Raw genomic sequence first — 56,369 nt, 5'->3', positions numbered from 1 at the left:
TCAGCTGGGCGTCACCAAGTGCGCGATGACGTTCCGTCACCTGCAACTGATGGCGCTCGGCCAGCGTGTCGAGATTGTGTTTGACGAATTCGGGATAGAGCTTGCGGGAGAGCTTGACGGTGCACAACACGGTCGGTCGGAAGTCGATACCGACTCGCTTGAATTCATTCTTTAAAAAGCCATGATCGAAGCGCGCATTGTGGGCCAGAAAAATCCGCCCTTCCAGACGCTTGTGGATCTCGACCGCGAGCTCGTCAAAGCCCGGTGCATTGGCCACCATCGCATTCGAAATCCCGGTCAGGCCTTCGATGAATTCAGGGATAGACCGATGCGGATTGACCAGACTGCTCCAGTGCCGCACGCCCTCCTCATCGACTTCAACGATGCCGACTTCGGTAATGCGATCAGTGACCGCCGTCGCACCAGTGGTTTCGAGGTCGACGAAGGCAAGGCGGGGGTGGGCCGGGTTGTAGGCCGGATTGTGGGCCATTAGGAAAGTCTTTCACTGAAGCAGCTATAGGCGGGACATCGAGGCGGCGGAGACCAGGCGGAAAAATCCTCGCCAGAGTAGCGGTTCACGCAGCGAGGCTCAAGAATTATTTATCGAAAAACGACTTGACGGGGAGTACCCGGAATCACATATACTGTGCATCCATACAGTGTTTTAACGACACCCGGAAAATTCACCCGACTCATCATAACGGAGATTCCCATGCTCGCATCCACCACCCGCTTTGCCACCCCTGCCGTCGCCAACGCCTTGCTGGCAACGATGCCGGACACTGTCTGGCGTGGCAACCAGATGGGATCGCAACGGGCGGTGGTAACTCCGTCCGGATTCCGGGCACTGGATCGCGAGTTGCCCAATGGCGGCTGGCCGGCGTCGGTCCTGATCGAGTTACTGCTGGCACAACCGGGTATTGGTGAATTGCGGTTGCTGGCACCACTGATTGCGTCACTCACCCAGGCTAAAAAAACCGTGATTCTGATGGCGCCGCCGCATATTCCGTTTGCTGCTGCGCTGGCGGAACTGGGTATCGACCTCACCCACATCCTGCTGGTGGAAGCCGAAAAGCCGGCTGATCGTATCTGGGCCATCGAACAGGCGCTCAAAAGTGCCAGTTTCGGTGCCTTGTTGTGCTGGTTGCCTCAATGCCGCGCAGACCATTTGCGCCGACTGCAACTGGCCGCCGGGGCAGGCGAAGGCTTGACCTTCGTATTTCGACCGGCTGCAGCGCAACACGAGTCCTCACCGGCACCGCTGCGCATGGTGTGCCGGGCGGCCGCATCAGGCCAGTTGTCTGTGGAGGTCATCAAACGACGCGGCCCGGTTCATAGCCAGCCAGTGTTTCTGCCGCTGACAGTGCCGTCGGTACTGGATCAGCCGTTTGCCAACCAGTCCCTAGCCGACATCCTTCCATTCACCTTACCGGTTACCCCACTCCATGCTGTGGATCGCCCTGCACTTCCCGCAACTGCCACTCGATACCGTACTGCGCTGCCGGCCTGAGGCCGCGACCACGCCAGTCGTGGTGGTCGAACGTAAACGAGTTATTGGAGGGAGCCAATCCGCCACGGATTGCGGCATTACGCCGGGCATGTCGGAAGCCAATGCCTGGAGCATGAACGCTGCCTTGCTGACTTTCCCGCGGTCGCCGGCACAGGAGCTCGAAGCGTTGCACGAAGCAGCACTGTGGGCATTGCATTTCACGCCGCAAGTAGTGTTGCAGGATGCGGGTTTGCTGCTCGATATCACGGCCAGCTTGCGGCTATTTGGTGGATTCGACAACTTGTCGGCACAACTTGCCGGCGGCATCGATGATCTCGGTCTGACCACGCAAATGGCATGTGCATCGACCGCCAGTGCAGCATGGCTGGTGGCGCGCAGTCGCGGCGAGTGGAAAGACAAAACCCTCAGCGACCTGCTCGCGCCGGTGCCGTTGGCAGTACTGGTTTCGGCGCGACCACATCTTGATACGCTGCTTGGCATCGGTTGCCAAACGCTTGGCCAGTTGCGTCGTATGCCGCGTGCCGGAATTGCACGTCGCTTCGGCAATGGCCTGCTACGTGAAATCGATCGGGCTTACGGCGATGAAGCGGAGGTCCATGCCTGGTTCACTGCACCAGCCAGTTTTGACGTCCGACTGGAACTGCCGGCGCAAGTGAGCAATACCGATGCGTTGTTGTTTGCCGCACGTCGGCTGCTGCTACAACTGACTGGCTGGCTCAATGCACACCAATCAGCCATCAACAGCATTACCTTATGGCTGCATCATGAAACAACCCGCCAACGCGACCGTCGCAGCACGCCGGTTCACATCCAGCTCGCCAGCGCAAGTCGTGATCCGGCACATCTGACACTGCTGCTGAAAGAGCGCCTTGGACAAGTTGCGCTCAATGCGCCTGTGATCGAACTGTCGCTGGCAGCCGACCAGATCGTGCCGCTGGCCACACCCAATACCGAATTATTTCCGAGTGCCGCAACCCAAGCCGAAAGCATCGGCTTGCTAATTGAACGCCTGCAAAGCCGGCTCGGTATCGATGCTGTGCGCCAACTCTCACTGGTGGCCGATCACCGACCAGAAAAAAGTTATGCGTTGCTCCCGATACAATCGTTATTACCAACACCACGCAGTACTGGTACCAAAGTCACCGCACAAAAAAGAATGGTCCGTCCGACCTGGTTGCTGGCGCGACCACTGGCGCTGATTACGCGCCAGCACAAACCTTTTTATCAAAGCCCGCTGACCTTGCTGGCGGGCCCGGAGCGGATCGAATCAGGCTGGTGGGACGATGCGCTGGCCTTGCGTGATTACTTCATCGCCGAAAACGACAACCATGCGCTGTTATGGATTTTTCGCCAACGCGTCGGCAATGTCGAGAGCGGCTGGTTTCTGCATGGGTATTTCGGCTGACCGGGTAAAAACCCGCCGCAGCATCGAAACGTCCTGTGCATCCCCTTAACAAGATCACCACAGTGGCATCGATACGTTTTCACCATGGATGGCTGAACAAAAACTGGTGCAGCATGTTGCGACGTGTGTATCTATCAGATCGTATTAGCCAGTCGGCAATGCGCCGACGCAAATGTTTCGACGCTGACCGTAATTGTGCAGCTGCCTGCGCCACAGGCAAGTTCTGGTATCGCGTTAGCACTCGCGGTTCGAGCAGTAACATGCCACTGCTTCCTGAGTGCACCCAAGTGAGCGCGACTTGCCTGGTCTTGTCGCAGACTGGGTAATTCAGCTGCTTTGCCTGACTTCTGACTTATAAATACCCACCACATAAAAATGCAACCGTTCAGCAATACGCTGAACGGCTGCAAAAAAGCATTCCTAGTTGCTCATGCCGCATCAAAACGTATGGCGGACACCGACACTGAATTCCTTATCGCCAGAACCGGCTTCGATCGCACTACCAACCGTGTATCCGGCACCGTTATCATTCTTGATGCGTGCATAGGACGCATACAAATCTGTCCGCTTGGAGAACGCATAGCGGTATCCCAATGCCCATTGGTTGGCGTCCTGGTTAGCTGAGGTCTTGTCGTCCTTACGGATATACGATCCCAACAAAGTGTGTACGCCAAATGGCACAGTCACGCCGAGTAACAGGTCGCGACTATCGGTCGACGCCGTTGGTGCGATCAGGCTACCATACGGATTGGATGTATTGCGCAACGGCGAACTGTTCGTACCCTTGTCGACCCCATATCCCAAGTGCAGCTTGACGACGTTCAGGTCATAAGTAAGAGCGAGCAACGTGTCTTTAGCACTGGACGTATTCTTGAGCAAGGCCGTATCGTTGTTGCGATTGTGATAGCCGAGACGCACGGCAATCGGGCCGTTGGCATAACCGATTGCAGCACCATACTGCCTCGAAGCAGAATTGTTCCCTGCCACTTCACCGAAACCATAAGCCAGTTCACCAATAAATCCCCCCAAGTCTGGTGTCACGTACTTGATGGCGTTATTCATGCGACTAGCAGCATCACCGGTATTGGGCATCAGATTGGCAGCATCGCCAGCCAGTCCGGTACTGAACGGATCAGCCAGAACCAACGTCGCGTATTGCGGTGTGTACTGACGGCCAAACGTCACGCCGCCGAAACCGCCGGACAATCCAGCGAATGCCTGACGACCGAAAGCGGTATTGGACTGGTTGAATCCGCCTGAATCTATCGCGATTCCCGTTTCCAGTACAAAGTTAGCGGCAAGACCACCGCCCAAATCCTCCGTGCCGCGAAAACCGAGTCGTGATCCTGAAGCCATGCCACTGGTTAATTTTGTGACGGACCCTGCCGAGCCACCCCGTTCGGCAACCACACCAGCGTCGACGATACCGTAAATAGTGACATTGGTTTGCGCAACCGCAGAACCGGCTGCAGTCCCCAGCAGTAACAATAAGAATGTTGATTGTTTCATTGAAATTCCTTTATAGAAAGAAGCGAAACAGAGTCAACCCGTTGCTACTGACCACCTATTCAACATCAAGTTGGCTCAGCAGCCCGGGTCCTGAAAAATGAATAAAAAGTCCGACGTCTACTACCCGCAACCAAAAAATTACCATTATTCAAAAAACAAGTTGCCACCTCGGACCTGAACGCATTGTTGTCTGTTCAATTTAATAACGTCAATTATTTATATAATTTATGCAGTCGTTACATCGATAACTTGTCGTCAAAAAGACACAATTGAATCACCATCAAATACGTGAACGATTTATAAGGAATAAAAATGGGGAATTGGAAACAAATTAGCTTGTTTGAAATAACCGACAGCAAAGCTGCAAGTCATAAAAAATGCGCGTAAAAACGCGCATTTATTTGTCCAAACTAACCATGCAAAAAACTTCAAATTTGCATGTTCATAATGTCCTGGTAGGCTGAAACCAACTTGTTACGCACCTGAATGGTTGCCTGGAAACCAATATTTGCTTTTTGCGATGAAATCATTACATCTGACAAACTGACCTTGTCATCTCCAAGCGCAAATTTCTGACCTAGATCAGCTGCCGCTTTCTGGGAGGCATTCACCCCTTCCAACGATGCCTTCAACGCATCGGCAAATCCCGGTTTTGCAACCGCAGCCGGATCGGCTGCGACTGTCGCCAACCCTCCCTGCGGACGTGTCGCTGCGGCCTTGAGCTGGCTGATCATCGCTTCGATCCGGCCGGAATCGATCATTGAAGTTTTCATGGCTGTTCCATTTCTGTCATCGCAAAACCGCCAGCACCAGGCAAGCCCGATACGTAAGCGATTTTTTCACGAATACAAGGTAGCATCCGAAACGTAATATATCCGGACGAGAACCCGGAGAAATCCTCTTCTGTTCCTCTGATTGAATCAAGGCAACTGAGCCAGAATAGACTAGCTGAAGCTATTATTGCACTTAGGAAAAAATGAAGTACATGCAGACCAACCGCACCACCCGGGGAATTTCATCATGGCTGTAGGCGCAGACGGCAGCGTCATACCGAATCCACTCATCAGCTTTGGTGAATCGCAGGGCGGGCGCAATTTGTTGCTCATGTTGGGAGCCGCCATCGTGCTGGCGGTCATGGCTGGTGTCTGGATGTGGAGCCAGCAACCCGAATATCGGGTGTTGTTCTCCAATTTTTCGGATCGGGATGGCGGTGCAATCGTCACCCAGTTACAGCAAATGAATGTGCCCTACAAGTTTGCAGAAGGTGGAGGTGCCATCATGGTGCCCGCCGAACAAGTACACGATACACGCCTGCGCATCGCGGCCATGGGCTTACCCAAAGGTGGCAATGTCGGGTTCGAGTTGATGGAAAACCAGAAACTTGGTGTATCCCAGTTCCTCGAACAGGTCAATTTCCAGAGAGCACTCGAAGGCGAACTGGCACGCTCGATTCAGTCGATTGGTGTCGTTGAATCAGCCCGGGTCCACCTGGCCATGCCAAAAGCATCCGTGTTCGTGCGCGACCAGCAAAAGCCAACGGCTTCGGTCGTACTGAACCTGCAGACCGGTCGCCCGCTCAGCGAACAGCAAGTCAGCGCCATCGTTCATCTGGTCGCCAGCAGCGTTCCTGAACTACCACCAGGCAACATTAGTGTCATCGACCAGAATGGCAACCTTTTATCGGATACCAGCAAAGCCGCCAAGGCCAACGGTCTTGACCCTACCCAACTCAAGTACGTGCAGGAAATCCAGCAAAATATCGTGCGCCGGATCGAGTCAATCATTACGCCTATCGTCGGACCAAACAATGTCCGCGCCGAGGCGACTGCCGACATCGACTTTTCTACCAGCGAGCAAGCCGCCGAAACGTACAAGCCGAACAGCCCGCCGAACCAGTCCACCATGCGCAGCCAGCAAACCAGCGAGTCGCAAGGTAGCAATCCGGGCGCAGGCGGCGTGCCGGGTGCCCTGTCGAACCAGCCGTCGGCTAACGCCACAGCCCCGATCAATCCGGCTGCACCAGCGGTGCCAGTAACACCAGGCGCGACGACGGTAGCAACACCGGGTGCCGGCGCGACGGCAACAACCACTACGCCGTCACAAAAGGAATTGACGGTCAATTATGAAGTGGACAAAACGGTTCGTTACGTCCAGCAACCCATGGGCGGCGTGAAGCGGATTTCAGTGGCAGTGGTCGTGAATTTCAAGCAAGTCGTCGACAAGACTGGTAACGTCGTCGCTACGGCCCTGACCGAAGCCGAACGGCTACAAATTACCGATCTGGCCAAGGAAGCGATGGGGTTCAACAAGGATCGTGGTGATACGCTCAACGTGGTCAACACGGCGTTTGCAGGCGTTCCTAAAGAAATCTTCCCCGAGGTGCCGATCTGGAAGAAGCCAGAAATGATCCAGCTGGCCAAGGAATTTGGTAAATATGCCGTAGGCGGCATCGTGTTGCTGTACCTGTTCTTTGGTGTATTGCGACCGATGCTGAAAAAATTCAATACGCCAGCCAAGAAAATCAACACGGTGGTCGACGATGAAAGCGACGAATCGGAGACGCCGGAAATGAACGCCGCACTGAATGCGGAGCAAGCCGACGAGGTTGCGCCGGAACCGGCTGGCCAGAGTTACCAGCAAAATCTCGACCTGGCAAAGCAGCTGGCCAAGGATGATCCGAAAGTAGTCGCCAACATAGTCAAGAACTGGGTGAGCGGAAATGAGTGACGATGGAGTCCACAAAGGTGCTGTGCTGATGCTCGCTCTGGGTGAAGACGAAGCTGCCGAAGTCATGAAATTTCTCAGTCCGCGCGAAGTACAAAAGCTTGGTGCGGCGATGTCGACCATGAAGGCCATCAGTCACGAAGAACTGGACGCGGTGCTAAAAAGCTTTCGTGCGGAGACTGAATCGAGTTCTGCATTGGGGCTTGACTCCGACGAATACATTCGCACCGTACTGACCAAGGCGCTGGGGGACGACAAGGCCTCATCGCTGCTCAACCGTATTCTTGGCGCACGCGATGCCAGCGGCATCGAGGGCCTCAAGTGGATGGACTCGCAATCAGTCGCCGAACTGATCCGTAACGAGCATCCTCAAATTATCGCCACGATCCTGGTTCACCTGGAGCGCTATCACGCTTGCGAAGTACTGGATCACTTTACCGAACGCCTGCGCAATGATGTGGTGCTGCGCATCGCCACGCTCGATGGCGTTCAGCCAGCCGCCTTGCGTGAACTGAACGAAGTCTTGACCAAGCTGTTGACGGGCAATGAAAGCCTGAAGAAAAAGCCGATGGGCGGCATCCGTGCGGCAGCAGAGATCCTCAACTTCCTGTCCGGTGAAAACGAACAATCGGTCATCGCCAACCTGAAAAATTACGACAGCGACATGGCGCAAAAAATCATGGACGAGATGTTCGTCTTCGACAACATCATGGAAATTGATGACCGTGGCATCCAGATCATCCTGCGCGAAGTCCAGTCCGATTCGCTCATCGTTGCACTCAAAGGTGCCAATGTTGACTTGCGTGAAAAGATATTCAAGAACATGTCCTCTCGCGCCGCTGAAATGATGCGTGAAGATCTCGAATCCAAAGGACCGGTGCGGCTATCCGAAGTCGAAGCCCAGCAAAAAGAAATCCTGCAAGTGGTAAGACGGTTATCCGATGAAGGCCAGATTCAGCTAGGTGCAAAAGGTGACGACGCCTATGTCTGACAGCATTATTCCGAAGGGACGGCAAACGGCTTACCAACGCTGGGAGATCGATTCGTTTGGCGACAATCGGCCCAGCGCACAGCCTGTACACGTCCCGGCGGCACCACCGGTAGCACGCGTCACCATCGAAGAACAGGCCGCTATTCGCGAAGCGGCACACATCAAGGGTCATGCAACGGGCCTTGCTGATGGCCGTATCGAAGGCTTGCGCCTTGGACGGGAAGAAGCCCATGCCGAAATTGATCACCTGCGCCAGATCGCCGTCGCACTCGGTAGCGAGGCCGCCCGCGCTGACGAGCTCATTTCGGCTGATGTCATGCGACTGGCACTCGACCTCGCGCAGGCGATGCTGAAAACCGCGCTGGAAATCAAACCCGAACTGGTCTTGCCGATCGTCGCCGAAGCCATCCGGTATTTGCCGAACGTGCAGCAACCGGCGCTGCTCTTTCTGCATCCGGCCGATGCCTTGCTGGTGCGCGAAGAAATGCAGGACGAACTTGAGAAGGCCGGCTGGCGCATCACGGATGACAGCCAGATGCATCGTGGCGGCTGCCGTATCGATACGGCCAGTAATCAGATCGACGCCAGTATCGACATACGCTGGCAACGCCTGACAGAAGCCCTCGGGGAAACGCCCGGTTGGCTCAAGGAATAACCGTGCAGCATGACCGCAGCCAGCGTTGGCAAGCTTACTTGCGCGATTGCAGCGAATTGCTGCAGATTGCCCAGCCGATGCAGGTGTCAGGCCGTGTTACCCGCGTGGCCGGACTGGTCATGGAAGCGGTTGGATTACGCCTGGCCGTTGGTAGCGCCTGCACGGTGCCGCTGCCCAATGGTGCCCGTATCGAAGCCGAAGTGGTTGGTTTCGACAATGACCGCCTGTTCCTGATGCCGCAAAGTGATGTCGAGGGCGTGGTACCCGGCACCCGGGTATTCCCGGTCGAAGCCGTGCAATCCCTCCCGCGTGCCGGTTCGGTCAATCATCCGCGCCGACGTCCCAGCGACCGTGGCCGTCACTTGCCCGTCGGTGACGAATTGCTGGGCCGGGTACTCGATGGCGCCGGACGGCCGCTCGACACCCTCGGTCCGCTCAATGCGAGCTCGGCCGCACCGCTCAATGTCCGTGCCGCCAATCCGCTCACCCGCGCACCGATCGTCGATGTACTCGATGTCGGCGTGCGCGCCATTAACAGCATGCTGACCGTCGGACGTGGCCAGCGCATGGGTCTCTTCGCCGGCTCCGGCGTCGGTAAAAGCGTGTTGCTGGGCATGATGGCGCGTTACACCACCGCCGATGTGATCGTCGTCGGCCTGATCGGTGAACGCGGCCGCGAGGTCAAGGAATTTATCGAACAGATTCTCGGACCGGAAGGTCTGGCGCGTTCCGTCGTCGTTGCAGCACCGGCCGACACGCCACCGCTGATGCGCCTGCAAGGTGCCGCCTATACGACGGCCATCGCCGAACATTTTCGTGACCAGGGCAAGCATGTGCTGATGATCATGGATTCGTTGACCCGGTATGCGATGGCCCAGCGCGAAATCGCCCTGGCCATTGGCGAACCCCCGGCTACCAAAGGTTATCCGCCGTCGGTCTTCGCCAAGTTGCCGGCGTTAGTCGAGCGTGCGGGTAATGGCCGCGAAGGGGGCGGTTCGATCACCGCTTTTTATACTGTACTGACGGAAGGGGATGACCAGCAGGATCCGATCGCCGACGCAGCGCGTGCCATCCTTGATGGTCATATCGTGCTCAACCGGCAACTGGCCGAAGCCGGTCACTATCCCGCCATCGACATCGAACAATCGATCAGCCGTGCGATGCATAGCATCACCACACCGGAACATCAAAAACTGACGCGCCGTCTCAAGCAACTGTATTCGCGTTACCAGCGTAACCGCGACCTGATCAGTGTCGGCGCGTATAGCGCCGGCTCTGATCCGGTACTCGACGAAGCAATCCAGCTCAACACCCGCATCGAAGATTTTTTGCAGCAGGACATCCGCGAACGCGCCACCATAAGCGAAAGCATGACCCAACTTTCCAACCTGTTCGGCGGATGAAACCCGCACTGAGAAACGGATAATTTGTCATGGCTACTCCCTCCGCAATCGACACCCTGATCGAACTCGCCGTCAAGGATACGGATGAGGCAGCCAAACGTCTTGGCCTCGCTATTCGAGCCTGCGAGGAAGTCGAACAAAAAATGACCTTGCTGACGCAGTACCGGGACGATTACGCCAACCGATTCCAGCACAGCCTGTCAGTCGGTCTGAGCCCGTCCGGTTATCGCAATTTCCAGCTTTTTATCGACAAGCTTGATGGCGCAATCGCCAGTCAGCAATTGGTCTTGCTCGATGCCAGACATCGCATCGAAGAAGCACGGACGGCATGGCAATCGAGCGAACGCAAGCGGATGTCCTACGGCACGCTGGCAAGCCGCGCACTCAAGGTGGCACAACAAAAAGAAGCCAAGCGCGACCAAAAAGCCATGGATGAGCATGCGGCGCGCGCCATCCTCTACAAACGATAAAACCTCTCCGGGCAGCCATCATGCAAAACAACTCGATCGTGAATACTCTGGCACCTGTCGTCAGTGCATCTGCTGGCAAGCCACGAGCACCGGAAAACAATGCGCCTGACCAGCAATTCAACCAGATGCTGTCACGTCAGATGAATGAGCGTCTCGTCCCGAAAGCCACGACCAAACCTGCCGACCCGCCGAAACCGGTATCCGCCAAAGCCCCTGACGCATCCGGCAACGCCGCCACCAACGAGCCTGCTTCCAAGACCAGCACAACAACCGAATCGGCCACCGACCCCGCTGCCAGCAAGCCGGCCGAGACCAGTACCAAAGAAAAGCCGGACAGCAGCGCGACCGCCCTGCCCGCCAACAGTACCGATGCCGTACTCAATGCATCGGCGGCCATCATGGCCCTGGTTGCCAATGCGGGTGTGCCGGCTGCGGCCACGCCATCAACGCCTGTGAAAGCCGATCTCGCGCCGGATGTGCTGACAAAAAATTCCCGCATCGACCTGCGTGCCCTGCCCGACGACGGCCCGACCGAGGCGGCGATCAAAGAGCTGGTTGCCAAGGATGCCGGCAAATTCACTAATGCGTTGCAAACCGCGTCGACGGCCAATCTCGACAAGGACACCGTACTGGCAAAACTTATCGAGCAACCCGTCGCAGGCAACGGACTGCAACCCGCACTGCAGGCTGCACAGCAGACTGCCTTGACCATGGCAGCACCCGCTGGCGTTCATCCCGGCAACAGCTTGACCCCGCAAATTGATAACAGCGCCTGGAATCAGGCCCTAGGCCAGCGCATGGTCTGGATGGTGGCCGGTGCCGAGCAATCCGCTACGCTGACACTCAATCCTCCCGACCTCGGTCCGTTGCAGGTGGTGCTCAATGTTTCCAACGGCCAGGCCGACGCCAGCTTCTTCGCCAACCAGCCGGAGGTGCGTCAGGCACTCGAAGCAGCGCTACCGAAATTACGTGAGATGCTCGGCGACGCCGGTATCTCGCTGGGGCAAGCCAATGTCAGTTCCGGCAGCCCCAATCCGGAAAATCATTCAGGTCAACGTGACAACGGCGCACGCCGCACCAGCGAGTCCGGGACTTCCGGCACCACCACCGTGACTGCACGTCGCATCACTTCCGCGGGCAATGGCATGGTCGACACCTTCGCGTGATGGTGGTCATCGCACATAATTGCATCCCTTGTGAGGTCGTCACGTAACCATTTCTCGCGTACCATGGCGAGGCAAAAACCGGCACCCGGACATGCCACGATCTGCACTGTGTTCAGTGCTCTTTTCGACGCATCCGATGAGGTCTTTTTTTTCAATAATGGTTACTGAAAGTTCAGTGCAGTTCACAAGGAAACAAGATGGCGACAGCACCTAAATCCGCCGCCCCGGCAGCAGCAGACGATGCTGCCGGCGGCAAAAAGAAATCAAAGCTCAAGCTGATCATCATCGCCCTCGTGGTGCTGGCAATCGGTGGCGGCGCGGCAGGTTATTTTCTGCTGATGAAAAAAGCCAAGCCTGCAGGCGAGCATGTTGAAGAAGAATCCCATGAGTCTGCCAAGGCACCTGTGTTTCTGGTACTTGATCCATTTACAGTCAATTTGCAACAGGAAAACGGCGATCAATACTTGCAGATTGCCATGACCGTCCAGGTGGCCGATGAGAAGCAATCCGAAGAAATCAAGGTCTACTTGCCTCAGGTGCGTAGCCGCGTGCTGATGGTCCTGTCGAGCAAGAAAGCCTCGGAAATCAATACGCCGGAAGGCAAGAAGCAACTGGCTGACGACATCATTGCGCAGATCAAGCTGCCTTTTGCGGAAAAGGGCAAACCGCAAAAAGTTAATGACGTCTTTTTCACCTCCTTCGTGATTCAGTAACCGGCCATGGCTGACAATTTTCTTTCGCAAGAAGAAGTCGATGCGCTTCTCAAGGGCGTCAACGGTGATCAGGATGACGTGCATGCGCCGGAGGATCATTCCGGTGTGCGCCCGTACAACCTGGCCACGCAGGAACGCATCGTGCGCGGCCGCATGCCGACGCTGGAAATTATCAATGAACGGTTTGCGCGCTTGCTGCGGATCGGCCTGTTCAACTTCTTGCGGCGCAGTGCCGAAGTGTCCATCGGTCCGGTACGCGTGTCGAAGTACAGTGAATTCATCCGCAATCTGGTGGTGCCGACCAACCTGAACCTGGTCCACATGAAACCGTTGCGCGGTACGGTGCTGATGGTGTTCGATCCGAATCTGGTATTTCTGATCGTCGACAATCTGTTCGGTGGCGATGGCCGGTTCCATACCCGGGTCGAAGGACGCGATTTCACCCAGACCGAACAGCGCATCATCCAGCGCATTCTGGCCATCGTTTTTGAAAACTATTCGAAGTCCTGGGAGCCCGTCTATCCGGTCGAATTCGAGTACATTCGTTCGGAAATGAACACCCAGTTCGCCAACATCGCCACGCCGAACGAAGTCGTGATCTGCACCACATTCACGGTTGAACTCGGCCCGGTGAGTGGCGAAATGCACTTCTGCATTCCGTACTCCACCATTGAGCCGATCCGGGACATACTCACCAGTAGCTTGCAGGGCGAGACGCTGGAAGTCGACAAACGCTGGATCCGCCTGATGACGCAACAGATTCAGACGGCCGAGGTCGAAATCGTTGCCGATTTCGGTGTCGCCCGCAGCAACTTCGGGGATATCCTGAACATGCGTGTTGGCGACATCATTCCGCTCTCCGTCCCGGAGATCGTACTGGCAAAAGTCGATGGCGTGCCGGTAATGGAATGCACGTACGGCAAACTCAATGGGCAATACGCACTACGGGTCGATAAATTACTGGCTCAAAGTTCAACTGACGCACTGCATGGAGATGACAATGGCTGACAACGACGACCAACAAGCAGCAGAAGACGACTGGGGCGCGGCGATTGCCGAGCAGGAGCAAGCCGAAAAAGCCGCACTCAATGCGCAGCAGGCCAGCCCGACCGTGTTTCAGGAATTTGCCAGCAGCAGCAAGACCACCACCCACAACGATATTGATTTCATCCTCGATATCCCGGTTCAGCTGACGGTCGAACTGGGCCGAACCAAGATCGCCATCAAGAACCTGCTGCAACTGGCGCAAGGTTCGGTCGTCGAACTCGATGGTCTTGCTGGCGAACCGATGGATGTCTTGGTCAATGGCTGCCTCATCGCCCAGGGCGAGGTCGTGGTGGTCAATGACAAGTTCGGTATCCGTCTGACCGACATCATTTCACCCGCCGAACGCATCAAGAAGCTCAACCGATGAAGGGGGCCGCGATACTCTTTCCGGCGCTGCTCGCAGCGCCGGAAATTTTTGCGCAAGCGGCAACAGCAACGGCGCCCGTTGCTACGACAGCAGCGGCCTCCACGTCTCCGGGTAACATGCTGCAGGTAATGGTCGGCCTGATGGTGGTACTCGGTCTGTTGATCGCGGTCGCCTGGTCCATGAAAAAAATGGGTGCCGGCAAACATGCGGCAGCCGGTGCCCTGAAAATCGTCGGCGGTGTCAGTGTCGGCAACCGTGAACGCATTCTGGTCGTCGAAGTCGCTGACCAGTGGATCGTGGTCGGTGTGACACCCACCTCGATCAGTGCCCTCTCGACGATGCCGAAACAGGAAGGCATCGAACTCTCCCCGGTAGCACCACTTGCCAAGAATTTTTCAGACTGGCTCAAGCAGACCATCGACAAACGCAAGACTGACCAGCTCCGCAGCGCGTCGAATACTTCCGGAACGGATAATGCACATTAAGCTGTCGACATGCCTGCGCTGGAGTGCCGCGGCGCTGGTCGTATTGCCGCTGTTTGCGTATGCCCAGCAAGCCGGCCTGCCTGCCTTGACCAGCACCCCGACCGCCGGTGGCGGGCAAAACTATACCTTGAGCCTGCAGACGCTGCTCTTGCTGACCGCGCTATCCTTCCTGCCAGCGGCCCTGCTGATGATGACCAGTTTCACGCGCATCATCATCGTGCTGTCGCTGCTGCGCCAGGCACTCGGTACGCAATCGGCACCACCGAATCAGGTGATGGTCGGGCTGGCTCTTTTCCTGACCCTGTTCGTCATGGGTCCGGTACTCGACAAAATTTATGCCGATGCGTATTTGCCGTTACAGGAAAACAAGATCAATATGACGCAGGCCATGGATCGCGGCATCGCGCCGCTGAAGGCCTTCATGATGAAGCAGACGCGTCAGACGGATCTGGCGCTCTACGTCAAGCTCTCCAACAGCCCGGCGCTGCAAGGTCCCGAAGACGTGCCTCTGCGCATCCTCGTGCCGGCCTTCGTCACCAGCGAACTCAAGACTGCCTTCCAGATCAGTTTTGCCATTTTCATCCCGTTCCTGATTATCGACATGGTGGTCGCCAGCGTGCTGATGTCGATGGGGATGATGATGGTGTCTCCATCCATCGTGTCGCTACCGTTCAAGATCATGCTGTTCGTCCTTGTCGATGGCTGGCAGTTACTCATCGGTTCGCTGGCGCAAAGTTTTTACTAGGAGACGACAATGACACCGGAAAGCGTCATGACCATGGGTCGGCATGCAATGGAAGTAACGCTGATGGTCGCCGCACCGCTGCTGCTGGTGGCACTGCTCATCGGCCTGATCGTCAGCATTTTCCAGGCCGCGACACAGATCAATGAGCAGACGCTGTCTTTCATTCCAAAACTGGTCGGTATTTTTGTCGCGCTGATCGTCGCCGGTCCCTGGATGCTGTCGATCATGCTCGACTACATGCGCGAAATGTTCACCGGGATTCCATCGATGATCGGCTGATCACGACCCACCACCGGCATGCTCAACTTCAGCTCCAACGAACTCAACGCCCTGATCACCGGCTTCCTGTGGCCGCTGACCCGCATTCTCGGGTTGATTGCGGTTGCGCCCTTATTCAGTAATGGCAGCGTGCCGCGACGTACCAAAGTCGGACTGGGCATATTGCTGGCAATGATTGTTGCACCCCTGGTGCAGGTGCCTGCCGGACTGGAACCGATGTCGATGCAGGGTTTGCTGATCCTGGTACAACAAATGTTGATAGGGATCGCGATGGGGTTTTCAATGCGGATCATTTTTTCCGCCGTCGAGATGGCCGGCGAGCTATCGAGCATGACGATGGGGCTGGGCTTCGCCACTTTTTTCGATCCGCAATCGCGCGGTCGTTCAAATGCCGTCAGTCAGTTTCTCGGCTTGCTGGTATTGATGCTCTATCTGGCGGCAAATGTCCATCTGGCCTTGCTGTCGACACTGGTTGACAGCTTCACCACCATGCCGATCACGGTAGGGCCACTGACCGGCAATATCGCCGAACAGGTCGTGCGCTGGGGCGCGCGCCTGTTCAGCGCGGGGCTGCAATTATCGCTGCCGATTGTCGCCGCGCTGCTCATCACCAATGTCGCACTCGGTATCCTGACGCGCGCCGCGCCGTCCCTCAATCTGTTCGGCATCGGTTTCCCGATCACGCTGGCAATCGGCTTCACGATGGTCGGCCTGATCCTGCCTTACATGACAACGCCGATACTCAATCTGTTTGAAGAAACCATCACCACAATCCGCCAGCTAACCGGTGGTTAATGTTCGAGGAAACATGCAAGGAAATCTGCCATGAAAGCCATCTCCCGCCTCTGCATTCTGCTGCTGGGTGCCATCACACTGTCAGCGGGTGCGTCGACACCGCTGGTAGCAGCGCACATGCGTGTCATCGAAGAAAAGCGCGATGTCATCGTGAATCTCGACGCCGGCAGTGCGGCCGAACTCGGCCGAGGTCGTGACCTCAATGGACTGCAAGGACGCACAAGGGATTTTCAGGGGCAGAGCGTGCCGCTGTATGCGATATCAGATGGCTCAATCTCGGCTGGCCGCTTCTTGCGGCTAGTGCAGTTCGACGGGCAACTAGCCGGTACGCTGCAATGCCAACTGGTACAGCTTGGTGACAGCCCGGACCTGCCGGGCATAAAACTGGTGGTGTTGGCGCAGCAATGCGCGATCGTGCGGCTCAATCACTGAGGCGCACGATGGTTAATTGATGTAATTGAACAATGATAAGTTGGCGATTTTGACGAACGATTGCTGGGCGGCTTGCAACGTCAACTGGTTCTGCGTCAATTCGCTGACCGCCTTGGCATAGTCGAGGTCTTGCAGGCTCGACAAGGTCGACGCATATTGCAGACTGCGGTTATCCCCTTCGGTGTCGAGCGTATCGAGTTCCTGCAAGCGTGCACCGCCCGCAGCCCGAACATTGAGTACCGTATCCAGTGCCGCCGTCACATTATTGTTCGCCGAACTGAGACTGGCTGTCAGATTAGTCTTTGCGTTCGGAGCAGTTGTTGGTGTATTCAATGAGGTGATCAGGTCACCGATGGTTTTGAAGATGCTCTGTGCATTCGGGTTGATGTTGTACTTGTCGCCGCTGGCGGGCGAACCGCTGGCGGTGAATTGCAAGCCCTTAAAGGCGATCGTCTGGCCGATTGTGTAATTAGCCGACACTAGCGGCGCAAGAGTTTTGGTCGGATCCGTGCTCAAGTCGAAGACCTTGTAACTGGTTACGCCGGCAGTCGTAGTGAAGTCGATGCTGTAATTGTGATGCGTCAGCTGCGTCGCATCTGTTACCGTAGCCGCACTGATCACGCCAGTACCGCTGTTACCGGCATCAGGCAACACCGACACGCTGTCATCACCACTCTTGATGTTCTGAAAAATCGCGCTGCCGGCATCGTTGGTCGGCAACTGGCGCGAGGTACTCACTTGCAGTTGGCGCTGCCCTTGGTCGCCGTTATAGGTGGCGGTTGTTCCCGCTACATCGGTAAATGGTGCGGTCGTGTTCTGGAATCCGCCAAAGATGTAGTTGCCCGTACTGTCGCGGCTATTGGCAATACCCATCAGTTCCTGATAACGCCCGGCCAGTTCGCTGGCCATGTATTGACGCTGACTGTCATCAAGTGCGCCGTTGCCGGCAGCAATGGTCAGCGTTTTTACGTTTTGCAGCAAGGTCGTGTAATTTCCAAGGATACTTTCCTGCAGAGATAACGCACTCTTCGCGGTATCGCGGTTGGCGGCAAATTGCGTATTGACGTCGATGGCTTGCGATACTCTCAGCGCTGCCGCGGCCGCCACAGGATCATCGGCCGGAGTCAGGATGCGCTTGCCGGACGCAATCTGCGTCTGTTTTTGGGCCACACTCGATTGCAGATCGCTGATCTTTGTGCTGGCGTTGTCATAAAAAGAGGCGGTACTGATACGCATGATCGGGACTCCTATCGGCCAAGGCTGAGCAAGACATCGAACAGCGTGCTGGCGGTTTGCATGATTTTTCCGGCGGCCTGGTAGGCCTGCTGGTAGCGCAATAAATTGCTGGCTTCTTCATCGAGGTTGACGCCGGATTGCGATTGCTGGATCGCCAGAACGCTATCAACCAGCTTGCCTTCCGACGCCGCATTAGCCATCACTTCGCGGGTCTTGTTACCGACGTTGTTGACCATCAGGCCAAACGCGCCTGCTAGCGTCGTGCTCGGCTGACCACTGGCACCGACACCAACGAGCAGGTTCTTGGTTTGTAGCGCACCAAGTGCCACCGCGTTGCGGCTGTCACCCGTCGCCACACCTCCTGTATTGGGGTTGATCGTGAACGTGTCACCTTCTAGCGGTGCGCCGGTAATATTGAAGCTGATGCCACTGAACACAGAAATGTCTGCTCCAGAGGCATATTTTATCGGGAGTCCTGTCACACCTACCGAGGCGGGTACCGTATCGAACGTACCATTACTGAACTTGAGCTTTAACGGCAAGCTCGGCGGCGTCGTCAGAAACGCGGCACTGACAACACCAGCGCTGATCTTGGCATCGCCGCCGTTGGTCGGTGTCGAGGCAAGTATCACTGGCGCGGCAGCGGCGATTTCAGTGATATTAGTTAAGCTAACCGCGATGCTGCCAGCCGCGGCGATGGTCGGGCGCACCAGGAAGCTGCTGTTTGCTGCCATCGCTTCTCCACCAGGCCCGGCCGTTACCGAAAAGGTCAATCCATCAATCTTTCCGACCGTTGGCGGAAGCACGCCAGTGTAAGCCGGCACGCTTTCGCCCGTTCGGGTGATCGAGTATTTCGTACCGTCATAAGCGACAGTGTAGTCGATGGCCTTCAGTGCAGCGGCATCGCCTGCTGAGGCGATCGTCGCATTGACCGAGGCATTTGGAAAAACATTGGTGCTGCTCGGTGAAACCAGCGGTCCGGTAATCGTGAAAAAATCCTTGCCGGCGTTGCCGTTCTGATCCACACCGAGTTGCGATTGCTCATTAAAACTGGTCGCCAGACCGATCGCAACACGACCTAGTTCATTACGGGCGGGATCAAGCGAGCTGGTTCGGAAGTCGAGTAATCCGCCAAGGGTACCGCCACTGATTGACGAGTCCGGCAAGTTCAACAACGTGCCACCCGACTTGTAGGCAACAACGAGCTTGCTGGCATCGGTCTGCGACGTGGCAATGCTAAGTGAAAAAGTGGTGGCCCCAACCACAACTGGCTGACCGTTTCCGATGCTGATGTTGTATCCGCTACCAGGCTGATTATCCACAGTCACTTTGACTAACTTGCTCAGTTCGGAAACGATCTGATCACGTTGATCGAGCAAATCGTTTGGTGGCGCACCACCAGCAGCCGAGGTTGCCTTTTCGATGGCATCGTTGAGCTTGGCAATTTGCTGTCCGTAAGCATTGACTGACCCGACAGTGGTAACGATCTGTGCATTAACTCCATCGCCGATCTGGGCCAACTGACCGTCGAGGCTTTTGAACCTTGCTGCCAGTGACTCGCCCGCAGACAGCAGGGTCTGACGTTGCGCCGAACCGTTCGGTGCGGCAGCCAGACCTTGCACGTTATTGAAAAAATTACTGAGTGTTGGCGATATGCCTGTCGAAGAGTCGGCCAGCAAGTTATTAATCTGCGAGACCTGCGTTGAATACGCATCCAGACTGGCCTTGCTGGTCTGAGCGGAATTGACACGGGTGGCGGTGTAAGCGTCATACACCCGCTGGATCGATGCCACGGTTGTGCCCTGTCCGACAAAACCATCACCAGAACTCTGCCCGCCGGCCGATGTCTGCACCACGACTTGACGGCTGTAGCCGGGTGTCGCGGCGTTAGCGATATTGTGTCCAGTCGTGGTCACCCCAAGCTGGGCTGCCAGTAATCCGCTTTGACCAACGCTGAGTATATTGCCCATGATAGTTATCTTTTTTCCGGTGACATGATCGTTGACGGCCGCGCCGCCGGAAACTTGAGCGCCGTGCCACGCCGAACCGTTTTATGCCAACAATGAGTTCTTGATGATGCTGGCCACTTTGGCAGCGTACTGTGGATCGGTGGCGTAGCCGGCACGTTGCAGGCTCTGTGCAAAGCCGGCTGCATCGGTCACGTTGTCCATCACATTCTTGTAGCGTGGATTATTGGTGATGAGACGGCCGTAGTCCTTGAAGGCATCCGCGTAAGAGTCATACGCGCGAAATTTCTCGATCCGGCTGTGCGCAACGCCATTGACGTACTCGGTGGTTCTGGCTTCGACAACCTTGCCTTCCCAACCGGCTCCGGCTTTAATGCCGAACAAATTGTGGCTGGTCTTGCCATTGGTGGCGATGATTTCTTTCTTGCCCCAACCGGTTTCCAGTGCTGCCTGACCAAGCATGAACTTGGCAGGAATTCCGGTAGCGCGACTGGCAATTTCAGCTTCGGCACCGAGCTTGTCCTGGAACGCCTTCACATGCGCCGGCTGTGCCGGGAAGCTCTTGCGCACCGGAACAGTCAAAGCGGGCAAGCCTGCCTCGAACGAATTGTTGAGCGGCGTGGCTGGCTTGCGCATCGACGGGTCAAGCGTCGACTCATCGAGTGCACCGCTGGCCGGCGTCGAGGTCACTACCGACAATTGCCGAAACAGCACATCGGCCAGGCCAACGCCGCGCTTGGCCAGATTTTCACTGACCTTCTGATCCATCATCGCGGTATAGGTCTTGGTTTCGCTGTTATCCAGCATCCCGTCCTGCGGTGTCGCATCGCGCATGCTCTTCATGATCATGTTCATGAACAGCGCCTCGAACTGCTTGGCCGAGGCCTTGATTGCTTCGGGCGTATTGCTCTTCGCTGCTTGCTGCAACTTGCCGATTTCTTTTGCATCAAAGGCGAGCTGGTCTGCCGACAAACCGGTTTGATTGATAGCCATCGTCGCTCCGATCAGATGATTTCAAGTTCGGCACGCAACGCGCCCGATGCTTTCATGGCTTGCAAGATAGCCAGCAAGTCTTGTGGTGTGGCGCCAATCGCATTGAGTGCCTTGACGACCTCGGCCAACGACGCACTGGCGTTGAGCAGCAGTACTTTGCCTGGATCTTTCACGATGCTGATCTGCGAATTTTGTGCTGCTGCGGTCTGACCGGCTGCCAGCGCATTAGGCTGGCTAATTGACGTATCCGTATTAATGACTACCGACAGGTTGCCGTGCGCGACCGCACAGGCATCCAGCGTTACTGCCTGGTTCATCACGATGGACCCGGTACGTGAGTTAAGAATAATCTTGGCACTGCCTTGCGCTGGCGTGAGCGTCAGACTTTCGAGGGACCCCAGAAAAGCAACCCGTTCGTCGGTACCCATAGGCGCAGTGACCTTGATGACACGACCATCCTGCGCGGCGGCGGTGTTCGGGCCAAAACGTTTATTGACTGCGTCGACCACCAGACTGGCGGTCGAAAAATCAGATTCTTTCAATTCCAGAAAAATTGCATTTCCATCCTGGAGACTATTGGCTACCGAACGCTCCACCGTCGCGCCGGCAGATACCCGGCCCACGCTCAGATGATTGATCTGCGCTTTTGCCCCGGGTGCCGCAGCGCCGACACCGCCGACAATCAGGCTACCCTGCCCCATCGCATAGATCTGGCCATCGGCACCTTTGAGTGGCGTCAGGAGCAATGTGCCACCGCGCAAGCTCTTCGCATTTCCCATCGATGACACCGTGATGTCGAGAGTCTGGCCAGGCCGGGCGAATGCGGGCAGCGAGGTTGTGACCATCACGGCGGCGACATTTTTCAATTGCAGCGTGGTCGCCGCAGGCAGATTGACACCCATTCCCTGCAACATGCTGATCACGCTTTGCACCGTGAACGGCGTCTGCGTTGTCTGATCACCACTGCCGTCGAGGCCAACGACCAAACCGTAACCGAGCAGCTGATTCTGCCGCACGCCCTGAATGCTGGCGAGGTCTTTGAGACGTTCGGCATGCACTGCCGGTGCGCTGCACAGGCTGGCGGCACATATCAGTGCAAGAGAAAGTCTGGCCAGCATCGAGGTATTCATGGTGATCCTTTTAGAGCGGTATGACGCTCAGGAAAAAGCGCGTCAGTAACCCCATCATCTCGGCCGGATCGATGTGGGTATTGGTACGGTACTCAACACGGGCGTCGGCTACCTGGGTCGAGGCGATGTTATTGCCGCCGACAATGAAGTCAGGATTAACGACACCAGAGAAACGTATGAATTCGGTGCCACGATCGAGGCCAACTTGCTTCTCGCCGCTAACCACCAGATAGCCGTTCGCCAGCACGTCAACCACGGTCACGCCAATGGTTCCGTTGAAATTATTGTTGGAGGTGGCTGCACCCTTGTCGTCGTATTTATTACCGCCACTGGCAGTCAAGGCAAGATCTGCCGTGGTCGTGGCCGGAACACCGAATACTTTCGGCATCGCGAGATTGGCACTCCCGGTCTTGCTCGACGAAGCCGCTCCGGCTTTACCGGCAGTGGTTCGCTCATTGATCGTAATGGTCAGTGTGTCACCGACCATGCGCGCACGGCGATCTTCAAACAGAGGGCGATAAGCCGCCGTCTGGAAAATCGCCCCATTACGGCTGGCAAGTGGTGATGGCTGCGGTGCGACCGGTATGGCTGGTCGTGACACGATCGAGGTGGGTGTCACCGCGCAACCGCTAAACAGACTGACCGTACCCACCAGTAATAGGGCAGAAAACAAACGCATGATCAAAGACATGTTGGGCTCCAGTCAGACGGCGTTATCAGAGCTGCGACAACTTGGCCAGCATCTGGTCGGAAGTCGAAATCGCCTTGCTGTTGATTTCATAGGCACGCTGGGTCTGGATCATGTTGACCAGCTCTTCGACCACGCTCACGTTCGAGGTTTCGACATATCCCTGCGACAGGATGCCCGCGCCGTTGGTACCCGGCGTATTGGTGTTGGCCGTGCCGGACGCGCCGGTTTCAACGTACAAGTTTTCCCCTTTGCTTTCGAGCCCGGCCGGATTAATGAAGGTGGCCAGTTGTAGCGCGCCGATCTGGGTCGCTGCGGCAGTTCCTTGCAGGGTGATCGAGATGGTGCCGTCGCGCCCGACTGTCAGTGACTGCGCCGCTGCCGGAATCGTGATTGCCGGCTGGATGACGAAGCCGCTCGACGTCACCATCTGGCCCTGACTGTCGATCTGAAACGACCCGTCGCGCGTGTAGGCAGTGGTGCCATCAGGCAGTAGCACCTGAAAAAATCCCTGACCCTGGATGGCGACATCCTTGTCATTGCTGGTTTGCTGCAGGTTACCCTGCGCAAAAATCCGTTCGGTGGCGACTGGTCGCACGCCTGTTCCGAGCTGCAGGCCCGATGGCAACTGGGTCTGCTGCGACGACTGCGCACCGGGCTGACGCAGAGTCTGGTACAGCAAGTCTTCGAACACCGCGCGGGAACGCTTGAAGCCACTGGTGCTGACGTTGGCCAGGTTGTTTGAAATGACGTCCATCTGCGTCTGTTGCGCCTCCAGGCCCGTCTTGGAAATCCACAGTGAACGTATCATTTTCTTGCTCCAGGAAAGCGGTCATTACGGGAACCGATGCCAGTGCTGGCAGTCGGTCAGTACGGCCATTGTGCGTGAGGCAGGCCAGAACTGATGCGGGGAGATGGGACCATTTTCAGGGCCTGATCGCGCTTTGCCGCGCGGCCCCGTTCCGATTAAAACGCCAGGATCTGGGCGGCTTTGGACGAATTGGTTTCTGCATTTTTGAGCAGGCTCATGTGCATTTCGAACTGGCGCGACAGACTGATCATATTGACCATCGCATCGACCACGCTGACATTGCTGCTTTCCAGCGCACCACTGACCAGTGCCACATTGGGATCGGCTTCGACCCCGTCGGTACTCTTGACCCGAAACAGCGTGTCGTCGCCGCGAGTCATTGTCTCTTCGGGCGGATTGACCAGTTTGATGCGACCAATGATGACAGCCTGTCCCGGCTTGGAGCCGGACTCCACCGATGACACCGTGCCGTCTTTGGCGATCGTTACATTCACGTCAGGCGGGATCGTGATCGGACCACCGTCACCAACAATATTGAATCCGCCTTGCGTTTGCAGCAGACCGTTTTCATTGACCTTCAAGCTGCCATGACGGGTGTAAGCTTCCGAACCGTCCGGCATCTCCAGGGCCAGCCAACCCTTACCCTGGATGGCAACGTCGAGCGTGCGGCCGGTCTCCTGGAATGCCCCTTGCGAAAAATCGGTACCCGCAGTCGAGTCAACCACAAAGGCTCGCGTAGCCAGTCCCGGCCCTTGTACAGGTACTGCCCGGAACGTATCGAGCTGCGCCCGAAAGCCTGTCGTCGTCGCATTGGCGAGGTTGTTGGCGGTCGTACTTTGCTGCTCCATCACATGTTTGGCACCGGTCATCGCGGTGTAGATCATCCGGTCCATTCAAGACTCCCTGTCGCTGTCAGCGATTAATAATTAACGCAGATTGACCAGCGTCTGCAGCACCTGATCCTGGGTCTTGATGGTTTGCGCGTTGGCCTGATAAAAACGCTGGGCAGTAATCATGTTCACCAGTTCAGCAGTCAGATCGACGTTCGAATCCTCGACCGCCGACGATTGCAGAACACCAAGATTGCCGGAGCTCGGCGTGCCGACCAGCGGCCCACCGGAGGCTGCCGTTTCGGTCCAGACATTGTTGCCGAGATTTTGCAAGCCGTTCGGGTTGGTAAAGTTGGACAACACGACCTGTCCCAGCGTGGCTGACTTGCCGTTCGTGTAACGACCGGAGATGATGCCATCCGCGCCAGTGGAGAAGCCGGACAGCTTGCCCGACGTGTAGCCATCCTGGCTCTGCGTATTCAGACCGAAGGTCGAGCCGAATTGCGTTGTTCCGGTGAAATCAAAATTGAACGTCAGCAAACTGGCACCCGGCGTGGTCGCCGCCGTCACCGTGGAAACAAACGGCTGTACTGGCAGCGCGGTCAGCCCGCCGTCGGTATTAAATGACAGAGTACCGATTAGCGGGCTCGTCAGCGGGTTCCCGTCGACAGTGCCATAGACATCCCAAGTGCTGGCAACCGGGGGAGCTGCCTTCACGAAATAAGATTGCAGCACATGCGAATTGCCGAGGGAATCGAAGATCGAGACCGATGTCGAGCGATTGTAGGTGAGCGGATCATTCTGGTCGAAAGGCGTTTTTGACGGTGTTACCTCACGCGAATCCAGGTTTACCAGCAGCTTGACGTCTTTCGTCTTGTTCGGTGCGAGGTCAGCCGTGTTGATGACCAGGTCCGTGGGCGTTCCGGTCGCCAGGGTACCCGTCGAGGTAACGGCAAAGCCGGATAGATGCGCACCCTTCGAATTGACAATCCCGCCATTTTTGTCGAGCTGGAACTGGCCGTTGCGGCTGTAAGTGATCGCCCCACCACTGCTGAGCCGAAAAAATCCACCGCCGTTGATGGCGAGGTCGAGCGGATTATTCGACGCGGTCACGTTACCTTGGGTAAATTGCTGCGCCACCGTCGCTACGCTGGTGCCGATCCCGACTTGAGAAGCACCACCGCCTGTTAGTGAACTGGCGTACACGTCCGCAAACTGCGCTTGCGCGCTCTTGAAACCGACGGTGCTGGAATTGGCGACGTTATTGCCGGTCACTTCGAGACTTTTGGAGGCGGCATTCAGGCCGCTCAAACCTTGCTGAAAACCCATGATGTACTCCCTGGAAGAGGATTGAACGACTGATTAAAGAATTTGGCGCACGTCCGTCATGCCAATTGCACCAAGATTAGTGACATTGAGCTTGACGCCGGTAGCGCTGGTCGACACGCTCGACACTTGCCCGAACCCGAGTGCAGTGGCGCTTACCGAGGTTGATCCTGCACTTGCTGCGACACTGAAGGTGTAAGCGCCATCGGCCGCCTTGCTGCCATCGTCTTTGATGCCATCCCAGGTCAGGGCCAGCGTGCCGGCATCCTTGGCACCGAGGTCCATCGTATGCACTGCCACACCATTGACATCCTTGACCGTCACCATGACTTTTTCTGCCGGGGCCGCCAGGTCCACACCGAAGATGGACGTATTCGACGCCAGTGCAAGCTGATTACCCGGAGCCAGCACGCCATGACCGATCATGCCGGCAGCCTGCACGGCCTGACCGGATTGCTGGCTGGTGATCATTGACTCAAGTGTCGTGTTCATCTTGTCGATACCGCTGACCGTTGACAATTGGGCCAGTTGGCTCGTGACCTGTGCATTGTCGAGCGGATTGAGCGGGTCCTGGTTTTTCATCTGCGTGACCAGCAGTTTCATGAACCGGTCCTGCGTCGCACTGGCGCTGGCGGCAGCGGTAGTGGCCGGATTCATGGTGGCCAGCAAGGAGGTTGAAGCAACGTTATTGGTAATGGCAGTCATCGGAGTTGTCCTGGAAGGTTTTACTGACCAATGGTCAGGGTTTTCAGCAGCAGCGTCTTGGCTGAATTCATTGTTTCGACATTGGTTTGATAGGATCGTGATGCCGAGATCATGTTGACCATTTCCTCGACGACATTCACGTTGGGCATCGACACATATCCTTTTTCATCCGCCTGCGGATGTTTCGGGTCGTACACCAAACGCGGTGGTGCCGTATCTTCGAGTACTTTATCGACCTTCACGCCACTGGCTGCCGCGTCTCCACCAATCGGCACAGCCCTGAAAACAACCTGCTTGGCCTTGTAGACTTCGCCGTTTGTACTGGTGGTGCTGTCGGCATTGGCAATGTTCGACGCGACCACATTGAGTCGCTGGGACTGCGCACTCATGGCCGATCCCGCCACGTTAAAAATATTAAACAGTGACATGGCAGTTATCCTTGTATCGCGCTGAGCATGCTCTTGATCTGGCCACTGATCATCGTAATACCAGCCTCATAACGAATCGCATTATCGGCAAACTGGTTGCGCTCGACGTCCATGTCGACCGTATTGCCATCAACGGCACCTTGCTGAATATTTCTATAAAGCAAAGGTACACCGTTGACGCCGCTACTGCCACCGTTGACTGCTTTGGCGGACAAGTGGGTCGTCGAGGTCCGCGCCAGTGCTGCGGGCAGCACTGCGGCTGCTTCGTTTCCGGTGCCGGTTACTGTACCGCTGCGAGCCAGTGCCGATTTCATTGCACTATTGAAGTCAATATCGCGCGCCTTGTAGTTAGGCGTATCCGCATTGGCGATGTTCGATGCAATCAATTGCTGGCGCTGCCCGCGCAGGCTCAGGGCGGTTTCGTTGAAACGCAGGTAGTCGTCCAGTTTTCCGATCATGGCACTCTCCGTTTATGCAGGCCGATTCGACAGTGGTCTTACGCAACTCTGATAATACGGAGGTCACCACCATCCTGATCAGGCGATCAGATCAGGGAAATATGCTCTGTTTGGCGCTTGGCTCGCATTGCTGGCCGTTACCATCAAATCTGCTTTTCTTATACTGACTGCCATGAAAATACCGATTGTCGTTCTCGCCTGTCTGTTGTCGCTGCCTGCGATGGCCCAACTTAACGCGCCACGTCAGGACCCTGACGCCATTCGCGGCACGATAGCGCAATTCTTGCGTATCCAGTCTGCTGGCTCGCCGGGAGAGGTGACGATCACCGTCGGTCAACTCGATGCCAGGATGAACCTGCCCGCCTGCCCGGCCCCCGAGGCATTTCTGCCGGCAGGCAGTCGGGTCTGGGGCAAAACCAGCGTCGGCGTGCGGTGTCTCGCACCGTCACCGTGGACTGTGTATGTGACAGCTCAGGTAAAGGTGATTGCCGACTATGTCGCCAGTGCCGTACCGCTGGTAAAAGGACAAGTGGTCGGCCAGAACGACGTGATGCGCATGAAAGGCGACCTGACCACATTGCCATCGGGCGTTCTTACCGATACGGCGCAAGCGATCGGCCGTACCGTAGCGATGTCGGTCGGCATGGGGAATCCGATGCGGGTCGATTCGCTGCGCATTGAGCAAGTTGTACAACAGGGACAGGCTATCCGGCTGATATCGAGCGGGCCGGGTTTTTCGGTCGCCACGGAAGGACGCGCGCTCAACAATGCAGCGGAAGGTCAGATCGCGCAGGCTCGCACGGCAGCCGGACAAGTCGTCAGCGGAGTGGCAAGGGCGGGCGGGTACGTGGATGTGACGTATTAGCCCGTTTTATGTGTCCGCCAGCAAAATAAATCCTCAAGTATTTTTTGCTTATGCCGTAATGAGACCATGAACCGGGGTGTTTTGCCCTGACCCACCAAGGAAACATCGTGGAAATTAATGACTCTTTTAAGAAAACTGGCCCTGTCGGCGCGTCATCGACGACTGCCAAGGCCAGTGCGAGCAAAGGTGCCGAAAAAGCCGAACCAGCCAAAACTAATTCGCAATCAGACAACGTAAAAATTTCAGCACAAGCGCAGGCAATCGGCGGCAGCAGTACGTTCGATGTCAAGAAAGTTAATGAAATCAAGGCAGCGATCGCCAGCGGTACATTTCAGGTCAATCCTGAAAAAGTCGCCAACGGCCTGATCGATACCGTCAAGGATCTGCTGTCTTCACGTAAAGGTTAATCATGGTTACGCTCGCTTCCGGTCCCGCTTCCAGCCTCGCAGAGGAAAAGCAAGTCACACGCAACTTGCTGGAACTGCTGCAACAGGAGCAGGGAAAACTGATCGAAGCCAGCATCACCGGACTACCTGAACTGATTCAAGCAAAGGCACTGGCCGTCACACAACTGACGACGCTCACCAAGACGCGCCATGCGTTACTCGATGCTGCAGGCTTTGCCGCCAGCGAGCGCGGGATGCGCGATTGGATCGCAGTGCACCAGCCGGCGGATACCGAATGGCTGGCACTGGTGGCGTTGGGTGCCGAAGCCCGGGAAATGAATCGTATCAACGGCATGCTGATTGGCCGCCACATGATGCGCAATCAGACAGAGCTCAATATCTTGCAGGGTAAGACCCAGCGCAGTAATTTGTATGGTGCCGATGGTCAATCAACCGGCAGCGGTCGGGGCCGAGGCCTTGCAATAGGATAAAAAAAAGATGCGCGAGGCGCATCTTTTTTTTGATCAGTGCAAGTTGGTCAGGTAGTGACCAAGATTGATGATGTCTTCTTCAGTCAGTGACTTCGATACGGCCGACATGTTGCCAGCATCATTGGTACGGGTATGCGCCTTGAAGTCGGTCAGTTGCTTGACCACGTAATCGTAGTGCTGGCCACTCAATTTTGGAATTTCATTCTGCCCTTTCATGCCGCCCAGATGGCACATCGAGCACAGATTTTCTTCCGCCTTGATAAAGCCCAGTTTGACCCGCTCCGGATCCGCCTTGAAATCAATAAGCACGGGTTTTTGCTCGGCAAAATAAGCCGCCAGGTTTTGCATGTCTTCCTTCGACAGATTCGCAGCCATCGGTGACATCATCGGATTGGCGCGCGCCCCTTCCTTGTAATCTCTCAATTGCAAATACAGATAGCGTGCTGACTGACCTGCCAGCACCGGAAACATCGGCACCGTCGAATTCCCGTTGGCACCGTGGCATGCCACGCAAGTCTGTGCTTTTTCCTGACCAGCGGCGATATCGACTGCCTGCGCAGGCAATATCACTGCGGTTAAAAGTACCAACAATAACTGCTTTAATGTCATGGTAATTCCCGTTCAAAAGAAAAAGAGGCCGCATTATGCGGCCTCTTTCAGTTACCTCATTTGCTAAACAATCCGATTACAGACCGAACACGAACACGCTATTGCCACGCTTGAAATCCATTTGCGAATTCCCGCCAACGGCGACCGCGATATATTGCTTGCCATTGATTGCATAAGAAACCGGCGGTGCGTTGACGCCAGCACCACACTGGAAGCGCCACAACACTTTGCCCGACTTGGCATCGTAAGCGTTAAACCAGCCGTTGCCCTCACCAGCAAACACCAGATTGCCTGCGGTCGCCAGTGCGCCACCGATCATTGGCTGCGGTGTCTTGGTTTGCCATGCGATCTTGCCGGTGTCGATGTTGACAGCAGTCACATTGCCCCATTGCTCTTCACCCACCGCATTTTTGAACGCACCACCCAGCCACAATTTGCCGTTCGGGTACTTTGATTCTTCGACGTGGTACGTCATTGGCTGGTGCAGATTCAGTGCATACGACATGCGATTACTCGCGCTGTAAGCCATCGGCGACCATTCGACACCACCATTGGCACCAGGCAACATACGTGCACCGGTAGCCGTTGGCAAGACCCACATGTTTTCTTGTGGAACCATGGCTTCCGAGAAACGGATCAGCTCGCCAGTGCTACGGTCATGAACATACACATGGCCGGTTTTTCCACCGTGGATAACACCAGGAATCATCTTGCCGTTCTTGTCCTTGACGTCCACCAGGATCGGCGGGCTGACGGCATCAAGATCCCATACATCATGGGCAATGTATTGATAATGCCATTTGTATTTACCTGTATCGAGGTCAATCGCAACCATCGAATCCGTGTACAGGTTGTCGCCCGGACGCTCAGCACCGTACAAATCAGGTGACGGATTGCCGACCACGAAGAAAGCTGTCTTGGTAGCACGATCGATCGATGGGGCCATCCAGACGCCACCGCCCAGGGTATTGTAAAAGTCGGATTTTTTGGCGAACGCGGCTTTTTCTGCCGGGATATCACGATGCATGTCGCGACCGGTAGCATCGGTCGTTGCCCAGACGCCTTCATGGCCTTTTTCTGGAATCGTATTAAATGTCCAGACCAGCTTGCCGGTCTCGGCGTCGAACGCCTTGACGAAGCCACGGATACCGTATTCGCCACCGTTGGTGCCGATCAGCACCTTGCCGTCAACGGCGACAGGAGCCATTGTTTCGCTGTAACCTTTCTCAGGATCAGCGATTTCGGTTTCCCACAACATTTTTCCGGTCTTGGCATCGAGCGCCACCATCTTGGCATCCAGCGTACCCATGAAGACTTTGCCATCGGCAACCGCCACACCCTTGTTGTTCGGGCCACAGCAGAACGTCGTTACCGGACCCATCTTGTGCTTGAAATGCCAGTACTCGACGCCGGTGACGGCATCGATTGCATAGACATGGTTGTACGAAGTGGTCAGAAACATGACGCCATTGACAACAACCGGCGCGGTTTCCATCGACTCGACAACGGCTGTCTGGAATACAAATTTCGGCTTCAGCGTGGCAACGTTCTTGCTATTGATTTGTGCCGACGGATAAAACCGGGTCTGACCGTAGTCGCCGTTGGTTTGCAACCAGTTGCTGGTGTCTTTGGCTGCACCGTCAAGCATGGCCTGGGTAACCGGACCAAGTGTTTTTGACATCGCAGGTGCCTTGATGCCCGCACCGCCCTGAATTTCTTGCGCATTACCGGCACTGCTCGCTGTCAGTGCGACTGCTGCCATTGCCAGATGGCCCATCAATTGATAGCCTTTGATTCCCATTGTCGCTCTCCATGTATGGCCGCCTGTGGCAGCCAATTGATGTTATTTATTTTTATTCAACCCATCCCAGGAATCAGCGGACGGGCTTGCTTTTACTAAGTTCCCCACTTCGCAGTAAAGTTATCGAATAATATCCTGTTGCAATAAATTTGCAATAACGCCATTAAAAAATTTGTAGTGTCCGAACTGCAGCGTCTTGCATGTATCTTGATACGCAAGAAGAACTTTCTCCCTGAATCCGTTCATGCGAGACAGCTCCATATCGGCACAACAGAACCAGAATCCATTGCATAAAATCACCCGAGATCAATCATGGCCAGTCGACGCAGCGTTTTTTTACCTTTCATTTTTGTAGCACTATGCGGCGGCGCTCAGGCTGCCGATAACCGGGCCGAACTCAATCTGCAAACACTGACTGCCGCACGTACCGGCAACCTCAAGCTTTTCCAGCAACTGATCGACCAGGGTGCCTCGCCCGATACGCGCAATCGGGTCGGCGAATCGGTCCTGATGATGGCCATCAAGAACGACCGCATCGACATCGTCAAACGTGCCATTGAACTCGGTGCCAATATCAATCTCGCCAACACAGCGAAAGTGACGCCCCTGATGGCTGCCGCCTTTCACGGCAGAACGGAAGCTGCGCGTCTGTTGCTCGACAAAGGTGCCGACATCAACGCGCTTGACCAACTCGACAAGACTGCCATGGTCTACGCGGCAGGCAATGGCCAGACTGCCATCGTTGAAATGCTGCTGACCAAAGGCATCCTGGCGGATGCGACCTATCCGAATCAGCTAACCGCATTGATGTGGGCGGGTGCCTATGGCCATCTGGCCACAGTACAAATGTTGATGGCCCATGGTGCCGATGCGCGGATGCTCGACAACCGTGGCAAATCCGCATTGATCATGGCGCAAGAAAATGACCATCCTGACGTCGTAAAATTCTTGCAAGAAAATCACTAACAGCAGCGACACGTCCGGCAGCCGAGCGGTGCCGGGAGCGGAAAATTACCGGAAAATATCAAGGGTTTGCCAAATAAAACTAAACTACCGCACGGTTGTGTGAGCTAGCGCACATTCGGACATTGACGAACTGGGCAGACTGTAGTTGTTTTAACAACTGAAGGATAACTTTCCCATGACTTCCACAGCTTCCAACGGCACCGATTTTCAGGATCCCTCCTACAATCCGGACAATTTGCTCAACACGCTGATCCAGAAACTCGCCATCAAGAACGACGCCGCGCTCTCGCGCGCTCTTGAGGTCGCCCCTCCAGTCATCAGCAAGATCCGACATCGTCGCCTGCCGGTCGGCGCATCGCTGCTGATACGGATGCACGAAGTCGCCGATTTATCGATCGCGGAACTTCGCGCACTGATGGGAGATCGTCGTAGCAAGTACCGCGTCAGCGGCGTGCGGATTCCGTCGGTACGAAGCTAGGACAAAAACGATAGCAGTGCGCGCTGGCCAGCCGGTCAGTGCACCGCTGTCAGTGCATCGCTGTTACTGCGCCACTGCCACTGCAAAAACCAACGCAGCCTTTCACGATGCCCGCGTCAGATCGCAAACACCAGGCAAGTCGTTGTCGCGAACGCATACAACCGGCCCTGCACATCGGTAATGCGCCCTTCGGCAATCGCCGTCTGGCCACCCACATGGATCGTCTTGCCCTCGGCGCGTACCGGTCCGATCGTGTCGGTGATGGCGCGGATGTAATTAATTTTGAGCTCGAGCGTTGTGTAGCCCTTGCCCGCCGGTAGCATCGAATGCACCGCACATCCCACACAAGAATCCAGCAACGTTGCCGCATAGCCGCCGTGCACACTCCCCAGCGGATTGTAATGTTGCCTGCCTGGCGACCCCTGGAAAACCATCCGACCAGGCTCCCAGCAGATCGGTACAAAACCCATCAACGCCCCGATCGGAACCGATGGCAATACGCCGTCGCCGATCGCCTGCAAAAATTCCAGACCGCTTAGTTCGCGCAATTGCGCCATGCTCGATACCCCGGGATCGGCGAGGCGAACCCGCGCAGCTTGTTCGTCAGCAAGCCAGGATTGCAGAAGATGATCGTTGCTCATGAAGTGCTTTCCTTGAACGTTGAGTGGATAGATGGTTGCCGTGCCATATTGCACTAGCTGTTTATGTGCATATGCACTATATTCCATTACCTTTAAAAATCCTCATAAAACCTCACCGACACCATCCCCCTGATGACTGCACTTTTAGCTCCAGGCTGCACCTGTTTTGCGCTACGGCGCCTGACCCGCACGGTAACGCGACTCTACGACCTGCACATGGCCGGTGTCGGCCTGAAGACCACGCAATTTTCGTTACTCAAACGGGTCGCTGCCGGCGCGATGCCGATGGCACAACTGGCGATGCAACTCTCGACGGACCGCACGACGCTGACACGTAATCTGAAACCGTTGCTCGACGCCGGCTGGGTGACACTGACACCGGGCCGCGATGCGCGTCAACGGATCGTGACACTGACGGACGAAGGCAAAGCCAAAGTCATCGGTGCCAAACAGGCCTGGCGCGCTGCGCAGCGCGAACTCGAACTCACCCTTGGCCCGGAACTGGTGAAGACACTGCATGACGACACTGCCAGCGCCATGCAATTACTGACTCCCCTACTAGAAGAAAAGTCCCATGTCCACAACGACTGAACTCTCCCCGCGCGCGTCGTGGATCCTGATCCTGTCGGCCAGCGCCATCTTGATGATCACCATGGGTGCACGCCTTACCACCGGCCTTTTTATGTCACCCATCAACACCTCGACGGGACTGGGCATCGTATCCATCAGCTTTGCGCTCGCCATTGGCCAGTTCGCCTGGGGTGCTGCACAACCGATTTTTGGCGTCGTCGCTGACAAGTATGGCTCGTCCAAGGTGATCATCGTCGGTGCCTTGATGCTCGCCACGGGACTGGCCATCACGCCATTCATGTCGAGTCAGTGGGGCCTGATGCTGAGCATGGGATTACTCAGTGCAGCAGGCGCTGGCGCGGGCAGTTTCTCGATCCTGATCGGGGCCACCGCGCAATCGATACCGCCACAACGACGCGCTTTTGCGGCCGGCTTCATCAATGCCGGTGGCTCGCTGGGCCAATTCGTGTTTGCACCGCTGATGCAGGCGATCATTAGCTCGGCCGGCTGGGTGATGGCGATGTTCACGATGGCGGCCACCACACTGCTGACCATTCCACTGGCCAGACCATTCCGGAAAAAAAAGGCCGTCGCTGTGGCTGCACCGGCAAGCGCAGTGATCAATGAAATCGGACTAGGCCGGCAAGTGCGACTGGCGCTGCGTGATCGCAGTTACCTGTGCCTGCATGCCGGTTTTTTTACGTGCGGGTTCCATATCGCGTTTCTGGTCACGCATTTGCCGGGCGAAGTCGCACTGTGCAATCTGTCGGCCGGCGTGTCGGCGACGGCGCTGGCACTGATAGGTTTGTTCAACATTGTCGGCAGCCTGTCGGCCGGTGCGCTGGGTTCGCGCTTTCGCATGAAATATCTGCTTGTAGCCATGTACGCCAGCCGCGCAGTCATCATCGCGCTGTATTTGCTGGCACCCAAGAATGCCTGGACCTTCTATATTTTTGCCGCAGCACTCGGCTTGACATGGCTGGCAACCGTGCCGCCAACAGCTGGTCTGGTGGGCAAATTATTTGGTATCAGGTACCTCGCGACCCTGTTCGGACTGACGCTGCTATCGCATCAGATCGGCGGGTTTTTTGGTGCCTGGCTGGGTGGCCTGGCCATGGAAAACTTTGGTAATTACAACTGGATGTGGTACGCCGATATGGTGCTGGCACTCGCTGCGGCGCTGGTCAACTTGCCGATCCGGGAGGCACCGGTATCCGCCCCTGTTCCGGCATAAGTTGGAATTATTTGCTGTTGGCAACTGATGTTTTGCCTATCGGTTGCCATCAGCGGTCAGCAATTCCCTTTCTTTGCCTGTCCGGGCGGACAGTGGTCGCCGCCGTGTCGGTCATCGCGATCATCGTAGCGATCTTTCTTGTGCTTCTTGTGTTTTTTCCCATCCTGCTTCCAGCCACCGCGATCGAGTCGCCAGCCATCGTTTTCCTGGCGCCATTGCGGTTGGTCGTAACGATAGTCGACCCGGTTACGTTCCCAGTGACCACCCGACCAGACGTGCTGGTTGCCATTCCAGTTCCAGTAACCGGGAGCCCACAGATAGCCGTTGCGGGGTGACGGAACGGCTTCATAACGCACTGGTGGCGGCGCATCGCCAAGGATGATATTGACGCTAACCTGAGCCATCGCCGAGGTCGGCAGGAAGGCGGCGGAACCGAAAGCGAGCATCGCGGCAGCAACGCACAATATTTTTTTCATTCCATACTCCCGATAAATTTAGCTGCTTTGACTATACGCAGAAATACACAGAAATCCGTGTTTAACTAATCTGCTTACACCTCAGTTATCGCTGATGCGCCTGCGCCAAACGCTTTTCAACGCGCCGCTGCAAGGCTTCAAACAGCATGCTCAGACACCAGTACAGCAAGGCCGCTGTCACATACAACGGCAGCGGCCGGAACGTTGTCGCAATCACTTCCTTGGTCGCCAGCATCAGCTCCGTGACAGTGATCACCGACACCAGCGACGTATCCTTGATCAGACTGATCAGCGTGTTGCCCATCGACGGCACGGCAATGCGCAACGCTTGCGGGCCAACAATGAAGCGCAGCGTCTGCGTCCAGGTAAAACCGAGGCTGTAACTGGCCGACCACTGCCCGGCGCTGACACGCTGTACCGCCCCGCGCAAGCTCTCCGATAGAAACGCCCCGGCGTTCAGGCTCAATGCCAGGATACCGGCACTGACTGGCGAAAATTCGATGCCGATACTGGGCAAGCCGTAATAAATCAGAAAAACCTGCACCAGCAGCGGCGTGCCGCGAATCATGCTGACATACAACGCAGCGGGCCATTGCAAGACGCGCCATGGCAGCAAGCGCGCCATCGCCAGCAGCGTCCCCAGCAGCAAGCCACCCACCATCGACGCCACCGCAAACAGGACCGTGTAGAGCACACCCTTGAGCATGATCGGTGCAGCGAGGGTCAATAGTTCGATCAGATTCATTGTGTTTCCAGTCTCAAAAAAAATCCCCACAGCACTGTGCGGGGACCATCACAACCTCATCCACTTTCGATTACTTCGCAGCAGGTGCCTTGCTCACATCAATACCAAACCACTGCATCGAGACCTTGGCAAAACTGCCGTCAGCAATGATGGCCGCCAGCGCCGCATTGAGTGCCGTCTTGAATTGCGGATTGCCCTTGACGAAAGGAATCCCCATCTGCGCGACTTCGCCAATCGGTGCGCCAGCCTTGATCGGCAACGGCGATGCCTTCAGCAAATACGACACCATCAGACTGTCGTTGAGCGCCGCATCGACACGACCGGCAGCGAGGTCCTGCAAATACTCGGGCGCGCCCGGATAGCTCTTGACGTCGATACCGACTACCGCCTTGGCGCGCTCTTCGTAATTGGTGCCCTGCCCGACGCCGAGCTTCTTGCCCTTGAGGTCAGCGAGGCTGGTGAACTGCCGTTGCTCGTTCTTGCGCACAATCAGTTGCGCGCTTGAGCGAGTGTAAGGTTCGGAAAAATCAAAGCTCGCCTCGCGCTGCGGCGTGATGCCCACCTGATTGAGGATGATGTCGACTTTGCCGGCGGAGAGCCCGGCGAGAATGCCACTCCATTCGATGCTCGTGAACTCGGGCTTGAGACCCATTTTATTGGCCAGCAATCGGGCCACGTCGATTTCAAAACCGCTCAGCACACGGGTTTTGGTATCCCTGAAATTAAATGGCGGATAGGTGCCCTCCACCCCCACTTTCAGGGTGCCACGCGCTTGCACGGTGGCCAGCAGGTCGGCCGCATTGGCCTGGAGTGACAGACCGGAGAACAGCAATGCTGTCATCAGGCCAGCCAGTTTTTTTGCAGATGTTGCACGCATGAATGTCCTTGTGTTCGGTGGCGAACAGATTCGCAAGGGCAAGAGTGTAAAGATAGTCGACAGCATTACCAAGTACTTAAACGGCATGTGCTTATGATGATAGGTAGGCATTAAACACATCCTGAACCAGGATTATTCGAAAAAATATACCGGTCCTAACGAAATAATACCAACTAGTACCATTCCTTACGCAAATAAACTGTTATGTTCCCGCAAGAAACATATCGCCATAGTCGATCGGCTTGGCTGCCATTTTTTTGAGCAGACAAGCAAGTAAATCCCGCGCCATGCAACACCCTTTTGAACCGTAAAGAACGACACCCATGCCAAGCCGGACCGACAGCCTCTCTCCGACACACCTGACATCGATTGCCTTGTCCGCACTGCTGCTCGCAGCCTCCTCCGCCCGCGCCGACGATGCCGCATCCACCGCGACGCCAGCCTTTCTGGTCAGCGGCTTCGGTACCATCGGCATGGCCCGTTCCAGCGAGCACCAGGCCGATTACACCGACAGTCCATCGATTAAACCCAACGGTACCGGTGTCACCCGCAACTGGAGTCCCGACCTCGATACCCGGCTCGGTCTGCAAATTGCCGCGACCATTACACCGAGCTTGTCGGCGGTCTTGCAGGTGATCTCGCAGCAGCAGTACGACAACAGTTACCGGCCTACTATCGAATGGGCCAACATCAAGTACGCCATCACGCCCGACTTCGCGGTGCGCATCGGCCGTATTGCGTTACCGACCTTCCTCGCTGGCGACTATCGTCATGTCGGCTATGCCATGCCTTGGGTGAGGCCACCGATCGAACTGTACAGCCGCATGGTTCCGATGACGGCCAACGATGGCATCGATGCGAGTTACCGAACCACCCTCGGCGAGGCCACCAACACGCTGCAACTGAGCTACGGCGACGACGTACTGCGTAGCCCAGGCCTGACGTCACCGAGTCGGGTGCAAAACATCGCCGGTCTGTTCAATACCTTCAGCAGCGGACCAGCCACCTTGCGCGTGTCATACCAGCGCGGCAGGCTCACGGTCCCCGACAGCAATGCCTTCTTCGACCTGTACCGGCAATTCGGCCCGGCCGGCACCGCCATTGCAGAGACCTATAATCTGGACCACCAGCCAATTTCATTCCTGTCGCTGGGTGCCAGTTACGACCCGGGCGACTGGTTCCTGATGAGCGAATGGGGTAACGGAAAATTCTCGTCAGTCATCGGTAACCAGACCGCCTGGTATGCCAGCGGCGGTTACCGCCTGGGATCATGGACCCCGTATCTGACGTATTCGACCTCGAAAAAACACAGTCCGGCAAGCGACCCGGGACTCGACGCAACGCGTTTACCCGCGTATGCGGCAGGCAGCGTGGGTGCGCTCAACGGCGTCCTCAACGGCTTGCTCAAACCAACGACCAGCTCCACCATTTCGCTGGGAACCCGATGGGATGTGCGCAGCGACGTGGCGCTCAAGCTGCAGCTTGACCACAGCCGGCCAACGAACGGTTCGTCGGCCGGACTGATCCGTATCGCCACTGGCTATCAACCGGGTAACAGCTTCAATGTGCTGAGCCTCACTGTCGATTTCGTATTCTGATGAAGACCTGCACCCGCAATGCCTTCAGTCTGACCATGATCACCACCGGCCTTGCGCTCAGCCTGTCCTGTGGTGCCGTCGTGGCCGATGTCGTGGCCGTCGTCTCGGCCAACAGTCCGTTGACCGAACTGAGCAGAAACCAGATCGCCAACCTGTTCCTTGGCAATACCAGCATGCAGGTCGATGGTGGGCCGGTGATGCCGATCGACATGGCCGTCGGCACCTCGCTGCGTGACGAGTTCTACACCAGCTATGCCGGAAAGTCTCCCGCGCAGATCAGGTCGCACTGGTCGAAGTTGATTTTTACCGGTCGCGGCCAGCCGCCGAAAGAAGCGGCCAGTAGCCGCGACCTGAAAAAACTGATCGCCGAGAATCCGCGTGCAATCGGTTACCTCGATCCCGGCATGATCGATACCAGCGTTCGGGCACTGCGATCACCATGAGCGCAATCTGGCGACGCGCCGTACCCGTCCTGTTTGTCGCGGCCAGGCGCAGTCGGATCTCGCAACTGCGCGCGTGGCTTTATACGGTGCCCGAATCGACGATGCTGTTCCCGGCGTTTTCGCTGTGCTTCCTGACCTTGCTCTGGATGGCGACGCTGCATTTCATTGGCATCGAACGCAGCAATGCCGAACAGTCCATTTCGGTTTTCAGCCGCGAACTGGTCACCACTTATGAAGCACAAGTATTACGTGCATTGCGTGAAATCGACCAGACGCTAAACCTGATCAAGTACGCCTACGAACTCAACGGGCAGCCGACAGTGCTGCAGGAACTCAAAGCCAAGGCAATGCTGCCGTCGGACCTGTTATTCGTGATCCGCATCGCCGACCAGGATGGCAAGGTGGTGGCTGACACGCGCTCTGCGTCGGCCTCGAACATCAGTGACGATCCGCAATTCAGTGCGACCCGCGTCACCGGCCAGCTACAGATTAGCCGTCCCCGGCATGACCCTGTCAGCGGCGAAGCGAGCCTGCAATTCAGTCGCCGGCTCGTCAATGGCAATGGCAACTTCGTCGGCATCGTCACGCTGTCGGTGGCCATCGATCACTTCGTCAGCGGCTACGAAGAAAGCAAGCTCGGCCAGCAGGGCGTGCTCGGCATCGTCGGTGATGACGGCCGGTTCCGGGTCCGGCGCAGCGGCGAGTTGCTCTCGGATGGCGAGGCCGTCGATCAGGCCTTCCTGTCGCCGGGTGCAGCGGAATTCGACAGTGCTGTTCTCGCTTCGTTAGGCAGTGATGGCATTGCGCGCCACCTCATCGCGCGCAAGCTGGTGGATTTTCCGCTGATTGTGATCGCCGGATTGGCGGACGACGAACAACTGGAGAACTTCTTCCGTATCCGCAATGACTACCTGCGCGGAGCCGCCGCCGCCTCTGCCCTGCTGCTGCTGTTCACGTTACTGTTGTGGAGCATGAGCTGGCAATTGCGTACCAGTCGCCGTCACGACATCGCCGAACGCAAGCGCACAGAACAGTCGTTGCGCGTCGCCGCCACCGCTTTCGATTCGCAAGAAGCGATGCTCATCACCGATGCCGACAAGATGATCCTGCAAGTCAACCAGGCCTTCGTCAACAACACCGGCCATCAAACCATCGATCTGGTGGGACATAATCTCGACCGCCTGGCCTCGGACCACCACAATACCGATTTCTATCTGGCGATGTGGCGCAGCGTGGACCGTAGCGGTATCTGGCAAGGCGAAATCTGGCAAACCCATGCCAACGGCAACGCGTTCCAGAAATGGCTGACCATCTCGGCGGTCAGGGACGACGAGGGTGTGCTGATCAATTATGTCGGCTCGCAGTACGACATCACCGAGCGCAAACTGGCCGAAGACAAAATTAACCAGCTGGCGTTTTACGATCAGCTGACCGGCTTGCCAAACAGGACCCAGTTGCACGACCGCTTGCGTCAGATCATGGCGTCCGGTCTCAAAAATGGCAGCCATGCCGCCTTGCTGTTGATCGACCTGGATTACTTCAAGACGATCAACGACACGCTCGGTCACGACATGGGTGACGCACTGCTGATGCAGGTTGCCCAGCGACTGGTCAGCTGTATCGGTACCGGCGATAGCGTGTGCCGTCTTGGTGGGGATGAATTCGTCGTCCTGCTGGCAGGACTGGGGAACAGCAAGCCCGATGCCATGGTGCGGGTCGAAAGTATCACCCGGCAGATCCTGTCTGCACTCGATCGTCGGTACCTGCTCAACGGCGTGGCCCATCGCAGCACTGCCAGCATCGGCGTCACGCTGTTGAGCGGCCATCTGTTCTCGACCGATGTCCTGATGAAGCAAGCCGACCTGGCGATGTACAAGGCCAAGGCGGAAGGCCGTAACGGCGCGTGCTTTTTTGATCCGGCGATGGAGGCGGCCGTGATGGCCCGTGCCGCACTGGAGCACGACTTGCGCGAGGCAATCGATCAGCAACAATTCATCCTGCACTACCAGGCGCAGATCGCCGACGGTGATCAGCTCAGCGGGGCCGAAGTGCTGGTGCGCTGGTTACATCCGCAACGCGGCATGGTCTCGCCCCTCGAATTTATTACGCTGGCCGAAGACACCGGCCTGATCCTGCCGATCGGCACCTGGGTCATGGAAACCGCCTGCCGCCAGTTGACCAACTGGGCCGATGACCCCGTCATGGCGGCACTGACCATTGCGGTCAATGTCAGTGCCCGGCAATTCCAGCAAAGCGATTTTGTCGAGCAGGTCATCGCCGTGCTGGCACGTACCGGAGCGCGGCCACAGCGTCTGAAACTGGAGCTGACCGAAAGCCTGTTGGCGGCCAACCTCCAGCAGATCGTCGAAAAAATGCGCGCCCTCAAGGAAATCGGCATCAACTTTTCACTCGACGATTTTGGCACCGGCTTTTCATCGCTGTCCTACCTGAAGCTGCTGCCCCTGGACCAGCTCAAGATCGATCAGTCCTTCGTGCGCGATGTCCTGACCGACCCCAACGATGCTGCCATCGCGACAACCATCATCGCGCTGGCCAAGACGCTGGGGCTGGACGTGATTGCCGAAGGCGTCGAAACCGACGAACAGCGCGTTTTTCTCGCCGGTGCCGGCTGCCATGCGTACCAGGGTTATCTGTTCAGCCGGCCGCTTCCGGTGGCTGATTTCGATGCATTTGCCCGCACGCCCCGAACGATAGCGTGAACAGGCCAGCTTTTAACCCTCTGCTCCACTGCTCGAATCGCCCCTGAAACGACAATACTGTGAAAATCGGCAATCCCGCGCTCAAGACCGGAGATGACATGGAAAGCAAGCAGGCAATGGACAAGAACGCCTCACAACGCGGCTATACCCGACATGATGATCATCCCGTGAGTGATGACCTGACTCTGCAGAATCCGGCACTGGCCGGCGCCGGCCTTGACTTGCGTGCAATCCGGGAAGCGATTAGCCGGGTCGAAGCGGAAACAGCGGCCACCGTGATTGCCGAAAACCGGCTGCGTGCCGAAACCCGTGCGCGCGTGCAAGCAGTCGACCAGGCCAGCCAGGATGCAGCCATACGTGTCGAAGCACAGGATCTGGCCCAGGCGGAGGCGCTGGCCGCCGCCGAAAAAGTCGCCGCTCTTGCCGGCACCGCACGTCGCCTTGCCGCTGAACGGCAAGTGGTGGAACAGAGCGCGCAGCGCGAAGCCGAAGGTCGTGCCGATGCCGATGCCCGCATCACCGAACTGGACCACGAACGCGCACAGCGCGAACACAGCGCCCGGCTCACCACGGCAATGCTGATCGCTGCACGCAGCGAAGCGATCGCACTGATCAACCTGCGCGAACAAGCCGAGGCAGAGGAACTTGCAGCAACCTTGCAACGCGCACCCGCCGAAGTGCAGGCGCGTGAAGAATCACGCCTGCGCGCTGCTGCTGAAATCGAGCACCATGCGATCGCGATTGCCCGTAGCGAATCCGAACAGCGCGCGCTGGCGACACTGCAATTGCGCCTGCAGGCAGAACTCGACATGCACGACGCCGCCATGCGTCGCGAACACGCGGAGCAACGTGCGCTCGCCTTGACCCAGGCCAATCGCGATACCGAAGAACAAGCCCGCATCGCTGCCGAAACCCGCCTGCACGTCGAACGGGAATTACTGGATGCTGCCAACGCACGCGTCGAGGCAGAACAGCATGCCGACACCCAGGCACGCAGCCGTCTGGCGGCCGAAGAGCTTGCCAGCGAAGACGCACGCAAGCGTGCCGAGACCGACCAACTGGCCACCAAGGCAGCCCTCGAACGCAGCGCCGAAGAACAGCGCTGCCTGGAACTGGCCGCCCGCCGCAACGACAGCGAACAGGCGGCCCGCCTGATCGCAGCGACGTGCAGCGCCGCCGAAGAACAAGGTCTTGCCGCCCTCGCCGACTATGCCGTCCTGCAGCAGCAGAACGCTGACCTTGCCGTACGCAAAGCAGACGAAACGGCTGAACTGATCCGCAGCGAACAGGCGCACCGTGACGCCGATACCCGGGTCATCGCGGCACTGCGCGACAAGCGCCTGGCAGCAGTCACGGCGCAAGCGCAGACCGAAGCGCTGGCCCAGGCCGAACAGGCCGAGGCAGACTGCTTGCGCTTGCGGGAGCAGGCCGCCCGGACTGCCCGCGAAGCAGCAGAAACGACACTCCACCATGCCCGGGTGGCACTCGAACAGGAACAGATTCAGGCCACGTTGCGGGATCAGGCCGCCGCTGTCGCACTGGCCAACGCCAACGCTGCGCTCGCACTGACACAACTGCAACAAGAACGGATCGAAGCCGAACAGCAAGCCAGCGTGCTGCTGCAAGAGCAATGCGATACCGAACGTCGCTGTGGCGAAACGGTCGCGCAAACACTGCTGGAAACCCAACAAAAGCTGGCACTCGCCCGCCAGGCGGAAGAAGCCGCACTCAGCCGTCTTTGTGCGGAACAGGAGCAAACTCGCCAGCTGCAGGAACAGGCCGACGCCGAGGAGCAGTTGCGCCGGGCACTCGATGCCCAAGCCAACGCGGCGCGTCATGCACTTTCCCAGCTCGCCATCGCGACAGAAGTGCAACGCAACGCCGCCCGCATCGCATTGCAAGGCGCACGTGATGCGGTCGCGCTCACCAGTTTCCAGCGCCAGCGCCAGGCAATCGAACAACAGGCACTCGATGTGATTCGCCAAAAACAGGAAAAGACCCGCCAGCGCCTTCTGGCCAGCGAGCGCCTGCTCAAGGTTTCAGAAGAAGCGCTCGCCTCGGAACGCGCCGCGCAAGCCGCCAGCGAATCAGGCTTGCGCGCCGCAACCGAACGGCGCGATCTCGCGATCGAGCGCGCAAGCATGGAACAACAAGCCAACGCTTGTCTGCAACAACAGCACCAGCTCGAACAGGATCGCCATACGGCCGCCAAGCTGGCCCTGGCAGCAGCACAGCAAAAAGTCAGCGCCGAAAAACAGGCATGCAGTGAAGCACGGGCCCGCGCCACCATCGTGCAGGAACAGGCTGAACTGGCCCGCCTGCACGAACAGGTCGAACGCGAACTGCTTCAGGCCAGCGTGGCCGAACAGCAAGTCGCCAATGCAACACTGCAGCAACGGCAACACGCTATCGCACAGCAACAGGCGCAACTGGCATTGCAGGAAAAAATCCGCAATGAAGATATCGCCCTTCAAAAAAAAATGGCTCACGATGCGATGGCTAGCCACGCCAGAGACCTGGCACAGCAACTGAGCGATGCAGAGACGGCGCGCAACCATGCCGCACGCCGCGCCAGCGCAGTCGCCCAACAAGTATGCGACGCCCAACTGGGGGCACAACGCCGCCATGCGGAATCGGAAGAACTGGCGCGCTCGTTGCTCGCCCGCCTCTCGGCCGGACAGCCCGCTCAGGATGCCTGGAGCCTGCGCGCCAGTGCCGTGCTGGCGGACGACGCCGCACCCGCGCTGTTGCAGTCGCCCGCACGAAACCGGCTGCGCAGCGCGATGCTGGCCGCCGGGATAGTCTGCCTCAGTGCAGGTGCGTGGTCGCTGCTGGGATCGCAGTCGACGGTTGCCGCAAGTGTTACGCCGGTCACGACGGCAACCGCACTGCGCGTCTCGCTGGAGCAGGCCCACATCGGACAGCCTCCGGCAGCGCAATTAGATGCGATGAAAATCGCTGCCCAGCACTGATCTGTTCATAGGGCGGGGATAGATTTTTACGCACTGGTGAACCGGCTATCCCGCGACGGCGCTGTATCCTGTTACGGATCGTCATCACTGCGCATCACAGCCACCGCTCACCTCCATGTCAAACCAGAAAAATCCGGTGACGCCGCCTTGCGCGCCATCGCCAGTCCGCACTTCTGCCAGGTTGCCGCCAAGGGCCGTAGCCCCTTCCCTGTCAATCGACGAAGCCATCGCCACAAAGCAGGCACGAGAACACAAGGATGCATGCATTCGCGGTGTGAGCTCGATTGATGCCATGCGCCACGCCATCAGGCTCGCCGCCCGCGATCTCCCGGTAATCACGACAGTGCCGCGCAGCGGCAAGCTCGATGCCACTGCGTTCCGCGCGCGTGCCGCACTAGGCTTGCCATTCATCATGACTGGCCTGGTCAACCGCTGGCCGCTGTTCGCTCTCGAACCACACCTGCTGCGCGAACAATTTGGCGACCTGCCCGTACGTGCGCGGGTCGGTGACTACATCAACACGGCCTTCGCACCCGATCGGGCGATGCAGGACATGTCGCTGAGTGCGTATCTCGATCTGGTCGCAGCGGACACGCTGGCGCTGCCGCCCTATCTGGGGAATCTGGAGTTACGTGCGTTAAACCGACTGTGCAACTGGCCAGCTTATTTCAAAAAAATGGGCCCGCCACGATTCTGGCTGGGTCCGGCAGGCACCGTGACGCCGCTGCATTGCGACTATGACGACAATATTTTTGCGCAGCTGTGGGGCAGCAAACGCCTCATCCTGTCGCCGCCGCATCACGATGCATTCCTCTACACCCGCGAAGCCAATGCCATCCTGTTCGGCTCCGCGTTCAATCCGGAAGCACCGGATTTTGAACAATTCCCGCTGGCGCGTCAGGCCACCCTGATCGAGTGCCTGGTCGAACCCGGCGAGCTGCTGTATGTGCCCGCCGGGTGGTACCACCATGTGCGTGCGCTGACGTTTTCGCTGTCGTCGAACCGATGGGCCAGGGCACTGCCACTGGCTTTAAACGGCGAACACGATATCGGCTATCAACCAGCGTAAGTAAAGGTCTCTGTGACCGTCGTATAACTCGAACTGGTGATGGTGCTGACATAGACATAGTCCGTCGTCACCAGCGCCGGCGTGAGGGTCACCAGCATATAGCCACGACGCGACGTGTCGATGTAACTGATGTCATCGACCAGCGCCTTGATGGTCGCGGCCAGCGTCACTGGCGGGACAACTGCCGGTGGAAAAAACGACTCGAATCCTGACGACGTCACCGACATACCGGCAAATTCGGCGCCGACCTGGGTGCCATCGGCCAGCGTCAGCTTGTTGAACCAGGAGTTATGACTATCGCCGGACAACACCACGAATTTCTTTCCCGCCGCCTTCAGTTTTGCCGCCGATGCCAGCACCGCATCACGGGCATCGGGATAGCCTTCCCAATTATCGAAGGTATAGGAAATTTTCGGATTTTTGGCCGGGTTGAGCAGATCTTTCTGGGCTGGCGTCTGAGCGACGACCGGCGTCGCCTTGGCGGTCAGATAGGCTGTGACCGAAGCGGCGCTTAGATTTGCTGCCAGTACCGAAGCGGCAATTTTGATGCGTCCCATCACCGTCTGATTACCGAGGATTTGCCAGGTCGCTGCCGACGCGGTCATCTGCGTGTCCAGCCAGGCTTGCTGAGTCGTGCCCATCAGCTGTTTTTTGGTATTGAAGGCATACGGCAGAAAGGTCGGGTCGGCGATATCCAGCCCCGACGCATCGAGCGTGCGATCCGGCTGGTGTTCGCGACCGATGATGCGGGTGTCGAGCATGTGCAGCGACAGCAAATTGCCGAAGTCGAACGAACGGTAAATCTTCAGCAGATTGGCGGCATCCGGCGAGCGGATCGGCATCCATTCGTGATACGTCGTGCTGGCGGCAGCCTTTCTGGCAGCCCAGGGTCCCTGGGTCACCGGATTATGATTTTCGGCCCCATCCATCCAGGCATTGTTGGCGAATTCATGGTCATCCCAGATGGCAATCATCGGCATGCGTGCGTGCAGCGCCTTGGCATACGGATCGGCTTTGTGCAGCGCATGGCGAGCCCGATAGTCGGCCTGGGTCACCACCTCGTTGGCCGGTGCCGAAACCCGCGCGGCGACTGCCGACGCCGTCGGTGGGTAGACGCCGTCCTTGTATTCGTAGATGTAATCGCCCAGGTGCAGCGCAAACTGCGCGCCGGAGGAGACAGCCGCATCGTAGGCATTGAAATAGCCGGCCGGGTAGTCGCTGCAGGAAAACACTGCCAGCTTCACTTCGGCGACGCTGCCAACCGGCAGGGTCCGGGTGCGGCCAACGCCAGAGATGCTGTTGTTCGGTGCCAGGAACCGATAGTAATACTCGGTATTGGGCTGCAGGCCGATCGCATCGACCTTGGCGGTGAAGCCGGTGGCGCTGCTGGTAACGACTTTACCGGAGGCCAGCGGGGTAGCAAAGCTCGGGTCGGCGGCAACCTGCCAGGTCAGGGTGACGGCGGCGTCGGTCGAGATTTTGGCGTGCGTCCACAGGATGACCCGGTCGGACAGCGGATCACCACTGGCCACGCCATAACTGAAAGCGGCAAGCTCACCGTTGAGTTCGGTGCCCGAACCGCCGCAGGCAGTCGTAACACCGCCCGAGGCCAGCACTGCAGCCACCGACGACATGCGAATGACGAACTGGCGACGACCCGGGTTGCTTGGCACGGATTGGTGCGTTTGCTTTTCTTGTTTTTTCAGTGCACTCATTGCTTACCCCTGTTTTGGAAAAAACCGAGTGTAGCGACGCACAATGTCAACACGATGACGAATGCGTTTCAGTTCCGTGACTTTTGGAGAGAATGACCTGCTCAGGGAACCGCTGGCGTTTCGGCGCTTCCGGCGAGCAACCGGTCGAGCAGTTCAATGTGATGGCGCTGTGGCGTGGTGATGGCGTAAAAGCGCTCTTCCAGCAAGGTCGAACGGCCCACGCACACCAGCGAACCGGACCGCAATTCATCCTGCACCACCACTTCCGGAAGAACCGTTACCCAGCCACTATCGCGTGCGATCAGGCGCAGCATGGCCATGTCATCGACCTCGGCGCGCACACGCGGGGTGACTTTTGCCGACGCACACAGCGCATCGAACTGTGTCCGAATCGCGCTGCGTGGCCCGGGCAGTGCAATATCGAGGCCATCAAGATCCTCGGGCACCCGCAAGCCGAGCGGCTTCCAGAGCGCACCCGGGCCGACAAATGAAATTGCCTGGCTGCCCAGAAAATGACAATGCAACGGGCGGTTCGCTTCGGAAGGGACTGTTTCGTTTGCCAGCACCACATCGAGCTGATGCTGGATCAACCGGGTCAGGAGGTCGTCCAGTAATCCCGATTCGAGCGTCAGCATCACGGTCGGATCGGCCAGCAGCGGCCGAATCCTGTTCTCCTGATAATTTCGGGACATCGTTGCGACGCTGCCGATGCGCAAACGGGTCACGCCCTCGCTGCGCCCCTGCAGGCGGCCCAGCATTTCCCGGCTCAATCCAAAAATATCCTCGGCATAGGCCAACACCAGTTGCCCGGTATCGGTCAGTACCAGACCACGTCCTTCCCGGGTGAACAAGACCTCATCCAGACGCTCCTCCAACTGACGGATCTGCGCCGACAGCGACGACTGCGACGTGTGCAGCTCCTTCGCCGCACGGGTCAAGTGGCCGACCTTGGCCACACGCCAGAAATAAAAAAGATGGTGGAAGTTCAGTTGCTCGAGATTCATTGTTCTGTTTTATGACTCGGTGAGATCGTATTAAAATATTTTACAGAACAATCGGCGATCGACATACTCTGACCAGTTCGACATCTGGGAGTTTTGCGATGAAACATCTTCTTTTTGCACTTGGCGCGCTGATGCCCGCCGTGCTGATGCTGGCAGGGATGGCGCTGTCGCTGCTGCCGGGCCTGTCGGTGCTAACTGTCAGGCGCCTCTGGCACGTCTTCATGGGGCTCTCGGGGCTCGCATCGTTGTGTGCCGTGATCACCGCGTGCGCAGGACCCCAATTTCCCGAATTCCATCCGTGGCTGGGTGCGACCCCGATTGGTAGCGCGCTAGCCTTGCTGGTGCAACTGCTAGGCAGTGTCATCGCGGCTTTTTCGGCGCGCTACCTCGACGGCGAACCCGGGCAACGACGTTTTATTGGCGCACTTGCAGGCGTACTGACCGCCGTCCACCTGCTGCTGATGGCGGATCACTGGCTAGTGCTGATCGCCGCCTGGGCGTTGGTGGGCATCGTGCTGCAGCATTTGCTGTGTTTCTACCCGGACCGCCCCTTTGCCCTGCTTGCCGCACACAAAAAACATATTGCCGACCGGATTGCCGATGTGCTGCTGGTCTGCGCTGCCACCCTGGCCTGGAGCGAAGTGCAAAGCGGTTCCTTGTCTGACCTGTGGACGCATATCGGTCATCAAGGCATGTCCGCCGTCTTGCAACTGAGTGCCGTCTGTCTGGTGCTGGCAGTCATCCTGCGCACAGCACTGTTGCCGGTGCATGGCTGGCTGATCCAGGTCATGGAAGCGCCCACCCCCGTGTCTGCGCTGCTGCATGCGGGCGTCGTCAATCTGGGCGGCTTTGTCCTGATTCGCTTCGCGCCCTTGCTCGAACACGCGATGCCGGCGCGCATGCTGCTGCTGGTGTTCGGGCTGGGAACCGCCGTGCTGGCCGGTCTGGTGATGCTGACCCGCATCAGCATCAAGGTACGACTGGCCTGGTCGACCACGGCACAAATGGGCTTTCTGGTGCTCGAATGCGGTCTTGGTCTGTACACCCTCGCCGCATTGCATCTGATCGGGCATTCGCTCTACAAGGCACAGGCCTTCCTGTCGGCCTCGATGGTGGTGCGTCAGACCCGCTTGCACGCGATGCATCACGTGTCGACTCCGATACCAATCAGTCTTTTGCTCGCCCCGATAGGCACCATACCGACTGTGCTGCTGATCCAGTCCGTGCTGAGTCAGGCCGCATGGCCGTGGTGGTGGAGCGCGGTGCTGGGACTGGCTTGGGCCCCCTTGCTATGGCTGCCTGCCCAGCCCGGCAGCTTGCGGTCGATATGCTTGCATGGCGGCGCGGGCCTGCTGATGGTCGCCGGTCTGACCGGTGCCGCCTTGCTGGCCCATGCCCTGCCCTTCGGACTTGTTGACGCACCCGACCACGCACTCGGCATGATCACCCTGACCGGCATGGCTGCGCTTTACCTTCTGCTGGTGCTCTTGCAGCTCCGGCCGCAGGCGCTGCGCGGATGGCGTCGCCGGAGCTATGCCGGTTTTTATCTTGACGAGACGTACACCCGGATGGCCTTGCAATTCTGGCCGGCCCGCTGGGTTCCCCGCGCATTAAAAACCAGCATCCGCGCACCTAACGCACCTAACGCACCCAACGCACCCAACGCACCGGCAAAGGATGCGCCACGATGAACCACCACAAGGAGAACACCCCGATGGATACATTGATGACGGATGCGCAACGCGCCGCTGAAGTTGAGGGTCGGGCCGGTGCCGCGACGACCGAACATGCTGCTTTGCGCGCGCAGATCGACGCCGCCTTTGACAAGGCATGCCAGGCGATCGCGCCGGCCTGGCCGCTGGATCGGGCCATTGCGGTGAATCCACACTGGGCACGCGTGGGCATGCCGTTGCGACAGGTGGCGGCCAGAATGGCGCTGCTCGGTGGCATTCAGGTCTTTCCGTCACGCGAGAGCCAGCAGCAAGCCTGGAACGAAGGCCGCATCCGCCAGGCTGACCTCGAACTAGCCCTGAAACAGGTACCCGCTGCGAAATTGGCCGCCCTGACTCCTGCGCAATGTCTGGACGCCTTGCGGACTGCACCAAAGCTGCAGCGCTTGCCCCTGCTCATCGATGTTCTCGACAATGACCCGAAACGCCACACACGGCTATCGTGGCGACAAGCCATCACGCATCAGATCAGCCAGACCTGCGCTGCCTATTTTGACGAGCATCAGGCCGACTGGCAGCCGGAGCGCTCGCGCGGCTTGTATGCCTTCTGGCGCTACACGCTGAGACACGACCACGGCATCGGTACGCTGATGGGCTTGCCCAATCTGGGTGACGCACTTGCCGCCCTGCCCTCCACCCGAGAGGATGCCGAACACTGGGTACTGCAACACCTTGGACTGCCGCAGGCGGTGTGGTCGGATTATCTTGAGGCGATCATGCTGACCGTCAACGGCTGGGCCTCGTGGTGCGCCTATCTGGGTTGGGAGGCGCGACTGCAAGGGCTTGAGGAGCCGCATGTCCGGGAACTGCTGGCTATCCGGCTGGCGTGGAGCGCGGCCCTGCTCGACGGCAAAGACAACGCCGCCACGAGCCAGGCTTTCGCCGCCTTGCAGAAAGAATGGCAGCAAGCCCCGGTCTTATTGCAACAAGCCGAAGCGGCACTATTGATCGACGAGGTCTGGCAAGTCGCGCTGGAAATTGGTTTTCAACGACCACTGGCGCAACAACTGCTCCGGCCCGCCGATCCGACCAGCGCGCAGCAACCCATCGATGTCCAGGCCGCCTTTTGCATTGATGTCCGCAGCGAGCCGTTGCGGCGGGCACTCGAAAATGCGTCGCCAGCGATCCAGACCATCGGCTTTGCCGGCTTCTTCGGCCTGCCAATCGCCTACACGCCGATAGCAACACAGGCCAGAAGGCCACAACTTCCGGGCTTGCTCGCACCCGCGATGGAGGTGACCGATTGCATCGTGCCAGCCGGTGCAACCGACCAGGCCTCAGACGCCCGGCAGCTAGCAGCAGCCAGCCGCGCACGCGCAACCCACTTTGCCCTGAACGATCAATGGCATGCCGCCAGCCGCTGGCCGAGTGCCGCGTTTTCATTCGTGGAAGCCGCCGGATTCGGCTACCTCGGCAAACTCGGGCAATGGCTGCGTCCTTCCGCACGGGCCCGCGTGCGTGACGATCTGGCTGGACTACCGTCGCGCACCCGCCCGATCTGCCGGCCACAACTCAGCGGCCAGGATATGGCTGCCAAAGTAACGCTGGCAGCGCGGGTCCTGCACGCCATCGGTCTGGACAAACAGTTGGCACCGCTGGTGCTACTGGTCGGACATGGCAGCCAATCCGTCAATAACGCCCACGCCGCCATGCTCGACTGCGGCGCGTGCGGTGGACAAACCGGCGAAGTCAATGCCCGCAGTCTGGCGCAACTACTCAACGACGATGCGGTGCGCGCCGGGCTGCGCGAACAGGGGATGGCCATCCCCGCGTCCACCTGGTTCGTCGCGGCCTTGCATAACACCACCACCGACGAAGTCGACGGCTTCGATCTGGACCTCCTGCCTGCCGCAGCCCGCACCCGTTGGGACCACGTGCAAGCGGTCTTTGTCCAGGCCGGCGACCAAGTCCGGCGCGAGCGCGCGCCCGCACTCGGCGTGAACCCGCACCTGCCGCACGACGTCCTGCTCAACCAGTTGCGCCGCCGTGCCAACGATGGCGCGCAAACCCGTCCCGAGTGGGGACTGCTGGGCAATGCGGCCTTCCTGATCGCTCCACGCCAGCGCACCCTTGGCCTGGACCTCGCGGGACGTAGCTTCCTGCACGACTATGACGCCAGCCAGGATACCGACGGCAGCGTCCTCGAACTGCTGATGACCGCGCCGATGCTGGTCACCCACTGGATCAACTGGCAGTACCACGCCTCGACGTGCGATCCCGCACGCCTCGGTAGCGGCAACAAGGTGCTGCACAATGTCGTCGGTGGGAACATCGGCGTGTTTGAAGGCAATGGTGGCGACTTGCGCATCGGTCTGTCGCGCCAGTCACTGCACGACGGTCAGCGCTGGTTGCACGAGCCTGTGCGTCTCACGGTCGTCATCGATGCGCCGCAAGAAGCGATCGACAGCGTGATCGGCAAACACGCCATCGTCCGGCAATTGCTGGACAACGGCTGGCTCCACCTCTGGCGCTTTGATCAGACGCAATTGCTGCGCTATGAAACAGGAAGTTGGCGAGCGCTTGAGTGGGAGAGCGTCTGATGTCCGTGTCGATCTGGACGAACCCTGCCACCGGCAAGCCAGGACAGAAACAAACGGCACCGACCTGAGTACGGTGCCATTGTTCGTGCGGATTGGTCAGGCCGTGTCGGCATGACCAATCACACCGGCTCGAGCTCGCCTTCCCACGGTTCGATCGCAAAATCCAGCATCACGCCTTCGCCGAACGCAGCATTGCGCTCCTGCTCGAAAGCGCCTTCGATGGCAGCCTGGGCAATGGCGATACGGCAAAACGTTTCGACGTTCGGCAAGGCAAACTGATGGAACAGTTCAGGATTGACTTCAATTTCGGCGACCACTTCGGCCGCGGGCGGGTTATTCCAGATGGACAGCTTGCGCAACTGGCCATCATCGGCGAGGACCGGGCTGACCAGATAAAGCATGCTGGCACCGTCAACAGCGAGAGCAAATTCAAATGCGGAGGTACTGGTTGTCATGAGATTCTCCAGAAACGCGTTACGCACAAAATGCGAATGGGATGCGCCAGATGTCATTGCTCCGTTCCGGCTGCGAGCTCCATATTACATTCAATCCCGGGTTCGTCATGGCAATTGTAAAAATACGTTAACTTACCAAAGTTGCTTCCCAGACAAGTCCATATACGTCATGTAGAGGCGCAAATCGAATTCGTACTGGTGATAATTGGGCTCCATGTGGCAGCACAGTTTGTAAAACGCCTTGTCATGCTCGCGCTCTTTCACATGGGCGAGTTCATGCACGGTGATCATGCGCAAGAACTCGATAGGCACTTCCTTGAACAGCGTCGCCACCCGGATCTCGCGCTTGGCCTTGAGCTTGCCACCTTGCACGCGTGAAATCGCCGTGTGCGTGCCGAGCGCATGCTTGAGCACCTGGATCTTGCTGTCGAAGGCCACCTTGTCGATCGCATCGGCATTGCGCAGGCTGGTATTTTTAAGGTCGAGCACGTACTGGTACAGCGCCTTGTCGGTGCGGATGTCGTGCGGTCTGGTATATTTTTTGAGCAGCACTTCAGCGAGTTTGTCGCGCTCGATCAGGCTATGGACTTGCGTGCGCAACTCGTCGGAATAACCGGCGAGGTATTTAAGTTCAATCATGGAATCCCTGCTGGCGCAGACCGGGCGGGCCGGTCTGCGTCGCTGTAACGGCGGTCAACACAATGACCGACTGCTGACTACTCCGACTTCACGCCTTCGACCTGAATGGCCAGTTTGACTTCCTGCTTGAAGCCCATGGCCTTGCCGTAGTCCACACCGAAATCATCGCGATTGAACGTGGCCGACGCATCGGCACCGCAGACTTCGCGCTTGAGCATCGGATGCATGATGCATTTGAATTCCGAGATCACCAGCTTGACCGGTTTGGTCACGCCATGCAGCGTCAGCGTGCCGTCGACTTCGGTCGGCTTCTCGCCGTCGAACTTGGAAAACTTGCCGGCATAGGACGCGGTCGGGAATTTTTCGGTATTGAACATTTCGGCCGAGGTGGCGTGCTGGTTCATTTTTTTCATGCCGAAATCGATGGTGTCCATGTCCATCGTGACTTCGACCGAACCGGTCCTGGCTTCACGGTCGAGCACGACCTTGCCGCTGGATTTTGAAATCTTGCCGCGCCATTTGGACAGGCCACCAAAATGGTCTGCTTCAAAGCTCGGATAGGTATGCGATGGATCAAGGTTGTACGTCGCCGGTGCAGCAACTGCAGAAGCAGCAACCAGCGTAGCGATGGCAGCGAAGAAAACTGATTTCATGGAAGGTCCTTTCAGGGGGTAAGAATTACTTGGCGTTGGCAACGACGAGATGGAACTTGATCACCACTTCATCGGCGACTACCGAGGTATCTTTCCACTCGCCGTCACCGATATTGAAGACGGTGCGCTTGATCGGCAGCACACCATCGAACACTTGCGTTGCACCGTCCGGCTTGACGCTGAACGGAATGATGACATCGACGCTCTTGCCCTTGAGCGTGAGCTTGCCGGCGACGTTGTATTTGCCGGCACCGGCCGCCGTGATCGCGCCAGACACAAAGGTGGCTTTCGGGAACTGGCCCGCATTGAACCACTCCTTGCCCGTCACTTCCTTGTTGTATTCGGCTGATCCCATGTCATAACTGGCGACATCGATGTCAACCTTCGCGCTCGATTGCGCCAGTTGCGCAGGATTGAATTTGATGGTCGCGCTAAGTTTGCCGAACTTGCCTTCGATCGGCACACCGATCTGTTTGGCGGTGGCGGACACGGTGCTTTTGGCAAGATCAACCTGCGCCGTGGCCGAGGCCGCAAACAGCGCAAGGACCAGACCGATTGTGGACAATTCAATTGCACGCATGGAGATTCCTGTAAGTGGGATGGGAAAAGTAGACGAGGTCATTTGAGGAAAGGCAGCATCCGCGCCAGCGTGCCGTCACGATCGAAGAACTGATGCTTGAGCGCCGCCAGGCTATGCACGCCGACCAATCCGGCCATCGTGTAATTGAGCGTCACATGCAGCAGTTGCAGCGTGCCCTTGATCGCCTCGTTTTTATCGATCAGACTCGGCAGCGGAATCACGCCAAAATACACGACCGGCACACCGGCTGCAAGACTGTAAAAATAACCCGACAGCGGCACCGCAAAGATCAGGAAATATAACAGCCAGTGCGTGACCAGCGCCGCTTTTTCCTGCCACACCGGCATCAGCGCCTGGGTCGGTGGCGGCGTATGCGTGCTGCGCCACGCTACCCGCACGATGGCCAGCATGAATACAGTCACGCCAATCCACTTGTGCCATGAGTAGTACTTCAGCTTCGTCATTGTCAGACCGGGAATGTCGGTCATGACCAGACCGAGAATGAAACCGGCAATGATCAGCAAGGCAATCAGCCAGTGCAGCAGGATGGCGGTGCGGGTGTAGCGAGCGGTGAGGTTCATGGGCGAACGGGGAGCATCGTGATCATGGCAAATTGTCCAATTCGCGGATTTTACGGGGGTTCTTTTGAATGTGCTTGGGTAGTCGGGAATTGTTGTAGTGGTTGATGATTTATCTGGTTTGAGGAGTTCGTGATTGTCGACCGTATTTGGTCCATTCGGTGCAATGCCCTTCGGTTATTGCACCCTACGGGGCTTGGGTGGTCGGGGGTTGTTATTGTCGTCGATGTTTTTTTCGGTTTGAGGATTTCGTGATTGTCGACCGT

General features: G+C 57.6%; 58 protein-coding genes (1 of these 58 running past the window's edge). 30 read left to right on the top strand and 28 right to left on the bottom strand.

Going from position 1 to position 56,369, the window contains the following annotated elements; translation table 11 throughout:
- Nucleotides 1-490, bottom strand: partial view of a 3'-5' exonuclease family protein gene (locus QN370_RS06535; RefSeq protein ID WP_322127695.1) — the 5' portion only. It extends 899 nt beyond the left edge of the window; 490 of the gene's 1,389 nt are visible here — the first part of the coding sequence; its start codon is at nucleotides 488-490; its stop codon lies beyond the left edge, outside the window.
- 222 nt (nucleotides 491-712) lie between these two features.
- Here QN370_RS06535 and imuA point away from each other — a divergent pair, with 222 nt between their 5' ends.
- Nucleotides 713-1,510 carry a translesion DNA synthesis-associated protein ImuA gene (imuA, locus tag QN370_RS06530; RefSeq protein WP_322127696.1) on the top strand — a complete coding sequence of 266 codons (798 nt, stop codon included), beginning with the start codon at nucleotides 713-715 and terminating at the stop codon, nucleotides 1,508-1,510.
- A complete protein-coding gene (locus QN370_RS06525) occupies nucleotides 1,446-2,915 on the top strand; it encodes a DNA polymerase Y family protein (protein ID WP_322127697.1) in 1,470 nt (489 codons plus the stop codon). Before imuA ends, QN370_RS06525 begins: the two co-directional genes overlap by 65 nt.
- 438 nt (nucleotides 2,916-3,353) lie before the next feature.
- Here the strand turns inward: QN370_RS06525 and QN370_RS06520 are convergent, their stop codons facing one another.
- Nucleotides 3,354-4,424: a porin gene (locus QN370_RS06520; protein ID WP_322127698.1), complete on the bottom strand. Its 1,071-nt coding sequence runs from the start codon at nucleotides 4,422-4,424 to the stop codon at nucleotides 3,354-3,356.
- Between the two features lie 428 nt (nucleotides 4,425-4,852).
- The gene (gene fliE, locus QN370_RS06515; RefSeq protein WP_322127699.1) at nucleotides 4,853-5,197 is read right to left on the bottom strand and encodes a flagellar hook-basal body complex protein FliE; all 345 of its coding nucleotides are present in this window, start codon (nucleotides 5,195-5,197) and stop codon (nucleotides 4,853-4,855) included.
- 247 nt (nucleotides 5,198-5,444) lie between these two features.
- Between fliE and fliF the strand changes: the two genes are divergently transcribed.
- The 14 genes from fliF to QN370_RS06445 all read left to right on the top strand — a co-directional run bounded on the left by fliF (nucleotide 5,445) and on the right by QN370_RS06445 (nucleotide 16,696).
- The gene (fliF, locus tag QN370_RS06510) at nucleotides 5,445-7,151 is read left to right on the top strand and encodes a flagellar basal-body MS-ring/collar protein FliF (RefSeq protein WP_322127700.1); all 1,707 of its coding nucleotides are present in this window, start codon (nucleotides 5,445-5,447) and stop codon (nucleotides 7,149-7,151) included.
- Nucleotides 7,144-8,139 carry a flagellar motor switch protein FliG gene (gene fliG, locus QN370_RS06505; protein WP_322127701.1) on the top strand — a complete coding sequence of 332 codons (996 nt, stop codon included), beginning with the start codon at nucleotides 7,144-7,146 and terminating at the stop codon, nucleotides 8,137-8,139. The genes fliF and fliG overlap by 8 nt, the downstream gene beginning before the upstream one ends.
- Entirely contained in the window at nucleotides 8,132-8,794 is a 663-nt protein-coding gene (locus QN370_RS06500) for a flagellar assembly protein FliH (protein ID WP_322127702.1), read from the top strand. Before fliG ends, QN370_RS06500 begins: the two co-directional genes overlap by 8 nt.
- Nucleotides 8,795-8,871: 77 nt before the next feature.
- Complete coding sequence (gene fliI, locus QN370_RS06495) at nucleotides 8,872-10,197, top strand: flagellar protein export ATPase FliI (protein WP_322129146.1); 1,326 nt, start codon at nucleotides 8,872-8,874, stop codon at nucleotides 10,195-10,197.
- Between the two features lie 29 nt (nucleotides 10,198-10,226).
- Complete coding sequence (fliJ, locus tag QN370_RS06490; RefSeq protein WP_322127703.1) at nucleotides 10,227-10,667, top strand: flagellar export protein FliJ; 441 nt, start codon at nucleotides 10,227-10,229, stop codon at nucleotides 10,665-10,667.
- A gap of 20 nt (nucleotides 10,668-10,687) precedes the next feature.
- The gene (locus QN370_RS06485; protein WP_322127704.1) at nucleotides 10,688-11,833 is read left to right on the top strand and encodes a flagellar hook-length control protein FliK; all 1,146 of its coding nucleotides are present in this window, start codon (nucleotides 10,688-10,690) and stop codon (nucleotides 11,831-11,833) included.
- Between the two features lie 197 nt (nucleotides 11,834-12,030).
- Nucleotides 12,031-12,546 (top strand): flagellar basal body-associated protein FliL, encoded by a 516-nt coding sequence (gene fliL / locus QN370_RS06480; RefSeq protein ID WP_322127705.1) that lies wholly within the window; start codon nucleotides 12,031-12,033, stop codon nucleotides 12,544-12,546.
- A gap of 6 nt (nucleotides 12,547-12,552) precedes the next feature.
- Entirely contained in the window at nucleotides 12,553-13,554 is a 1,002-nt protein-coding gene (gene fliM, locus QN370_RS06475) for a flagellar motor switch protein FliM (RefSeq protein ID WP_322127706.1), read from the top strand.
- Nucleotides 13,547-13,960 (top strand): flagellar motor switch protein FliN, encoded by a 414-nt coding sequence (fliN, locus tag QN370_RS06470; RefSeq protein ID WP_322127707.1) that lies wholly within the window; start codon nucleotides 13,547-13,549, stop codon nucleotides 13,958-13,960. Before fliM ends, fliN begins: the two co-directional genes overlap by 8 nt.
- Nucleotides 13,957-14,445, top strand: a complete 489-nt coding sequence (fliO, locus tag QN370_RS06465) for a flagellar biosynthetic protein FliO (protein WP_322127708.1) — start codon at nucleotides 13,957-13,959, stop codon at nucleotides 14,443-14,445. Before fliN ends, fliO begins: the two co-directional genes overlap by 4 nt.
- Nucleotides 14,435-15,190 (top strand): flagellar type III secretion system pore protein FliP, encoded by a 756-nt coding sequence (fliP, locus tag QN370_RS06460; RefSeq protein WP_322127709.1) that lies wholly within the window; start codon nucleotides 14,435-14,437, stop codon nucleotides 15,188-15,190. Before fliO ends, fliP begins: the two co-directional genes overlap by 11 nt.
- Nucleotides 15,191-15,199: 9 nt before the next feature.
- Complete coding sequence (gene fliQ, locus QN370_RS06455) at nucleotides 15,200-15,469, top strand: flagellar biosynthesis protein FliQ (RefSeq protein ID WP_322127710.1); 270 nt, start codon at nucleotides 15,200-15,202, stop codon at nucleotides 15,467-15,469.
- A gap of 18 nt (nucleotides 15,470-15,487) precedes the next feature.
- On the top strand, nucleotides 15,488-16,264 hold the full coding sequence (gene fliR, locus QN370_RS06450) for a flagellar biosynthetic protein FliR (protein ID WP_322127711.1): 777 nt from the start codon (nucleotides 15,488-15,490) through the stop codon (nucleotides 16,262-16,264).
- A gap of 30 nt (nucleotides 16,265-16,294) precedes the next feature.
- Nucleotides 16,295-16,696, top strand: a complete 402-nt coding sequence (locus QN370_RS06445; protein WP_322127712.1) for a hypothetical protein — start codon at nucleotides 16,295-16,297, stop codon at nucleotides 16,694-16,696.
- A 12-nt stretch (nucleotides 16,697-16,708) separates the two neighbouring features.
- On the opposite strand, the gene flgL is transcribed toward QN370_RS06445, so the two are convergent.
- The 11 genes from flgL to flgB form a co-directional block, all read right to left on the bottom strand.
- A complete protein-coding gene (flgL, locus tag QN370_RS06440) occupies nucleotides 16,709-17,932 on the bottom strand; it encodes a flagellar hook-associated protein FlgL (protein WP_322127713.1) in 1,224 nt (407 codons plus the stop codon).
- A gap of 11 nt (nucleotides 17,933-17,943) precedes the next feature.
- Nucleotides 17,944-19,902: a flagellar hook-associated protein FlgK gene (gene flgK / locus QN370_RS06435; protein ID WP_322127714.1), complete on the bottom strand. Its 1,959-nt coding sequence runs from the start codon at nucleotides 19,900-19,902 to the stop codon at nucleotides 17,944-17,946.
- An 81-nt stretch (nucleotides 19,903-19,983) separates the two neighbouring features.
- A complete protein-coding gene (flgJ, locus tag QN370_RS06430; protein ID WP_322127715.1) occupies nucleotides 19,984-20,892 on the bottom strand; it encodes a flagellar assembly peptidoglycan hydrolase FlgJ in 909 nt (302 codons plus the stop codon).
- A gap of 11 nt (nucleotides 20,893-20,903) precedes the next feature.
- Nucleotides 20,904-22,022: a flagellar basal body P-ring protein FlgI gene (locus QN370_RS06425; protein ID WP_322127716.1), complete on the bottom strand. Its 1,119-nt coding sequence runs from the start codon at nucleotides 22,020-22,022 to the stop codon at nucleotides 20,904-20,906.
- 10 nt (nucleotides 22,023-22,032) lie between these two features.
- On the bottom strand, nucleotides 22,033-22,713 hold the full coding sequence (locus QN370_RS06420; RefSeq protein ID WP_322127717.1) for a flagellar basal body L-ring protein FlgH: 681 nt from the start codon (nucleotides 22,711-22,713) through the stop codon (nucleotides 22,033-22,035).
- A gap of 25 nt (nucleotides 22,714-22,738) precedes the next feature.
- A complete protein-coding gene (flgG, locus tag QN370_RS06415) occupies nucleotides 22,739-23,521 on the bottom strand; it encodes a flagellar basal-body rod protein FlgG (RefSeq protein WP_322127718.1) in 783 nt (260 codons plus the stop codon).
- Nucleotides 23,522-23,676: 155 nt separating this feature from the next.
- A complete protein-coding gene (flgF, locus tag QN370_RS06410; RefSeq protein ID WP_322127719.1) occupies nucleotides 23,677-24,414 on the bottom strand; it encodes a flagellar basal-body rod protein FlgF in 738 nt (245 codons plus the stop codon).
- 33 nt (nucleotides 24,415-24,447) lie between these two features.
- Nucleotides 24,448-25,680 carry a flagellar hook protein FlgE gene (gene flgE / locus QN370_RS06405; RefSeq protein ID WP_322127720.1) on the bottom strand — a complete coding sequence of 411 codons (1,233 nt, stop codon included), beginning with the start codon at nucleotides 25,678-25,680 and terminating at the stop codon, nucleotides 24,448-24,450.
- A gap of 33 nt (nucleotides 25,681-25,713) precedes the next feature.
- Entirely contained in the window at nucleotides 25,714-26,382 is a 669-nt protein-coding gene (locus QN370_RS06400) for a flagellar hook assembly protein FlgD (protein WP_322127721.1), read from the bottom strand.
- Between the two features lie 20 nt (nucleotides 26,383-26,402).
- Nucleotides 26,403-26,810: a flagellar basal body rod protein FlgC gene (flgC, locus tag QN370_RS06395; RefSeq protein WP_322127722.1), complete on the bottom strand. Its 408-nt coding sequence runs from the start codon at nucleotides 26,808-26,810 to the stop codon at nucleotides 26,403-26,405.
- A 5-nt stretch (nucleotides 26,811-26,815) separates the two neighbouring features.
- The gene (gene flgB / locus QN370_RS06390; RefSeq protein WP_322127723.1) at nucleotides 26,816-27,268 is read right to left on the bottom strand and encodes a flagellar basal body rod protein FlgB; all 453 of its coding nucleotides are present in this window, start codon (nucleotides 27,266-27,268) and stop codon (nucleotides 26,816-26,818) included.
- Nucleotides 27,269-27,440: 172 nt separating this feature from the next.
- On the opposite strand from flgB, the gene flgA reads away from it, so the two are divergent.
- The 3 genes from flgA (at nucleotide 27,441) to QN370_RS06375 (ending at nucleotide 29,010) form a co-directional block, all read left to right on the top strand.
- Nucleotides 27,441-28,133 carry a flagellar basal body P-ring formation chaperone FlgA gene (gene flgA, locus QN370_RS06385; RefSeq protein ID WP_322127724.1) on the top strand — a complete coding sequence of 231 codons (693 nt, stop codon included), beginning with the start codon at nucleotides 27,441-27,443 and terminating at the stop codon, nucleotides 28,131-28,133.
- 107 nt (nucleotides 28,134-28,240) lie between these two features.
- A complete protein-coding gene (gene flgM / locus QN370_RS06380; protein WP_322127725.1) occupies nucleotides 28,241-28,540 on the top strand; it encodes a flagellar biosynthesis anti-sigma factor FlgM in 300 nt (99 codons plus the stop codon).
- A 2-nt stretch (nucleotides 28,541-28,542) separates the two neighbouring features.
- On the top strand, nucleotides 28,543-29,010 hold the full coding sequence (locus QN370_RS06375; RefSeq protein ID WP_322127726.1) for a flagellar protein FlgN: 468 nt from the start codon (nucleotides 28,543-28,545) through the stop codon (nucleotides 29,008-29,010).
- 33 nt (nucleotides 29,011-29,043) lie between these two features.
- Here the strand turns inward: QN370_RS06375 and QN370_RS06370 are convergent, their stop codons facing one another.
- Together QN370_RS06370 and QN370_RS06365 are read right to left on the bottom strand one after the other, a co-directional pair.
- Nucleotides 29,044-29,619, bottom strand: coding sequence for a c-type cytochrome (locus QN370_RS06370; RefSeq protein WP_322127727.1), 576 nt, complete (start codon nucleotides 29,617-29,619; stop codon nucleotides 29,044-29,046).
- A gap of 76 nt (nucleotides 29,620-29,695) precedes the next feature.
- Nucleotides 29,696-31,420 (bottom strand): pyrroloquinoline quinone-dependent dehydrogenase, encoded by a 1,725-nt coding sequence (locus tag QN370_RS06365; protein ID WP_322127728.1) that lies wholly within the window; start codon nucleotides 31,418-31,420, stop codon nucleotides 29,696-29,698.
- Between the two features lie 312 nt (nucleotides 31,421-31,732).
- Here QN370_RS06365 and QN370_RS06360 point away from each other — a divergent pair, with 312 nt between their 5' ends.
- A complete protein-coding gene (locus QN370_RS06360) occupies nucleotides 31,733-32,386 on the top strand; it encodes an ankyrin repeat domain-containing protein (protein ID WP_322127729.1) in 654 nt (217 codons plus the stop codon).
- A 175-nt stretch (nucleotides 32,387-32,561) separates the two neighbouring features.
- Entirely contained in the window at nucleotides 32,562-32,864 is a 303-nt protein-coding gene (locus QN370_RS06355) for a hypothetical protein (RefSeq protein ID WP_322127730.1), read from the top strand.
- A 116-nt stretch (nucleotides 32,865-32,980) separates the two neighbouring features.
- On the opposite strand, the gene QN370_RS06350 is transcribed toward QN370_RS06355, so the two are convergent.
- A complete protein-coding gene (locus tag QN370_RS06350) occupies nucleotides 32,981-33,505 on the bottom strand; it encodes a PaaI family thioesterase (RefSeq protein ID WP_322127731.1) in 525 nt (174 codons plus the stop codon).
- A gap of 132 nt (nucleotides 33,506-33,637) precedes the next feature.
- Between QN370_RS06350 and QN370_RS06345 the strand changes: the two genes are divergently transcribed.
- Together QN370_RS06345 and QN370_RS06340 are read left to right on the top strand one after the other, a co-directional pair.
- The gene (locus QN370_RS06345; RefSeq protein ID WP_322127732.1) at nucleotides 33,638-34,096 is read left to right on the top strand and encodes a MarR family winged helix-turn-helix transcriptional regulator; all 459 of its coding nucleotides are present in this window, start codon (nucleotides 33,638-33,640) and stop codon (nucleotides 34,094-34,096) included.
- Entirely contained in the window at nucleotides 34,080-35,309 is a 1,230-nt protein-coding gene (locus QN370_RS06340; protein ID WP_322127733.1) for an MFS transporter, read from the top strand. Before QN370_RS06345 ends, QN370_RS06340 begins: the two co-directional genes overlap by 17 nt.
- 56 nt (nucleotides 35,310-35,365) lie before the next feature.
- Here the strand turns inward: QN370_RS06340 and QN370_RS06335 are convergent, their stop codons facing one another.
- The 3 genes from QN370_RS06335 to QN370_RS06325 all read right to left on the bottom strand — a co-directional run bounded on the left by QN370_RS06335 (nucleotide 35,366) and on the right by QN370_RS06325 (nucleotide 37,407).
- Nucleotides 35,366-35,785: a YXWGXW repeat-containing protein gene (locus tag QN370_RS06335; RefSeq protein WP_322127734.1), complete on the bottom strand. Its 420-nt coding sequence runs from the start codon at nucleotides 35,783-35,785 to the stop codon at nucleotides 35,366-35,368.
- Between the two features lie 85 nt (nucleotides 35,786-35,870).
- Nucleotides 35,871-36,530: an amino acid ABC transporter permease gene (locus QN370_RS06330; protein ID WP_322127735.1), complete on the bottom strand. Its 660-nt coding sequence runs from the start codon at nucleotides 36,528-36,530 to the stop codon at nucleotides 35,871-35,873.
- A 70-nt stretch (nucleotides 36,531-36,600) separates the two neighbouring features.
- Nucleotides 36,601-37,407, bottom strand: a complete 807-nt coding sequence (locus QN370_RS06325; RefSeq protein WP_322127736.1) for a transporter substrate-binding domain-containing protein — start codon at nucleotides 37,405-37,407, stop codon at nucleotides 36,601-36,603.
- Nucleotides 37,408-37,730: 323 nt separating this feature from the next.
- Here QN370_RS06325 and QN370_RS06320 point away from each other — a divergent pair, with 323 nt between their 5' ends.
- The 4 genes from QN370_RS06320 to QN370_RS06305 are packed head-to-tail and all read left to right on the top strand — an operon-like array spanning nucleotide 37,731 to nucleotide 45,140.
- Nucleotides 37,731-39,005 carry a porin gene (locus tag QN370_RS06320; protein WP_322127737.1) on the top strand — a complete coding sequence of 425 codons (1,275 nt, stop codon included), beginning with the start codon at nucleotides 37,731-37,733 and terminating at the stop codon, nucleotides 39,003-39,005.
- A complete protein-coding gene (locus QN370_RS06315; protein WP_322127738.1) occupies nucleotides 39,005-39,448 on the top strand; it encodes a phosphate ABC transporter substrate-binding protein in 444 nt (147 codons plus the stop codon). Before QN370_RS06320 ends, QN370_RS06315 begins: the two co-directional genes overlap by 1 nt.
- A complete protein-coding gene (locus tag QN370_RS06310) occupies nucleotides 39,445-42,168 on the top strand; it encodes an EAL domain-containing protein (protein ID WP_322127739.1) in 2,724 nt (907 codons plus the stop codon). Before QN370_RS06315 ends, QN370_RS06310 begins: the two co-directional genes overlap by 4 nt.
- A 59-nt stretch (nucleotides 42,169-42,227) precedes the next feature.
- On the top strand, nucleotides 42,228-45,140 hold the full coding sequence (locus tag QN370_RS06305) for a hypothetical protein (protein ID WP_323581691.1): 2,913 nt from the start codon (nucleotides 42,228-42,230) through the stop codon (nucleotides 45,138-45,140).
- Between the two features lie 84 nt (nucleotides 45,141-45,224).
- Here the strand turns inward: QN370_RS06305 and QN370_RS06300 are convergent, their stop codons facing one another.
- Complete coding sequence (locus tag QN370_RS06300; RefSeq protein WP_322129214.1) at nucleotides 45,225-45,434, bottom strand: hypothetical protein; 210 nt, start codon at nucleotides 45,432-45,434, stop codon at nucleotides 45,225-45,227.
- Here QN370_RS06300 and QN370_RS06295 point away from each other — a divergent pair.
- A complete protein-coding gene (locus tag QN370_RS06295; protein ID WP_416172141.1) occupies nucleotides 45,433-46,209 on the top strand; it encodes a cupin-like domain-containing protein in 777 nt (258 codons plus the stop codon). The two genes, QN370_RS06300 and QN370_RS06295, sit on opposite strands and share 2 nt — an antisense overlap.
- Here the strand turns inward: QN370_RS06295 and QN370_RS06290 are convergent.
- Both QN370_RS06290 and QN370_RS06285 read right to left on the bottom strand, forming a co-directional pair.
- Nucleotides 46,197-47,924, bottom strand: a complete 1,728-nt coding sequence (locus tag QN370_RS06290; RefSeq protein ID WP_322127742.1) for an alkaline phosphatase D family protein — start codon at nucleotides 47,922-47,924, stop codon at nucleotides 46,197-46,199. The two genes, QN370_RS06295 and QN370_RS06290, sit on opposite strands and share 13 nt — an antisense overlap.
- A gap of 101 nt (nucleotides 47,925-48,025) precedes the next feature.
- Nucleotides 48,026-48,928: a LysR substrate-binding domain-containing protein gene (locus QN370_RS06285; RefSeq protein ID WP_322127743.1), complete on the bottom strand. Its 903-nt coding sequence runs from the start codon at nucleotides 48,926-48,928 to the stop codon at nucleotides 48,026-48,028.
- 98 nt (nucleotides 48,929-49,026) lie between these two features.
- Here QN370_RS06285 and QN370_RS06280 point away from each other — a divergent pair, with 98 nt between their 5' ends.
- Nucleotides 49,027-50,619 carry an NADH-quinone oxidoreductase subunit L gene (locus tag QN370_RS06280; RefSeq protein WP_322127744.1) on the top strand — a complete coding sequence of 531 codons (1,593 nt, stop codon included), beginning with the start codon at nucleotides 49,027-49,029 and terminating at the stop codon, nucleotides 50,617-50,619.
- Nucleotides 50,620-50,642: 23 nt separating this feature from the next.
- Nucleotides 50,643-53,198 (top strand): YbcC family protein, encoded by a 2,556-nt coding sequence (locus QN370_RS06275; RefSeq protein WP_416172176.1) that lies wholly within the window; start codon nucleotides 50,643-50,645, stop codon nucleotides 53,196-53,198.
- Between the two features lie 119 nt (nucleotides 53,199-53,317).
- On the opposite strand, the gene QN370_RS06270 is transcribed toward QN370_RS06275, so the two are convergent.
- From QN370_RS06270 to QN370_RS06250, 5 genes are all read right to left on the bottom strand, one after another.
- Nucleotides 53,318-53,653: a hypothetical protein gene (locus QN370_RS06270; protein WP_322127746.1), complete on the bottom strand. Its 336-nt coding sequence runs from the start codon at nucleotides 53,651-53,653 to the stop codon at nucleotides 53,318-53,320.
- A gap of 132 nt (nucleotides 53,654-53,785) precedes the next feature.
- Complete coding sequence (locus tag QN370_RS06265) at nucleotides 53,786-54,292, bottom strand: YgjP-like metallopeptidase domain-containing protein (protein ID WP_322127747.1); 507 nt, start codon at nucleotides 54,290-54,292, stop codon at nucleotides 53,786-53,788.
- 77 nt (nucleotides 54,293-54,369) lie between these two features.
- Complete coding sequence (locus tag QN370_RS06260; protein WP_322127748.1) at nucleotides 54,370-54,945, bottom strand: YceI family protein; 576 nt, start codon at nucleotides 54,943-54,945, stop codon at nucleotides 54,370-54,372.
- Between the two features lie 25 nt (nucleotides 54,946-54,970).
- A complete protein-coding gene (locus tag QN370_RS06255) occupies nucleotides 54,971-55,525 on the bottom strand; it encodes a YceI family protein (RefSeq protein ID WP_322127749.1) in 555 nt (184 codons plus the stop codon).
- Nucleotides 55,526-55,563: 38 nt separating this feature from the next.
- Complete coding sequence (locus tag QN370_RS06250) at nucleotides 55,564-56,106, bottom strand: cytochrome b (RefSeq protein ID WP_322127750.1); 543 nt, start codon at nucleotides 56,104-56,106, stop codon at nucleotides 55,564-55,566.
- Between the last annotated feature and the right edge of the window lie 263 nt (nucleotides 56,107-56,369).

The organism is Actimicrobium sp. CCI2.3 (assembly GCF_035019065.1).
In the GTDB taxonomy this organism is placed as follows: Bacteria; Pseudomonadota; Gammaproteobacteria; order Burkholderiales; family Burkholderiaceae_D; genus Actimicrobium.
Note: the sequence above shows the minus strand (reverse complement) of the source record. Positions and strands in the feature narration are given on the sequence as shown.

Bases quoted from the DNA above. Each gene is read 5' to 3' on its own strand.
- imuA (WP_322127696.1), top strand. From the start codon at position 713: ATGCTCGCATCCACCACCCGCTTTGCCACCCCTGCCGTCGCCAACGCC.
- QN370_RS06525 (WP_322127697.1), top strand. From the start codon at position 1,446: ATGCTGTGGATCGCCCTGCACTTCCCGCAACTGCCACTCGATACCGTA.
- QN370_RS06520 (WP_322127698.1), bottom strand. From the start codon at position 4,424: ATGAAACAATCAACATTCTTATTGTTACTGCTGGGGACTGCAGCCGGT.
- fliE (WP_322127699.1), bottom strand. From the start codon at position 5,197: ATGAAAACTTCAATGATCGATTCCGGCCGGATCGAAGCGATGATCAGC.
- fliF (WP_322127700.1), top strand. From the start codon at position 5,445: ATGGCTGTAGGCGCAGACGGCAGCGTCATACCGAATCCACTCATCAGC.
- fliG (WP_322127701.1), top strand. From the start codon at position 7,144: ATGAGTGACGATGGAGTCCACAAAGGTGCTGTGCTGATGCTCGCTCTG.
- QN370_RS06500 (WP_322127702.1), top strand. From the start codon at position 8,132: ATGTCTGACAGCATTATTCCGAAGGGACGGCAAACGGCTTACCAACGC.
- fliI (WP_322129146.1), top strand. From the start codon at position 8,872: ATGCAGGTGTCAGGCCGTGTTACCCGCGTGGCCGGACTGGTCATGGAA.
- fliJ (WP_322127703.1), top strand. From the start codon at position 10,227: ATGGCTACTCCCTCCGCAATCGACACCCTGATCGAACTCGCCGTCAAG.
- QN370_RS06485 (WP_322127704.1), top strand. From the start codon at position 10,688: ATGCAAAACAACTCGATCGTGAATACTCTGGCACCTGTCGTCAGTGCA.
- fliL (WP_322127705.1), top strand. From the start codon at position 12,031: ATGGCGACAGCACCTAAATCCGCCGCCCCGGCAGCAGCAGACGATGCT.
- fliM (WP_322127706.1), top strand. From the start codon at position 12,553: ATGGCTGACAATTTTCTTTCGCAAGAAGAAGTCGATGCGCTTCTCAAG.
- fliN (WP_322127707.1), top strand. From the start codon at position 13,547: ATGGCTGACAACGACGACCAACAAGCAGCAGAAGACGACTGGGGCGCG.
- fliO (WP_322127708.1), top strand. From the start codon at position 13,957: ATGAAGGGGGCCGCGATACTCTTTCCGGCGCTGCTCGCAGCGCCGGAA.
- fliP (WP_322127709.1), top strand. From the start codon at position 14,435: ATGCACATTAAGCTGTCGACATGCCTGCGCTGGAGTGCCGCGGCGCTG.
- fliQ (WP_322127710.1), top strand. From the start codon at position 15,200: ATGACACCGGAAAGCGTCATGACCATGGGTCGGCATGCAATGGAAGTA.
- fliR (WP_322127711.1), top strand. From the start codon at position 15,488: ATGCTCAACTTCAGCTCCAACGAACTCAACGCCCTGATCACCGGCTTC.
- QN370_RS06445 (WP_322127712.1), top strand. From the start codon at position 16,295: ATGAAAGCCATCTCCCGCCTCTGCATTCTGCTGCTGGGTGCCATCACA.
- flgL (WP_322127713.1), bottom strand. From the start codon at position 17,932: ATGCGTATCAGTACCGCCTCTTTTTATGACAACGCCAGCACAAAGATC.
- flgK (WP_322127714.1), bottom strand. From the start codon at position 19,902: ATGGGCAATATACTCAGCGTTGGTCAAAGCGGATTACTGGCAGCCCAG.
- flgJ (WP_322127715.1), bottom strand. From the start codon at position 20,892: ATGGCTATCAATCAAACCGGTTTGTCGGCAGACCAGCTCGCCTTTGAT.
- QN370_RS06425 (WP_322127716.1), bottom strand. From the start codon at position 22,022: ATGAATACCTCGATGCTGGCCAGACTTTCTCTTGCACTGATATGTGCC.
- QN370_RS06420 (WP_322127717.1), bottom strand. From the start codon at position 22,713: ATGTCTTTGATCATGCGTTTGTTTTCTGCCCTATTACTGGTGGGTACG.
- flgG (WP_322127718.1), bottom strand. From the start codon at position 23,521: ATGATACGTTCACTGTGGATTTCCAAGACGGGCCTGGAGGCGCAACAG.
- flgF (WP_322127719.1), bottom strand. From the start codon at position 24,414: ATGGACCGGATGATCTACACCGCGATGACCGGTGCCAAACATGTGATG.
- flgE (WP_322127720.1), bottom strand. From the start codon at position 25,680: ATGGGTTTTCAGCAAGGTTTGAGCGGCCTGAATGCCGCCTCCAAAAGT.
- QN370_RS06400 (WP_322127721.1), bottom strand. From the start codon at position 26,382: ATGACTGCCATTACCAATAACGTTGCTTCAACCTCCTTGCTGGCCACC.
- flgC (WP_322127722.1), bottom strand. From the start codon at position 26,810: ATGTCACTGTTTAATATTTTTAACGTGGCGGGATCGGCCATGAGTGCG.
- flgB (WP_322127723.1), bottom strand. From the start codon at position 27,268: ATGATCGGAAAACTGGACGACTACCTGCGTTTCAACGAAACCGCCCTG.
- flgA (WP_322127724.1), top strand. From the start codon at position 27,441: ATGAAAATACCGATTGTCGTTCTCGCCTGTCTGTTGTCGCTGCCTGCG.
- QN370_RS06375 (WP_322127726.1), top strand. From the start codon at position 28,543: ATGGTTACGCTCGCTTCCGGTCCCGCTTCCAGCCTCGCAGAGGAAAAG.
- QN370_RS06370 (WP_322127727.1), bottom strand. From the start codon at position 29,619: ATGACATTAAAGCAGTTATTGTTGGTACTTTTAACCGCAGTGATATTG.
- QN370_RS06365 (WP_322127728.1), bottom strand. From the start codon at position 31,420: ATGGGAATCAAAGGCTATCAATTGATGGGCCATCTGGCAATGGCAGCA.
- QN370_RS06360 (WP_322127729.1), top strand. From the start codon at position 31,733: ATGGCCAGTCGACGCAGCGTTTTTTTACCTTTCATTTTTGTAGCACTA.
- QN370_RS06355 (WP_322127730.1), top strand. From the start codon at position 32,562: ATGACTTCCACAGCTTCCAACGGCACCGATTTTCAGGATCCCTCCTAC.
- QN370_RS06350 (WP_322127731.1), bottom strand. From the start codon at position 33,505: ATGAGCAACGATCATCTTCTGCAATCCTGGCTTGCTGACGAACAAGCT.
- QN370_RS06345 (WP_322127732.1), top strand. From the start codon at position 33,638: ATGACTGCACTTTTAGCTCCAGGCTGCACCTGTTTTGCGCTACGGCGC.
- QN370_RS06340 (WP_322127733.1), top strand. From the start codon at position 34,080: ATGTCCACAACGACTGAACTCTCCCCGCGCGCGTCGTGGATCCTGATC.
- QN370_RS06335 (WP_322127734.1), bottom strand. From the start codon at position 35,785: ATGAAAAAAATATTGTGCGTTGCTGCCGCGATGCTCGCTTTCGGTTCC.
- QN370_RS06330 (WP_322127735.1), bottom strand. From the start codon at position 36,530: ATGAATCTGATCGAACTATTGACCCTCGCTGCACCGATCATGCTCAAG.
- QN370_RS06325 (WP_322127736.1), bottom strand. From the start codon at position 37,407: ATGCGTGCAACATCTGCAAAAAAACTGGCTGGCCTGATGACAGCATTG.
- QN370_RS06320 (WP_322127737.1), top strand. From the start codon at position 37,731: ATGCCAAGCCGGACCGACAGCCTCTCTCCGACACACCTGACATCGATT.
- QN370_RS06315 (WP_322127738.1), top strand. From the start codon at position 39,005: ATGAAGACCTGCACCCGCAATGCCTTCAGTCTGACCATGATCACCACC.
- QN370_RS06310 (WP_322127739.1), top strand. From the start codon at position 39,445: ATGAGCGCAATCTGGCGACGCGCCGTACCCGTCCTGTTTGTCGCGGCC.
- QN370_RS06295 (WP_416172141.1), top strand. From the start codon at position 45,433: ATGCGCCACGCCATCAGGCTCGCCGCCCGCGATCTCCCGGTAATCACG.
- QN370_RS06300 (WP_322129214.1), bottom strand. From the start codon at position 45,434: ATGGCATCAATCGAGCTCACACCGCGAATGCATGCATCCTTGTGTTCT.
- QN370_RS06290 (WP_322127742.1), bottom strand. From the start codon at position 47,924: ATGAGTGCACTGAAAAAACAAGAAAAGCAAACGCACCAATCCGTGCCA.
- QN370_RS06285 (WP_322127743.1), bottom strand. From the start codon at position 48,928: ATGAATCTCGAGCAACTGAACTTCCACCATCTTTTTTATTTCTGGCGT.
- QN370_RS06280 (WP_322127744.1), top strand. From the start codon at position 49,027: ATGAAACATCTTCTTTTTGCACTTGGCGCGCTGATGCCCGCCGTGCTG.
- QN370_RS06275 (WP_416172176.1), top strand. From the start codon at position 50,643: ATGGATACATTGATGACGGATGCGCAACGCGCCGCTGAAGTTGAGGGT.
- QN370_RS06270 (WP_322127746.1), bottom strand. From the start codon at position 53,653: ATGACAACCAGTACCTCCGCATTTGAATTTGCTCTCGCTGTTGACGGT.
- QN370_RS06265 (WP_322127747.1), bottom strand. From the start codon at position 54,292: ATGATTGAACTTAAATACCTCGCCGGTTATTCCGACGAGTTGCGCACG.
- QN370_RS06260 (WP_322127748.1), bottom strand. From the start codon at position 54,945: ATGAAATCAGTTTTCTTCGCTGCCATCGCTACGCTGGTTGCTGCTTCT.
- QN370_RS06255 (WP_322127749.1), bottom strand. From the start codon at position 55,525: ATGCGTGCAATTGAATTGTCCACAATCGGTCTGGTCCTTGCGCTGTTT.
- QN370_RS06250 (WP_322127750.1), bottom strand. From the start codon at position 56,106: ATGAACCTCACCGCTCGCTACACCCGCACCGCCATCCTGCTGCACTGG.